Here is a 56842-nt window from a genome sequence, read left to right on the forward strand (position 1 = left end):
GGGATCCAGCCGCAGGATCTTGCCGCCGAGCGCGCCCGGGTCCTGTGGCGCGTCGCGGTTCTGCGCGTCGCCCGTCGCCACGTAGAGCATGCCGTCCGGGCCGAAGGCGATGCGACCGCCGTTGTGGGTGTTCGCCCGCGGGATCCCCGCGAACACGAGTTCGCTCTCGCCGAGCGACAGCGCACCGGACTCGCCGAGGAGCGGCATCCGCACGACCCGGTTGTCGTCGCTCGCGCCGTAGTACGCGTACAGCCAGGTGACCTCGTCGCGCTCGAGGAGCGCCAGTCCGTGCAGGCCGGACTCTCCTCCTGACACGACGCCCGGCACCGTCCCCGCCGTGCGCACCTCGCCCGCGGGCGTCAGTTCGACGACGGTCCCGTCATCCCGCTGAGAGATGAGCGCTCCCCCGTCGCGCACCGGGACGACCGACCACGGGGCGGCGAGCCCCGTCGCGAGCGCCTGCGGCGCACCGTCCACGCGCCACGCGCCGGTCGCTGCCGCACTCGGCGAGGGCGTGACCGACGTGGGCGACACGATCGGCGGCGCGGCTTCTCGGGCGGGCGTCGGGGCGCAGCCGGATGCCGCGAGTGCGGCCAGGACGAGGCATCCGACCGCGGCGATGCGCGCGCTGCGCGTCACGCTCCCGCAGCCGCCGCCTCGAGAGCGGCGATGTCGATCCGATGCATCGTGAGCATTGCCTGGACGGCGCGGTGCGCGGTTTCAGGGTCGGGGTGGCGGATGAGCTCGATGAGACGGTCCGGGATGATCTGCCACGAGAGCCCCCAGCGGTCCTTCAGCCAGCCGCACGGCTGCTCCTGTCCGCCGTCTGCGGTCAGGGCGTCCCAGTACCGATCCACCTCGGCCTGATCTGCACACGACACATACAGCGAGATCGCCTCCGTGAAGGGGAACTGGGGCCCGGCATCCATCGCGTAGTAGTCGCGGCCCGCGAGCCGGAAGTGCGCGTGCATGACTTTGCCGCCCATGCCGGGCACCTCATCGGGATACTTCCCCATCGAGACGATCGCAGATTCGGGGATCAGCTCCGTGTAGAAGGCGATCGCGTTCTCGGCGTCGTCGTCGAACCATAGGAACGGGGTGGCTTCAGGCATGTCATCCTCCGGGGGTTCTCCCAAGCGTCCCCCGGCGACGCGGTGCGGTCAACGGCGAGTGTCGCGCGGTTGACAAGCGCCGAACCCCCCATAACTGGGGATTGTCCCGGTCCGAACGTCATATTCACCCGCTCGCGCGGATCTAGTTTGTGGTGCCTCGACATTCCGGGTGCCCGGGAAGGAGAGTCAGCCGATGTCATCAGCCCACCGGACCACGTCCGAGCAGGCGACCAGCGGCGGGCGCCCGCGCCCGTTTCGCACAGCAGCCAGGGCCCTGGCGACGGCGCTCCCGGTGCAGCAACACCGAGCGACCTTCTCGGCCCGCCGAACCCGATGAGCTGGGGGTCACCGTGAAGTACCGGGTGGGAATCATCGACGACAGCCCCGCTGCGGTGCTCGGCCTCACCGCGATCATCAATGCCGAGCCGGATATGCATGTCGTGGCCAGCGGCAGCACCCCGCGGGCGCTGCTTCACGAGGACAGCGACTTCGGGGTGGTCATCCTCAATCTCGCTCCCGGCGACCCGCACGCGGCTGCCCATGCCATGCGGATTCTCGCTCCCGCCACCACGAGCGTCGTGGCCTACGTCGGTGCCGATCAGAGCCGGCTCGTGCGCGACGCGGCAAAAGCGGGTGCTGCCGCGGTGATCTACAAGACCGACCATCCCCGCCGAATCACCCAGACTCTGCGGGTGGTCCTCGGTTCCGCCATCCCGAGCACCCGACGGGCGACCGCATCGACATCCCTTGAAGACGCAGGTCTGAGCGCGCGCGAACGCGAGGTCCTCAGCCTCTACGCCGCCGGAGAGACGGCGGAGCGCGTGGCATCCGAGCTCTTCCTCTCGAGAGAGACCGTCATCGACCACATCCGGCGCATCCGTGCGAAGTACGCAGCGGCAGGCAGGCCGGCTCGAAACAGGATCGACCTCTTCCGGCGCGCCGTCGAGGACGGCTTCGTGCCGCCGAACTGAAGCAGCCCCGTCTGTCCGTGGGCCGCGACTGCGCCGATGTCAGCCGTTGATCGCCTCGAAGCCGAAGGTCGCGACGCGCCCTTCCCGCCCCGTCGCCGGATCGACGTAGCGAATTGCAAGCACATGCGTTCCCGGAGACAGGTCGAGGACGGCGCGTGGCAATGGCTCTTCCGCGAGCACGTGGAGGTTGCCCGTCCACACTCCGTCGACCGCGACCGCGACCGTCTGGCCGATCAACCCGCTCAGAAGCACGGTGAGGTCGTCAACCTCGCCGTCGAGATCGAGGTCGCTGAGCACGGCTTCCATGACGCCGCCGCTCATGGTCACCGACGGCGCAGGAACGGTCAGCGGGCCGACGGCCGCGCTCGGCTCGGACGGCCTCAGTCCACGCGCCGTCTGCACCGCACGGATGGTCATGGCGTCGCGGAGGAGATCCCCAGGAACAATCGCGGCGAATCGCCCGCTCCGATCCGCGCACGTGACGGCGAGAACGGCGCCCGTCTCATCCAGCAACGTCACACTCGCTTCCGGCACGCCGATTCCGGTGAACGGTGCAGGGACGGCGGCGGCGAGATCGCCGGGCTCGTCGAGGGAGGCGGTCGCCGTCCGCTCGATGACCGGGGGGTTGGGCGCAGGAGGAGTCCTCACCGGAGCCGGCGACGGGACGGGCGCCGGGACGGGCGCCGGGTCGAGCGTCGACTCCGTGCTCGGCGGTGCGGGTGGTGCGATCGGCTGAGGAACAGGCGGGCGACCGACGGCTTCGGTCGTGTCGGGCGTCGCGGCAGGCGGGTCGTCGCGCTCGTGTTCGGCTGGCGCCGTCTGCGCGGGCCGTGGCTCCGCGGCGGGGATGTGCCACGCGGTCCCCGCCATCACGACCGTGCCGACCGCCAACGCCGCCGCCAGCCCCATGCCCGCGATGACCGCTACCCCGGTGGGAATGGCGGCGGCGCCGGCTCTCGCCAAGCCCGCACCGCCGCCATGGGCACCCCCCGCGCCCGATTCCGCCGCATCGGACATCCGTCCGCCGCCCTCCGACGTTCCGGCGATCGTCGATGCCATCGCGGGCGTGGCATCAGCGGTGTAGGCGAGGGCGCCAGCCCCGCCCAGGACAAGCGGCAGGAGCACGAGCCGGAGCTTCTGTGAGACGTGATCGATGTCGGCTGCGACGATGCGGCACGCCGCACACTTGCGAAGGTGCTCATCGAGTCGACGTCGGTCGGCGCGCTTGATCGCCTTGCGCTCACTCGCCACGAGCAGCTCGCCCACCCACCGGCACTCCGCCGGCCGAGACTGGTCGCTGATGTGCGCTCGCAGCCACGCGAGCTTGAATCCTTCGCGCGCTCGATAAGCCTGCGCGGAGACGGCGTTCGGGCTGATGCCGAGGAGCGGCGCGACCTCTCGCGGCTTCATGCCCTCGACCTCGAGGTACCACAGCAAGGTGCGCCACTGAGCGGGCAGCTCGCGGAACGCCTGCGCGAGCACCGAGCGATCGGCGACGAGTTCGGCGAACTCCGTGGAAACGTCGGCAGCGCGCTCGTCGAGATCGTCGAGTGGGGTCTCCGTCGTCCGACGACCCCACGTCGCGGCGATGTTGCGAATAGTGGCGAACAGATAAGGTCGGAACCCTTCCTGCGGTCCGCCGCCCTTGCGAATCGCCGACAGGATCGCCGCAAACGCCTCCGACACGAGGTCGTCGGCGTCCACGTTCGGGCTCACCGCGCGTGCAGCGTTCCTCGCGCTCGTCACGTGACGTCGCCACAGCATCGCGTAGGCATCGTCATCCCCGGCTCGCGCAGCGAGGACGAGTTCCTCGTCGGATCGCTCCTGCTGCGGACCGTCCACGACGATGCTGGAAGCGGTGATCAAAGGTTCTCCTCGCCGGGTGGCGCAATCAAGTCTTCGTCGCAGACGTCGAGCGTTCGACGCCGGCGACCGAGGTGGCAGGGAAATCCCCCGTTTGTGGGGGTCCTTTTGCCGAGATCAATTCGGGTTCATAAGTGCAAGACGAGAACCACGGAGAAACATGACGCGCAGTGAGGAGAATTGTCCGAGCGATCCTGGGAGACTCGCGGCGTTCCGTCGGCGAGCAGATCCGGCACTCGGGCGAACGCGGGTGCTCCAGCCGTCGTCGCGCGACTAGCCGGGGCTGTCGCGCGACCCTATTATGGCCACCGTGTTGAGAGATTCCTCGCCGCAGTTCCGCGAGGCTGCAAGCAATGCGGAGCGCCGGCGACTCGCCCTCCTCCTGCGCGCGGCCATCGTTCGCGGGGACTTCCCCGATGGCAGGCTCCCCCGCGAACCCGAGCTGATGCGCGACTACGGGGTCAGCCGGACGGTCGTGCGAGACGTGCTGCTTCAGCTGAAGGAGACCGGGGTGGTGACGCGCACCCACGGAGTGGGTACGCAGGCCGACATCGGCTCCGTGTTCGGGCTCTACGAGTTCCACGGCGTGGATGTCATCCCTGAGCAGTCCACCTACCCGCGCGTCATCGACCGAAAGGTCATCGGAACACCGCCGGTGGCTGCCGAGCGCATGCCCGACTGCGGGCCTCGCGTCCTGCGAGTCGAGTACATCGCCGCCCCGGCGAATTACGCGAGCGCTGTCTCCACCAACTACTTCGTGCTGCCCAAGGCGGAAGCGCTCGAAACCGCACCGTTCGGCCACAACATCTACCAGTTCCTTCACAACGGCGGGTTGCGCCTGTCGTCCTCAGAGTTCCTCATCGGCGCGATGCTCGCGGACGAGTCGGTCGGTCAGCGGTTGAGCGTGATCGCCGGCAGCCCCTTGCTCAGTCTCGAACAAGTGATGTACGACGAAGACGGAGTGCCCTTGTGCTTCTCCACCGTCGCCCTCCGGGCGGATCGCGTGGCCTTCTTCTCGCGTGTGGGACGCTCCGACGGGGGCGACGCGCTGCGGCCGGTCAACGAGAGCCCCGTCCAGGATCTCGGTTTCAGCTGAGTCGGCGAGCGCGGCGGTGATCGGCTCCGCCGACTTCTTCGGGCGCGCGATGAGGTACGCCAGCGCGAGTCCGCCCGCGAGGATTCCCGTTGCACCCCAAGGAACCGCGGGGGCCGCTGGCGGAGCCTGCAGCGCGATCTCGTCCGCCGCGGGGTCGCCGTCGTCCACGCGCTCACCGCGAACGAGCAGCCGATGCGTGTTGACGCCGGTCGGGGTGCACGTGAGCAGGGTGACGTAGTCATGACCCGGCGCCTGACGGAGCAGGTCACCGTCGTCGGGCGGCACCACCTCGATCTGATCCACGCGGTAGAGCAGCGTCTCGCCGGCGACGTCGACCATGAACGCATCGCCGATCCGAAGTCGGTCGAGGTCGGTGAACAGGGTGGATTCGGGGATGCCCGAGTGACCGGTCAGCACGGCGTGAGTGCCGTCACCGCCGACAGGGAGGCCGGACCCGTACAGGTGCCCGATCCCGCGAGCCAGCGTGCGCTCCTCGGTGCCGTGGTAGACGGGGAGGTCCACGCCGATGGCCGGGATCCGAATGCGCGCCATGGGCGAATCGGGCGTCAGGGACAATCGGCTCAGGTACGTCTCGCGCCCTTCCTCGACGGCGACCGTCCCACCCTCTTCGTTGAGGATGTACGGGTCACGGAGCGGGCCGTCCGGCAGATTCCGGTTGTACTCGCGCGCGCCGTCGAGCAGGGCCTCCCTTTCGGCTGAAGTAGCGTCCGCCACCTGCCGCGCATAGCCGGACACGGTCGACGCGTGGGCCACGTCGCTGAACCAGCCCGCGAGCGACGGGTAGGCGAGAAGCCCTGCACCGGCCAGGACGATCGACCCGACAACGACGTTGGCGGCAACCCAGCGGCTCCCGGTGCGTGGATGGAGCGCGCGCCTCGACGGAGTCGTCGACGCAAGCGGCAGGGTCTGCTCGGTCGTGAGCATGATCGTCCTTCGCGAAGAGAAGTCGGAGAAGGAGGGGGCGGCCTGGGGAGGAGCCGCCCCCTCGGGACGACGGCGGCCTGGGAACCGCCGTCTGGGTGGGTCAAGCGTTGCTACGACGCCTTGCGACGAGGAACACGACTCCACCGGCAAGGAGACCGAAGCCGACCAGGTACAGCAGACCCGTTCCGGCACCACCGGTGAACGGGAGCTCGAACCCGCCGTTGTGCGGCACGTTCGTCACGGTCAGGTCGATCGTGTGCTGGCAGCCACCGGGGTTTCCGACTCCGGGCACGCAGTCCGTCGTCCCCGCGGTCACGACGAACTCGATGGGCTCTGCGAGCAGCTCGTACCCATCCGGTGCCTGCACCTCGACGAGGTAGTACTGCAGGTAGCCGGCGTCGCCGTGGGCGACGGTGGCGCCGTTGGCGAAGTCGCTGTACCGCAGACCCTCGATGGTGAGGGTGCCGTCGGCATCGGTGACCTCGAACTCCGTCACACCGCCGATCGAGACCGGGTTGGTCTGCGCCGCCGCATCCGCCGCCGTGGTGAACACCTGGAACACGGCGCCCGTCAGCGGGGTGCTGTCCGCGCCCACCTTCTCGACCGTCACGTTCCCCCAGCGGGTCTCCACCTCGGGAGTGATCGTAGGCCCACCCGGCTCCCCCGGGTCGATGTCGAAGCTCGCAGCGTTCGGGTACACGAGCGCCTGGTTCGAGATCTCGCCGATCGTGTTGACCGTCGTGATGATGTCGACGACGACGCGGGTGGAGTTGTTCGCCGCCAGGATCGCTCGTCCGGCCGCCGTGAAGTCGACCGTCACCGTGCGGGAGGCAGGATCGTGGGTGATCGTGTAGTCGGTGCCCTCGGCGACAGCGGTCCCGTCAGCCAGCGTCACCGCTGCGGCGACATAGTCCAGCTTCTGGTCGAGCACGTCGACGATCCGATAGCCGTCGATGGGATCGGCGTTCGGAATGTCAGCCGTGATCGTGAAGGTCACCTCGTCCCCGAGCCTGACCGCATCCGCGTCCTCGACGGTCTTTGTCGCGGTCGTGAGGGCGTTCTTCGGGTAGACGTGCACGTCATACAACCACGTGTCGCGATTCTCCGGGTCGGTCAGCGGGACGGTGATGAGGAACGGCGCCGACGGCGTCACGCCGGCCGGGAAGCTCGTCTCCTCCACCAGGTAGAGGCCGACGGGCAGGTTCGAGAACACTGCCTCGCCGGCGGCATCGGTGAGCAGCGACTCTCCGGCGCCGAGCGCGTAACCGGCCCCGGTGATCGATCCATCGGGATCGGCGGCGTCGAAGACATCCGCCAGGTCCGAGGCGTCCACCCACCCGGTGTTCGTCGACAGGTCGACTCCGGTGACCTGTCGCACCCGGAACTCGACGCCTGCGAGCGGATCGAGTCCGGTCGTGTCGACCTGCGTGCCGTTGTTCGGCAGACCGGTCGGCGTTTCCGGCGCCTCCAGCTTGTGGACGGTGATCGATCCGACCTCATCAGGGTCGACCAATGGCGCAGCGGATGCCGGTGCCGCGGCGCCGAACGCCAGGAGCACTGCTGCGGCGCTCGCCATCACCCCGGCGCGCCAGTTGCGCCGCCCAGGATTCTCTGTCTTCATTTCTTCCCCCTTGTGTAGGTTCTCGGGTGTTCGGCGGGCGCTGCTACGCCCGAGGCTCACGCGCGGCGTCTGCGGATCGCCGCTGTCGCGCGAGGATGAGGACTCCGGAGGCGACTCCGGAGAGGAGCAGGATCAGACCGAGGGCGTACAGCCCGGCCCGGCCGGGACCGCCCGCTTCGGGCAGATCGAGAGCGGGGACGTCCTTCACGCGAATCGTCGTGACTCCGTCGAGTTGGACGAGCGTCACGTTGGCGGATACATCCGCTCCGAGGCTCACAGCGCCGTCGGCACCGATGGTGAACGGCACGCGGTGGGAGAGCAGCGCGAAGCCATCGAGGGCGCGTGTCTCCTCGAGCCAGTAGGACCCCGCCGGCAGCGACACGTCACGGAACAGGCCCGTGACGGCCGAACCGCCCGAGATGGCCGACGGCACCGAGCCGACGAGTGCCGTGCCGCCGGTCGCGGCATCCCAGATCGCCCATGCCGAGCCGTCCATCGGGACGACCGCGCCCGTCGACGCCTCCCCCACCTTCTGGATCTGCACCGGTGTCGGTGTGACCTGCGCGGTCGTGCACTCGTCGGTGCAGGGTTCCGGTTCGATCGGATCGCCAGGCTCGCCTGCCGTCCCCGTGACGGTGTTCGTGAGCGTCCGCGACCAGGCGTCATCCGCGACGGTGATGCGATACGTGACAGTGGCGGTCGCGCCGGCCGGGAGTGTGAACGGACCCGCGGTCAGCTCGCCGCCGACCGGCTCGGGGACGACGACCGGTGAACCCGCACCGACGGTGAGCGTCGCCGACCCTGCCACGAAGGCGGCGTCGTCGAGCACCGCGGTCAGGTCGTCGACGATGGTGACCCCGTCGATGTCGACGGTTGCGTCGCTCGTGATCGTCACCGTGTACGTGAGGACGTCGCCCGGATCGACCATCGCGCCGTCCTCGAGGACGACCCCGGCCACCGCGGCGGTCTTCGCCAGCGACCACGTGAGGATCGGCTCGGCGATCACGGTCGCCGTCGCCTCGTTCGAGATGACGTCGCGCCCGTCCACGGTCGTGCCGGAGGCCGAAGCGGTGTCGTCGATGCGGCCGTGGTCGACGTCGGCGACGGTTGCGATGTAGGTGGCCGTGCAGGTCATGCTCGTGTGCGGCTCGAGGGCCGTCTGCGGGCAGGTCGGGCCCGAGAGCAATGGACTGGCCGGTGCGTGCTGCACATCGGTGACGTCGATGGCTTCCACGCGCACGTCCGCGATGTTCTTCACGACGAACTCATACGTGATCAGTTCACCCGGACCGGTGATCACCGCGGGTGTCGGAGTCTTGGTGATGGTCAGTCCGACGCACTCACCGGCATCCTGCACGGCGCTCGCGCCCCAGAACTGAGGTCCGCCGGAGAGGACGGTGGTGTACGAGAGCGCTCCGACATTCGTGGTGGGAAGCGTGGCGAGCGCGATGCGGTTGATCCGGCCCGCGGGCGCGGCCATGTAGAAGTAGCCGCCGGATTGCGCTCCACCCCACATGGCCGGCACGGTGCCGATCTGGGTCAGCGTGCCGTTCGTGTGGATGCGGAAGACTCGCGAGTCCGAGAGGTTGCCATCGAGCGGGCGGACACCGAAGGCGAGGATGTCTCCGTCGGGAAGAACGGTGAAGTCACCGGCGGCGCTGATCTGACTGGGAAACTGCGTCCACAGCGTTGTGACGCCGGTGCGCACGTCGAGGCGGAAGATCGCCCTCGAGGAGTAGGAGCCGACGAGCAGAGTGTTCTCATCGATCGCCGTCAGCGCGTTGAGGCTCCACAGCCCGGTGCCGAACCCGGGGACGGTGCCCTGGGTCAGAATCGGGCCCGTGATGGGAACAGCCGTGAGGGCGTCGCCGGTAGCGGGGTCGATGGTGCGAAGGACCGGCGCCTGACTGGTGCCGCCGTCGTAGTCGACCGCGTACAGCACGCTTCCGTTGCTGCTCCAGGCGATATCGCCGTACTCCCGCTCCACAGGAACGGACGAGATCAGCTGGAATGTCGTGGGGTCGTACTGCTGAAGACCGTCGGCGGTGTTCGTCCACACCGGGACGGCGACACACGCGGCGGGGCGGGTCTGAGCCGTCGTCGTGCTCTGGTCGTTCGCGGGGTTCGGGTCGCGCTCGTTGCCGACGACGCGCGCGGCGTTCGTCAGCGCGCCGGACGTGGCGGAGGTCACCGTTGCGTTGATCGTGATGGTCTGGGTCGCGCCGACGGCCAAGCCCGCGAGCGCGCAGCGCAGCACCCCTGCCGCGATCGCACATCCGGGCGTCGGGGTCGACGCGCTCGTGACCCCGGTCGGAAGGGCGTCGGTCACCTGGCTTCCCGACGAGGCGCCAGGACCATGGTTGGTAACCGTGAGGGTGTACGCGATGGCGGAGCCGGGCGTGTAGAAAGCGGGTCCGGACTTGACGATCCCGAGGTCGACGTCGACGCCCGGCGTCGACGCGCCGTCGTTGTTGGCGGACGCGGGACCGGTCGTCGCCGAGACGCGCGAGAACGTCGGCGTCGCACCGGTCGGGTTGGTGATCGCGACCTGGTAGACCGTTCCCGAGGTGTTCTCGGCGAGTCCGAGGTTGCCGTTCCCGTAGACCCACTGCGCGCCGAAGGTGCCGCCGAACCCGAGTCCCGTGGCCCAGGATGAGACCTGGCCGGTCGTCGGGTTGATCCGATACATCACGTCATTGGTGTTCAGTCCCCACAGGTAGCCGTCCTTCCACACGAGGTCCGAGAGGTTCGGGACGGATGCCGAGAGCGTGACCAGGGTGGCCACCCGCGTCGTGACGTTCACGGCCCACATCTGACCCGAGGGCGACTGCGAGCCGCGCACGTACAGCGTGTCGGCGGTGGCGTCGGAGCCGAACGTGCCCTGGTTGTAGATGTCGGACCCGGGCGGCGCGGGAAGTCCCGTCACGCTCCCGAGGCTCGTGACCACTCCGCCCTGCCCGATCCTCACGAGTACGGTCCGGAAACCGGTGTCGCGGCGGATCCCGTAGAGGTAGTTGTCCGCCGAGTTGAACCCGACCGCGTTGTACCCGATCGCTGCGGCGGCGCCATCGGGCTGCAGCGTGATCGATCCGTTTCCCTGGACAGCGGTGTACAGACGACTGGGTACGTCCTGGGTGACGAAGACGCGCGCAGCCGTCGGATCGAAAGCGTCCCCCGGGGCGGCCGCTGCCGGCGACGAGGTGCCGAACGGGGCGAGAACGAGGGCTGCCGCGATGGCAGCGATGGTGAGCACGGCCGGTCGGCGTCGAGCCGTCGCACGCGCTGTGCCTCTGGTGTGCGCTCGGTGCGCACGCGTCGATGACGTGTCCACGTCTTCCTCCCCGGTTCGCCTGTTCGGTGCCGACTTCCGTCGCCCAGACACCTCGTCGAACTGCCCCAGAACCATAAGGAATGCGATAAATGCGCGGAAACAGCGCGGTGATTTCGCTTTTGTTACGCGATCTGCAGCCGTGTGATTCCGGGGCTGAATGCACTGATGCGCGGAATTTCGGCGAAGAGAACTCCCCTATTGATGGGGGTTGACGAATCCTGCGCGGGGCGCGCGCCGGAGCGACATGAGATGCGAGCACCGCGCTGCGTGCTCCGAGCCGGCGGAGGCGCCGGCTTCGGGAGAAGGGACAGGGCGGTCACGCGGGTGGGCTGGTGGACGCCCAGACGAGAAAAGCCCCCGATCGCTCGGGGGCTTTTTGGTGGACCTGAGGGGACTCGAACCCCTGACCCCCTGCATGCCATGCAGGTGCGCTACCAGCTGCGCCACAGGCCCGGATTTCGCCGCCCCTCGCGGGGCAACTAGACCAGCTTACAACACCGGATCGGGTGCTCCGAACCGGTGTCTCACTCCGCCGCAGTGCGCGCGGGGATCTCGATCGGGACGACCGGGCAGTCCTTCCACAGGCGCTCGAGTCCGTAGTACATGCGCTCCTCTTCGTGGAACACGTGCACGACCAGGTCACCGAAGTCGAGCAGGACCCAGCGGGCCTCCTTGCGACCCTCCCGGCGCAGTCGCTTGTGCCCGGCTTCGAGAAGCCGGTCCTCGACCTCGTCGGCGATGGCGGCGACGTTGCGCTCGCTGCGCCCGGTCACGAGCAGGAACACGTCGACGAGCGGGAGCGGCTCCGAGACATCGAGCGCCACAAGCTCCTCGCCGCCCTTGGCGTCGGCGGCGATCGCCGCGATCTGCAGCATGTCGTGGGACTGAGCGGATGCCGTCATCACAGTGATCCCGTCACGAAGGCGAGGATGAGCACGCCGACGAGCGCGAGCGCGAGCGCACCGGCCGTGATCGCGAGCGTGAGCATCAGTTTGCTGCCCTTCTCGGGCACGGGCGGCCGGATGACCTCACCGGCGGACTTGACCGTGCTGATCGCGGCGCTGGCCGCGATCGGCGTCGGGGAGGAGTGCGCAGGCAGCTCGCCGTCGATGAGTGTCGCGTCGACCTCTTTGCCGTCGGCGGTGCCGAGCGCGTGACCGGTCGACCCGAGACCCTCGGGCAGGTTGAGCGTGCCGGTGATGAGCACCTCGCCCGTCGCGCTCATCGGTGCGGAGATGGGCGCCATCTCGGGCGCCTGCGACAGGATCAGCGCGTTGGGCATCGAGACGGTTCCGGTCGATCGCGAGAGCAGCTGATCGAACGACGCGGGCAGCGCGGCCTGTTCGGGCTCTCCGGCGAGGAGCCCCGCCCCCAGGAGCGGGTTCACGACGCGGTCCTGGTTCTTGGCGTCCGTCTGATCGACGTCGGCACTGAGCTCTTCCCAGGGCGACCCGGGCTCGGAATCTTCGACGACCGGCGTGTCGTCGAGGTCGGCGGGAGCCTCGAGATCGGCGGGCGCTTCCGGTTCGGCCGCCGCGATCACGGGGGCGGGAGCCGTCGCGAGCCCGAAGAGGTCGTGCATGCCGCTGCTGGGCGCGACCGGCTGGTCGCGCGTCAGGGCGGGGGTGGATCCCGCGGCGGCGAGGGACGCCGTGTGGGCTGCGGCGACCTCGGGGGTGATGACGGGAACGGATGCCGTGCGGATGCGCTCCTGCTGACGCGCCTGGCGCCGGGTGAGCGGCGATGCGCCGAGGTCGACCGATGCGTCGGCGACGGGAGCGGGGGCGACCACCACGGGATCGGCGGCGCGCGGAAGCGGCGTGAAGGTCACAGGCTGCCACGCCGGAGATTCCGCGGCGGGCGGGGGCGCGAGAGATTCCACGACGAAGGTCGCCTCGTCGAGCTCGTCGACAGGGGCCGCGGCCTCGGCCACGGTTTCGGCGGTGATGACGGGCGTCGACCCCGTGTTGCGGATCTCCCGCATCTGCTTGCGTGTCAGCGGTTGATTCGCCGGCTGCTCGGTTTTACTCATTCCTTGCTCCGGTAGAGATGATGCTTCGCAATGTATTGGACGACCCCGTCGGGCACGAGGTACCACACCGGGTGTCCTTGACCTACCCGGTCCCGGCAGTCTGTCGACGAGATGGCGAGAGCAGGGATCTCGAGCTGACTCACGTCTTCACTGGGCAGTCCATCGGTGCTGAGCACGTGGCCGGGACGGGATACCGCGACGAAGTGCGCGAGGTCCCACAACTCATCATGGTCCCTCCAACTGAGAATTTGCGCTATCGCGTCGGCACCGGTGATGAAGTACAGCTCGGCGTCGGGCCGCTCGGCCTTCAGATCGCGCAGTGTGTCGATCGTATAGGTGGGTCCCGAGCGATCGATGTCGACACGGCTGACGGTGAATCGGGGATTGGATGCCGTCGCGATCACGGTCATGAGATAGCGGTGCTCGCTCAGCGAGACGCCGTCCTTCTGCCAGGGCTCCCCCGTCGGGACGAAGACGACCTCGTCGAGGTCGAACCATTGCGCGACCTCACTGGCGGCGACGAGGTGGCCGTGATGGATGGGATCGAACGTCCCACCCATGACCCCGACTCTCGGGGCTCCCGTCACCGACATGCAGTGCGGCCTAGTGGCCGTGCCCCGCTCGGTGCTGGATGTCGTCGGCGTGGGCCGCCGCGTATGCCTCCGCCTTGTGCGCGTGGCGGTTGGCCACGTTGCGATAGGAGAGCGTGACGATCGCGAGGGTTGCGAAGATCGCGACCGCGACGATGCCGAACCCGACGGTCTCGAGAGCGACGTTGCCGTGGTGCTCGGATTCTTCCGCGGCGAGGGCGACGATCGTGGCGATGGTCATTCGGGCTCCGTTTCGGGTTCGCCGGTTGGCGGGCTGCTGTTCAGTTTAGGCGCTCAGGCGCGGACTTGTCCGACGCCTCGCGCGAGCCACTTCGTGCTGGTGAGCTCGGTGAGGCCCATGGGCCCGCGCGCGTGCAGCTTCTGCGTCGAGATCCCGACCTCGGCGCCGAAGCCGAACTCGCTCCCGTCGGTGAAGCGCGTCGACGCGTTGGCCATGACGACGGCGGAGTCCACCTCTGCCAGGAAGCGCTCGGCGTTGGCCTCATCCCGGGTGATGATCGACTCGGTGTGGTGGGTCGAGTAGCGCCGGATGTGGTCGAGCGCCTCATCGAGGTCGTCGACGACGCGCACCGCGATGTCGAGGCTCAGGTACTCGGCCTGCCAGTCCTCCTCGGTCGCGGGCACGACCCCCTCGGCGAGGGCCGCGACGACGGCATCCCCGTGCACGGTCACCCCCCGCTCGCGCAAGGCGGCGACGACCGGCGGAACGAGGCTGGGGGCGGCATCCGCCAGCACCAGCACGGTCTCGACGGAGTTGCACACGCTCGGGCGCTGGACCTTCGCGTTCACGACGATGTCGCGCGCCCAGTCCAGGGGCGCACTCGCGTCCAGCACGATGTGGACGACTCCCGCGCCGGTCTCGATGACGGGCACGGATGACTCGGTGACGACGGTCTCGATGAGCTGTGCGCTTCCGCGGGGCACGAGCACGTCGACCACGCCGCGAGCCTGCATGAGCTCGCGCGCACCCTCGCGACCGAACTCGTCGACCGTCTGGATCGCCTCGGGATCGATCCCCTGCTCGGCGAGGGCGCCGCGCATGGCACGCACCAGTGCCGCGTTGGTCTTCTCGGCGGCCGACCCCCCGCGGAGCACGACCGCGTTACCCGAACGCAGAGCCAGCGCGGCGATGTCGACGGTGACGTTCGGCCGGGCCTCATAGATCGAGCCGACCACACCGAAGGGCACAGCGATCTTGGTCAGCTCCACGCCGTTGGCGAGCGTCCTCTCGTCGAGGACCCGTCCCACAGGATCGGGCAGCGCCGCGATGTCGCGCACCGCCGCCGCCAGCGCGGCGACACGCGGCTCGTCGAGGCGCAGCCGGTCCTGCAGTGCGACGGACAGACCGGTCGCCCGGCCGCGCTCGAGATCCTCGGCGTTGGCGGCGACCACGGCCGGCGCGGACTGCTCGATCGCGTCGGCGATGGCGTGGAGCGCCTCGCGCTTGCGCGCGTCGTCGAGAAGACCGACGCTGCGGGAGGCCTCTTTGGCGAGCAGCATCCGTTCGCGGGCGGTCGTGGCCGTGGTGGTCATCCGCCCAGTTTATCGATGGGCGGTGCGCACCGGACCGGTCGCGGCGGGCGCCGTCGGCTCGGGGTTCGGCTGGAACCACGTTCCGATCTCAGCGCCGGTGAGCGCCTCGTCCACGAGATCCGCGCTCGTGACGAGGACTCCGATACCGGATGCCGCAGCCAGCCTCGCCGCGGACACCTTCGTGGCGGCGCCCCCGGTGCCGACGCTGTTGACGACGACGGAGCCGAACTCGAACCCGTGGAGGTCATCCCCGTACGCCACATGCGGGATGGGGACGGCTCCCGGCTCGTCCGGCGGTCGCGTGTACAGGCACTCGATATCGCTGAGGAGCACGAGCGCATCCGCGCCGATCAGCTGGGCAACGAGTGCCGCGAGCCGGTCGTTGTCGCCGAAGCGGATCTCGTGGGTGGCGACGGTGTCGTTCTCGTTGACGATCGGCAGGATCCGCAGGCCCAGCAGCCGTTCCATCGCGCGGCGCGCATTGGACCGGTGCGTCGGGTTCTCGAGGTCGCCGGCGGTGAGCAGCACCTGCCCGGCCACGATCTGGAACGGTCGCAGCGCAGCCTGGTAGCGGTAGATGAGGACGTTCTGCCCCACCGCGGCCGCCGCCTGCTGGGTGGCGAGATCGCTGGGACGCGCGTCGAGCATCAAGTAGGGCATCCCGGTCGCGATCGCGCCGGACGAGACCAGGACGACCTCGGTGCCGCGACCGTGCGCCGCAGCGAGGGCGTCGACGATCGGCCCGATCTTCTCCGTGTTCTCGCCGCTGATGGACGACGAGCCGACCTTCACGACCACGCGGCGTGCCGACGCGAGGCTCTCGCGCTCGATCACGCTCACGCGTCGTCGCCCTCGTCGTCCCAACGGGGTCCGGCGATGCGTTCGGACTCGAGCTCCGCACGAGCCTCGGCCTTGGCATCCATCATGTCGTGGTAGCGCTCGCGGCGCTCGGACGTCGTGCGCCGCGAGCTCTGGAGCAGGCGGGGATCGGTACCGCGCGGCGCCGTCGCGAGCTCGGCCGTCGACTTGACGGACGGCTCCCAGTCGAAGATGATCCCGTCGCCCTCGCCGATGACCACCGTCGCCCCGGGTGTCGCCCCGGAGCGGAACAGCTCGTCCTCGACGCCCAGCTTCTCGAGCCGGTCGGCGAGATAGCCGACGGCCTCTTCGTTCTGGAAGTCGGTCTGCTGCACCCATCGCAGGGGCTTCTCGCCGAGGATCCGGTAGATGTTGCCGTACGTGCCGCCCTCGACGCGGATCCAGAACTCCTTCTGCGACCCCTTGGGACGGATGACGATGCGCTCGGGCGCGGGCGCCTTCGCCAGCTCGACACGATGCGCCGCGACGATGTCGCCGAGCGCGAACGTCAGCTGGCGAAGACCTTCGTGGCTCACCGTCGAGATCTCGAACACCCGGAAACCGCGCGCTTCGAGCTCGGGACGGACGAGGTCGGCGAGATCCTTCGCCTCGGGGACGTCGACCTTGTTCAGGGCGATCAGCTGCGGGCGGTCGAGCAGCGGGGTCTGACCCTCGGGAACCGGGTAGGCGCCCAGCTCGGCGAGGATCACGTCGAGGTCGGTGAGCGGATCACGGCCGGGATCGAGGGTCGCACAGTCGAGCACGTGGACGAGCGCAGTGCAGCGCTCGACGTGGCGGAGGAATTCGAGGCCGAGGCCCTTGCCCTCGCTCGCGCCTTCGATCAGTCCGGGGACGTCGGCGACCGTGTACCGGGTGTCGCCGGCCTGCACGACTCCGAGGTTGGGGTGGAGCGTGGTGAACGGGTAGTCCGCGATCTTGGGCCGAGCGGCCGAGATCGCCGCGATGAGGCTGGACTTGCCGGCGGACGGGAAGCCGACGAGCGCGACATCCGCCACCGTCTTCAGTTCGAGGAGGACGTCGCCCTCCCACCCGGGAGTGCCGAGCAGGGCGAAGCCGGGGGCCTTGCGCTTGGGGTTGGCCAGCGTCGCGTTGCCGAGACCGCCGATGCCGCCCGGAGCGACCACGAACCGCATTCCGGCGTCGATCATGTCGACGAGCGTCTCGCCCTCGGAATCCTTCACCACGGTGCCCACCGGGACGGCGAGCTCGAGCGCCTCGCCCGCGGCGCCGGAGCGGTGGTCGCCCATGCCGAAGCCGCCGTTGCCTCCGGCGCGGTGCGGCGAGTGGTGGTACGAGAGGAGCGTCGTCACCTGAGGGTCGGCGACGAGCACGATGTCGCCGCCATGACCACCGTTGCCGCCGTCGGGGCCGGCCAGCGGCTTGAACTTCTCGCGCTTGACCGACACGCAGCCGTTGCCGCCCTTGCCGGCGCGCAGATGCAGCGTCACACGATCGACGAACGTGACCATGTGTTCCCCCTCACGAAGCGGTCTGGGTCAGGCCCAGAGTAAAGGGAAAGGGGCGAGCCGAAGCCCGCCCCTTCCTCGAAAAATGCGCAGCGCGTGGATTACTCCGCGGCCGCCACGATGTTGACGACCTTGCGGCCGCCCTTCTGACCGAACTCGACCGCGCCCGCTGCGAGAGCGAACAGCGTGTCGTCGCCACCGCGACCGACGTTGGCGCCGGGGTGGAAGTGGGTGCCGCGCTGACGGACGATGATCTCGCCGGCGAGGACCTTCTGGCCGCCGAAGCGCTTCACGCCCAGTCGCTGAGCGTTGGAGTCACGACCGTTACGGGTGGAGCTTGCGCCCTTTTTGTGTGCCATCTCTGCGTCTCTTCCTGGACTTACTTGATGCCGGTGACCTTGACGCGCGTGAGGTCCTGACGGTGCCCCTGGCGCTTCTTGTAACCGGTCTTGTTCTTGAACTTCTGGATCACGATCTTCGGGCCGCGCTCCTCGCCGAGAACCTCGGCGGTGACGGTCACCTTCGCGAGCTTGTCGGCATCGGTCGTGACGGTGTCTCCGTCGACGTGGAGCACGACGGGCAGCTCGATCGAGTCGCCGATCTTCGCCTTCTGGCGGTCGAGCACGACGATGGTGCCGACCTGCACCTTCTCCTGCCGGCCACCGGCGCGCACAACTGCGTAAACCACTTCACACCTGTTTCTACTGGATTGGAGCGCACGGCTCCGGTTGTCTTTGCGAGACTCTGCCCTTGCGAGAAGAGGAAGTCCTGGTGCGGCAGCGACGGCTCCAGCGGGCTGCTGAGCCTGTCGGGCATCGCCATCATCCTGCGAAACGGGACGCACCAAAGGACTACTTTACCGGATGCTGCGACCAACGGCAAAAGCGCGACCAGACCGTGTCGCGCGCGCCGTCTTTGTAGGATCGCGGAGTGGCGATCCTCATAGACGATCCGCGCTGGCCGGCGCACGGCCGACTCTGGGCGCACCTCGTGAGCGATTCGGATCTCGACGAGCTCCACGCGTTCGCCGCAGCGAACGGCATCCCCCGTCGCGGCTTCGACCGCGACCACTACGACGTCCCCGATGAGGCGCACGCACGCCTCGTCGCGGCCGGCGCCGAGCACGTCAGCGGCCACGAGCTGGTGCGCCGCCTGATCGCCTCAGGACTCCGCATCACCGCGCGGGAGCGCCGCGCCGGCCGCTAGCCGGCGCGACGACGTCACTCCTCGTTCGGCGTGTGCGCCACCGGCGTGCCCGTGAGGGCGGCGGTGGTGACCCGGCGACGCGAACGGCCCTGACCCGGTGCCTTCGGCTCGGGGAGAGCGCTGAGCACGGAGTCGAGCAGCATGTCCGTCTCGGTCTTCGGCACGGGCTTGGCCTTGGCCGACTCGCCGCGCTTCTTGCGCGCCTTCTTCGGCCGTTCCACCGGCGGTTCCGCGACAGCGGCCGCTTCGACGGGGACCTCGTCGTGGTGATGAATGGTGGATGCCGCGATCTGCGCGAGCGCGGACTTCGCGCCCTCGGTGATCACATGTGTGCCGTTGGAGCCGCCGCCGGCGCTCGGCTGCTGGGCGCCGCCGCGCTGACGTCGACCCGAGGACGACGACGATCCGGCCGAAGCCTGAGATCCGCGGTGCTTCACGACCGGGTCGTGGTGCACGATGACGCCACGTCCCGCGCACACCTCGCACGCCTCGCTGAAGGTCTCGAGCAGGCCGAGTCCGAGCTTCTTGCGCGTCATCTGGACGAGTCCGAGAGAGGTCACCTCGGCGACCTGGTGCTTCGTACGGTCGCGGCTCAGGCACTCGACGAGACGGCGCAGCACGAGATCCCGGTTGGATTCGAGCACCATGTCGATGAAGTCGACGACGATGATGCCGCCGATGTCGCGCAGGCGCAGCTGGCGCACGATCTCCTCGGCCGCCTCGAGGTTGTTCTTGGTGACGGTCTCTTCGAGGTTTCCGCCGGAGCCGACGAACTTGCCCGTGTTGACGTCGACGACGGTCATCGCCTCGGTGCGGTCGATCACGAGCGAGCCGCCCGACGGCAGCCACACCTTGCGGTCCAGCGCCTTCTCGATCTGCTCCGTCACGCGGAACTGGTCGAACGGGTCGCGATCGCCCTCGTAGGCCTCGACGCGCTCGAGCAGGTCGGGCGCGACGCTCTCGACGTACTTCGTGATCGTGTGGTGCGCGTCCTCGCCCTGGATGAGCATCCTCGAGAAGTCCTCGTTGAAGACGTCGCGCACGATCTTGACCAGCAGGTCGGGCTCGGAGTGCAGCAGCGCGGGAGCCTGGATCGACTGGACCTGCGTGCTGATGTGCTCCCACTGGCTGGTGAGCCGCTGGACGTCGCGCGTCAGCTGTTCCTCGGTGGCGCCCTCGGCCGCGGTGCGCACGATCACGCCCGAGGACTCCGGGAGCACCTCCTTGAGGATCTTCTTCAGGCGAGCGCGCTCGGTGTCGGGAAGCTTGCGCGAGATGCCGTTCATGGCGCCGCCGGGCACGTACACCAGGTAGCGGCCGGGGAGCGATATCTGGCTCGTGAGACGGGCGCCCTTGTGGCCGACCGGATCCTTCGTGACCTGCACGAGCACCCTGTCGCCGGACTTCAGCGCGAGCTCGATGCGGCGCGGCTGGTTGCCGGTCTCGACCGCATCCCAGTCGACCTCGCCCGAGTACAGCACCGCGTTGCGGCCGCGGCCGATGTCGACGAACGCCGCCTCCATGCTCGGGAGCACGTTTTGCACGCGGCCGAGGTAGACGTTGCCGATGAGCGAGGCGTCCTGGTTGCGCGCGACGTAGTGCTCGACGAGCACGTTGTCTTCGAGCACCGCGATCTGGATGCGGCCGTTCTTGGACCGCACGATCATCACGCGGTCGACCGACTCGCGGCGCGCGAGGAACTCCGCCTCGGTCACCACGGCGCGGCGGCGACCGGCCTCGCGGCCGTCACGACGGCGCTGCTTCTTCGCCTCGAGACGCGTGGAGCCCTTGATGCGCTGCGGCTCGGTGATGAGCTCGACGGCGCGCTGACGAGGCTGCGACGGCTCGGATGCCTCGTCCCGGCCCTCTCCCCCGCGACGGCGGCTGCGACGGCGTGAGGAGGTCGACTGCTCGTGCTCCTGTTCGGGCTCGGCGTCGGGGACCGCGGGAAGGGCGATCACCTCGGGGGCGTAGAACAGGAGCTGCGTCGACACCGCCGACACGAACACCTCGGGCAGCAGGCCCAGCGAGACCGCCGTGGCGGGAGCGTCGGGCTCGGGCTCAGCGGCGGGAGCCTCGGGCTCGGCGGCCTCAGCGGCCGGCGCCTCGGGCTCAGCGGCCGGCGCCTCGGGCTCGGCGGCGGGCGCCTCCGGCTCGACGACCGGGGCCTCGAGTGCGGATGTCTCTGTCTCGGCGACGTCGGGAGCGGCATCCGCTTCCGGCGCGTCGGTGGTCGGCGCCGGGGCGCCTTCTTCGTATACCTCGACCGCTTCGATCACCGCGTCGGTCTCGGCCGCGGCGAGATCGTCGCCCGCTGCGTCTGGCGCTAGCGGGGCATCCGATCCGGTCTGCGGGGTGAGGTCTTCATCGTTGCCATCGGCCATCACTGGCTTGCTCCCTGCGGGTCGGCTCCGCGCGCCGCCCGGCGAAATCTCTTGCGGTGCCGCACCTGCGGTGCCGCGAACTCACTCGGTCTGCAACGGGTTCCCGGCTCATGCGGCGGGAGCTCTCGCTGCCAAGGGCATTCGTCGCCCTGAAGTCTTCTGGTGATGAGCGTCGCGGCGCGGCCGCGGCACATCGGAGACCATTATCGCACTTTCGCCCGCCGAATGCTCGTCGGCGGCGCGCCGGTGATTTGGCACGGCCCGGTACGCGGCATCCGCTCAGCCCCCGATGCCATAATCCGGAGCATGCCCGAGACCCCCTCGCACCCGCGTCACACGGTCATGGCCGTGTGGCTCATCATCGCCGGCGCGATCGGCTGGTGGGCGGCCTTCTCGCTGACGATGGAGCGCCTCCACCTCCTGGCGGATCCTGACGCGATCGCCTCGTGCGACTTCAGCATCCTGGTGCAGTGCACCGCGAACCTCGAGTCGTGGCAGGGCAGCGTGTTCGGCTTCCCCAACCCGATCCTCGGCCTCACCGGGTGGGTGGCGCCGATCGTCGTCGGCGTCGCGATGCTCGCGGGCGCACGGTTCGCGCGCTGGTTCTGGTGGCTGTTCGAACTCGGGATGCTGTGCGCGTTCGTCTTCGTGATCTGGCTGATCGCGCAGAGCATCTTCGTGCTGGGCACCCTGTGCCCGTGGTGCATGGTCACGTGGATCGTCACGATCCCGACGTTCTACGTCGTCACCCTCCACGTGCTGCGCGCCGGGTTCGTCCCCGTCGGACCCCGCGCGCGCCGCCGCGCCGAGGCGCTCATGGGATGGGTGCCCCTGATGGCGGTCGTCAGCTACGCGATCATCGCCGTGATCGCCCAGATCCGTCTGGACGTGCTCGGGAACCTCTTCTAGCGCGCGTCAGAACCAGATGCCGAGCTCGCGGGCCGCGGATTCCGGGCTGTCGGACCCGTGCACGAGGTTCTGCTGCACCTTGAGGCCCCAGTCGCGGCCGAGGTCGCCGCGGATCGTGCCGGGCGCCGCGGTGGTCGGATCGGTGGTGCCGGCGAGCGAGCGGAAGCCCTCGATCACGCGGTTGCCGGCGAGGCGGATCGCCACGGAGGGTCCCGACATCATGAACTCGAGGAGCGGCTCGTAGAACGGCTTCCCCTCGTGCTCGGCGTAGTGCCGCTCGAGGGTGCCGCGGTCCGGCTCGACGAGGCGGATGTCGACGAGCGAATAGCCCTTCGCCTCGATGCGGGCGAGGATCGCGCCCGTCAGGCCGCGCGCGACTCCGTCGGGCTTGACGAGGACGAGGGTCTCTTCGGTGGCCATGGAGGTCTCCGTTTCCGCCGGTCAGGCTTCTTCTGCAGGGTTCGCCGCGAGTCGGGCGTTGCGCCGGTCGAGGGCCGCTCCCTTGATCGTCGCATATGCGTACATGCCGCCGAAAATGAGGGCGACGATCGCCAGCGACGGCACGAGGAACGCCCCGAGCGCCACGACCACCTGCAGCACCCAGCCGAGGGCGATCCCCCACGCGTATCGCAGGAAGCGCGTCGTCAGGATCATGAGGACGGCGACCACCGTGCCGGCGACGATCCCCCACCACGGCGCGATGGGCTCGGGCAGCGCGCGCAGGCCGTAGATCACCAGCCCGCCCAGGAACGCGATGATCGACTCGAAGGCGAGGACGATCGATGCGAGGGACTCGGCCGCCCCACGGGGCCGGCGCGTCCGGGGCGCGGGAGTCTCGGCGGCGCTCACGCGTCCCACCCGCTCTTCCATGCCTCGGCGTCCGCGAGGGCGAGCGCCTCTCCCGCGAGGACGACGGAGCCCGCGATCACGACCGCACGCCGGTCCGATGCCGCCGCCCACGAGCGCGCGGCTTCGGCCGCCTGCGCGAGGTCGTCGTGCACCGTGACGGGCAGTCCTTCCGCTTCGGCCAGGTCGGCGAGCCGGTCGGCCTCTTCGGCGCGGTCCGACGCCGGCGAGGTCGCGAAGACGTGCGTCGCGATCGGTGCCAGCGCGCGGACGATCCCCGCCGCGTCCTTGTCGGCGAAGACGCCGAGGACGACGCCCCACTCGTCGAAGTCGAATGCTTCGCGCAGCGCGGTCGCCAGCGCCGCCGCCCCGTGCGGGTTGTGCGCGGCGTCGACGAGCACCGTGGGTGCGATGCCGACCAGCTGCAGCCGGCCGGGGGCGGTCGCCTGGCTGAGACCGTCTGCGAGCACGTCGCCCGCGACGGGCTGCGCGGCGCCGCCGATGAGCGCCTCGACCGCGGCGATCGCCAGCGTCGCGTTGAAGCCCTGGTGGGCTCCGTACAGCGGGAGGTACTCGTCCTCGTAGGTGCCGGCGAGCCCGCGCACCGTGATCTGCTGGCCGCCGACGGCCAGCCGCTGCTCGACGAGTGCGAAGTCGGTGCCCTCGAATGCGATCGTCGCGCCCTGGGACGCGGCGGCCTCCCGCAGCACGGCCTCGGCCGCGGCATCCTGCCGTGCGGACACGACGGCCGCGCCGTCCTTGATGATCCCCGCCTTCACCGACGCGATCTCGGCGATCGTCTCGCCGAGGCGGTCGGCGTGATCGATGTCGATCGGAGTGAACACGGCGACGTCGCCATCGGCGGTGTTCGTCGAGTCCCAGGCTCCGCCCATGCCGACTTCGAGCACGAGCACGTCGATCGGGGCATCCGCGAAGGCGACGAACGCCAGCACGGTGAGCAGCTCGAAGAAGGTGAGCGGCGCGTCGCCGGCGGCTTCGAGCTCGGCGTCGACGAGGCCGACGAAGGGCTGGATCTCGTCCCAGGCGTCGGCGACCGCGGCATCCGCGATGGGCTCGCCGTCGACCATGATGCGCTCGGTGAACCGCTCGAGGTGCGGGCTCGTGAAGAGGCCGGTCCGCAGGCCGTGCGCGCGCACCAGACTCTCGATGAGCCGGCTCGTCGACGTCTTTCCGTTCGTGCCCGTGACATGCACGACCCGGTACGTCTTCTGCGGATCGTCGAGCAGCTCCAGGACGCGTCGGGTGCGCTCCACGCGAGGCTGCACCCAGCGCTCCCCCTGCCGCTCCAGGAGCGCCGCGTACACGGCGTCGGCGCGGGCGATGTCGCGGTCGCTCATGCGGATGCCTCCACCTTCGTCACCTCGACGCGGAACGCGCCGCGGTTGGCGAAATCGCCCGCCGCGTGCGTGCGGACGAGGTCGCTCGGGAGCGCGACGGCCCCGGCGAGGACGGCGCCACCGGCCAGGAGCGCCGTGCCGTCCGGTCCGACGACCGAGTAGTCGAGCGCGAGCGTCTCGCCCGCGACATCCGCCACCGCGAACGCGCTCGCCACCGCGGCCGCGTCGTCGGGATCGTCGAAGCTGAGGCGCAGGTCGATGCGGTCGCTGACCTCGAAGCCGGCGGCCTTACGGGTGTCCTGCACGGCGCGCACGACGTCGCGTGCCAGGCCCTCCGCTTCGAGCGCGGGAGTGGTCGTCGTGTCGAGCAGCACGAAGCCGCCCTCCGCCAGGAGTGCGATCGCCGTGCCCTCGTCGACGCCGCCCGCCTCGAGGGTGAGCTCGTACTCGCCCTCCTGCAGGGCGACGCCGTCCACGACCACGACGCCGTCGACCTCTTCCCACACGCCGGCGCGCGCACCGGCGATGACGTGCTGCACCTGCTTGCCCAAGCGCGGTCCGGCCGCCCGCGCATTCACGCTGAGCCGCTTGCTGATGCCGTAGCGCTCGGCGACGTCGCCGTCGAGCTCGACCAGGTCGACCGACTTGACGTTCAGCTCGTCGCGCAGGATGCCCTCGAACTGCGCGAGGGACGCGGCATCCGGAACCACGACGGTGAGCTGCGCGAGCGGCAGGCGCACGCGCTTGCCCTCCTTCTTGCGCAGCGCGTTCGCGACGCTGGACACCTGGCGCACCGCGTCCATCGCGGCGCGGATGTCGTCGGCTCCGGCGAACGCCGCCGCGTCCGGCCAGTCCTGAAGGTGGACGCTGCGGCCGCCGGTGAGTCCCTGCCATACGCGCTCGGAGACCAGCGGGATGAGCGGCGCGGCCACGCGCGTGAGCGTCTCGAGCACCGTGTAGAGCGTGTCGAAGGCCTCGCGGCTCTTCGGGTCGTCGGACACCCCGACCCAGAAGCGGTCGCGCGAGCGGCGGATGTACCAGTTCGTCAGGGCCTCGGCGAAGTCGCGCAGCCGCGCGGCGGCCGTGGTCGAGTCGAGCCCCTCGAGGTCCGCCGCCACGTCGCGCACGAGGTCGCCCGTGAGCGCGAGGATGTAGCGGTCGAGCACGTCGGTCGAGTCGGTGCGCCAGGATGCCTCGTACCCGACCCCGTCGGGGCCGCCGGCTGCGTTGGCATAGGTCGCGAAGAAGTACCACGTGTTCCACAGCGGCAGCAGGAATTCGCGCACGCCGGCGCGGATCCCCTCCTCGGTCACCACGAGGTTGCCGCCGCGCAGCACGGACGACGCCATGAGGAACCAGCGCATGGCGTCGGAGCCGTCGCGGTCGAAGACCTCGCTGACGTCGGGGTAGTTGCGCAGCGACTTCGACATCTTCTGCCCGTCGCTGCCGAGCACGATGCCGTGGCACGAGACGCCCGTGAATGCCGGGCGGTCGAACAGCGCCGTCGACAGCACGTGCATCACGTAGAACCAGCCGCGCGTCTGCCCGATGTACTCGACGATGAAGTCGGCGGGCGCGTGCTCCTCGAACCAGTCGTGGTTCTCGAAGGGGTAATGCACCTGCGCGTAGGGCATCGAGCCGGAGTCGAACCACACGTCGAACACGTCCTCGATGCGACGCATGGTGCTGCGCCCCGTGGGATCGTCCGGGTTCGGGCGGGTGAGCTCGTCGATGAACGGACGGTGCAGGTCCACATCGCCCGCAGCGTTCACCGGCAGGCGGCCGAAGTCGCGCTCGAGATCCGCGAGCGACCCGTACACGTCGATGCGCGGGTACTCGGGGTCGTCGCTCTTCCACACCGGGATCGGCGAGCCCCAGTAGCGGTTGCGGCTGATGGACCAGTCGCGCGCGCCCTCGAGCCACTTGCCGAACTGACCGTGCTTGACGTTCTCGGGCACCCAGGTGATCTGCTCGTTGTTCTCGAGCAGGCGAGGCTTGAGGTCGGTCACGCGCACGAACCAGCTCGACACCGCGCGGTAGATCAGGGGGTTCCGGCACCGCCAGCAATGCGGATAGGAATGCTCGTAGCTCGCGAGGCGCAGCAGCCGGCCCGACTGGCGCAGCAGTCGCACGAGCGGCGTGTTCGCATCCATCCACAGCTCGCCGGCGACATCCGTCACCTGCGGCAGGAACCGTCCGCCGTCGTCGAGGCTCGTGATGAGCGGGATGCCGGCGGCCTCGGTCACCCGCTGGTCGTCCTCGCCGTAGGCCGGCGCCTGGTGGACGATGCCGGTGCCGTCGCCGGTCGTGACGTAGTCGTCCACGAGGATGCGCCACGCGTCCGCGGTGCCCCAGGTCGCGGCATCCGCGTAGTAGTCGAACAGCCGGTCGTAGGCGACATCCTGCAGCTCGGAGCCCACGACGGTCTGCACGATCGCCTCACGCGCGGCGTCGGCCGACTCGTAGCCGAGGTCCTTCGCGTACCCGGCGAGCAGCTCCTCGGCGAGCAGGTACCGGTGCGCGTACGCCTCGGCGGGCTCATCCGCGTGACCGTCGGGCGCGTGGTGCACGTCGGCGGCTCCGGCGGGTCCGCCGGGAAGCACGACGTAGCGGATGTCGGGTCCGACGGCGAGCGCGAGGTTGGTCGGCAGCGTCCACGGCGTCGTCGTCCACGCGAGCGCCCGCACGCCGGTGAGCCCCAGCGCCTCGGCCTTCGCGCCGACCAGGGGGAACGTCACGGTGACGGACGGGTCCTGGCGCATCTTGTACACGTCGTCGTCCATGCGCAGCTCGTGGCTCGACAGCGGCGTCTCGTCGCGCCAGCAGTACGGCAGCACACGATAGCCCTCGTAGGCGAGGCCCTTGTCGTGGAGCGTCTTGAACGCCCACAGCACGGACTCCATGTACGACGTGTCGAGCGTCTTGTAGCCGCGCTCGAAGTCGACCCAGCGCGCCTGCCGGGTGACGTAGTCCTCCCACTCGTGGGTGTAGGCGAGGACGGATTCGCGGGCCTTGGCGTTGAACGCCGCCAGGCCCATCTCCTCGATCTGGGTCTTCTCGGTGATGCCGAGCTGCTTCATCGCCTCGAGCTCGGCGGGCAGACCGTGCGTGTCCCAGCCGAACACGCGGTCGACCTTCTTGCCGCGCATCGTCTGGAAGCGCGGGAACAGGTCCTTCGCGTAGCCGGTGAGCAGGTGACCGTAGTGCGGGAGGCCGTTCGCGAACGGCGGGCCGTCGTAGAACACCCACTCCTCGGCGCCCTCGCGGTTCGCGATGGACGCGCGGAACGTGTCGTCGGCCTCCCAGAAGGCGAGCGCGTCGCGTTCGATCGCGGGAAATCGCGGGCTCGACACGACGGAGTCGGCGGCGGGTCCGAACGAGGACTTGGGGTAGGTCATGTCACTCCAGCAGGTTGCGATGCTTCCTGCGAGGACGACTCTTGCGAGCCGCGGTACCACCCCGCGTGGCGTCCGCCGGGGCGGACACCCTCTCTCACTGCGGCTGTGACGGGCCTGCCCCGCTCGGTTCTAGTGACCCCGAAGGGTGTTCTTCCGAGAGCTCCCCGGTGATGGCCGGATCGATGCTGGTCGTGCCAGTCTACGCGGGCTCCGACCCGGGCGCACCCGACGGCGCCGCCCGAGACGCCGCGAGGAGCTCACGGGTGAACGGATGCTGCGGCTCGGCGAAGACCTGGGCGGTGCTGCCCTGCTCGACGATGGCGCCGTCCTTCATCACGATGACGTCGTCGGCGACGGCCGCGACGACACCGAGATCGTGCGACACGAAGACGAGCGTGAGGTCGCGTTCCCGCTGCAGCCGCGCCAGCAGGTCGAGGATCCGCTCGCGGACGAGCGGGTCCAGCGCCGACACGGGCTCGTCCAGCACGAGCACCTCGGGAGCGGAGGCGAGGGCGCGGGCGATCACCGCGCGCTGGCGCTGCCCGCCGGAGAGCTCCGCAGGTCGGCGTCCTGCGAACGACGCGTCGAGCTCCACTTCGGCGAGAAGGCGCTCCACGCGTTCGGCACGGTCTGCTCGCGCAACGCCGCCCGCAGCGAGAGCCTCAGACAGCGACCGGCCGATCCGCCACCGGGGATCGAGCGCGCCGAGCGGATTCTGGTGCACGAGCTGGATCCTCCGCTGGGTCGCGGGGGTGGGCGGATGTCCGTCGAGGAGTACCTCGCCGGCATCCGGCGCCTCCACCCCGACGATCATGCGCGCGATCGTGGTCTTGCCCGAACCCGACTCCCCCACGATGCCGAGGGTGCGACCTCGCCGCACCGAGAAGGAGACCTCGCGCACGGCCGGCGCGTCGAACGCCTTCGAGAGGCCGCGCACGTCCAGCCGGACGGGAGCGTCGGCCGCAGACCCCGGCCGCGGCACGTGCCCGGCGGCGGCGACGAGCCGGCGCGTGTACGGATGCTGCGGATCCGCGAAGACGTCGGACGTCGCGCCCGCCTCCAGCACATGTCCGCCGCGCATCACCAGGACGCGGTCCGCGACGCCGCGCACCGCCGCGAAGTCGTGACTGATGAAGACCACCGCCACCCCGCGGTCCGCGATGGTGCGCAGGAGCGCGAGGATCCGGGCCTGCACCGTCGCATCGAGCGCCGTCGTCGCCTCGTCGGCGACCAGGATCGACGGATCCCCCGCGAGGGCGGACGCGATCAGCGCACGCTGCCGCAGCCCGCCGGACAGCTCGTGCGGATACTGTCTCGCGCGCCGCGACGGATCGGGCATCGCGACGTCGGCGAGCAGCGCGCCGACGCGCTCCTGGAGGGCCGAGCGCGGCATCCGGGGACCGTGGAGCCTCAACGGCTCGGCGACTTCCGCCTCGACGCGCCGGAGTGGATCGAGCGACACGAGCGCATCCTGCGAGACGAGTGCGATGCGTGATCCGCGCAGTCGTCGCCAGCCGCGCTCGTCGAGGCTGCGCGCGTCCACCCCCGCGATCTCGAGCAGCTCGGCCCGCACCTCTGCCTGGCGCGGAGTCAGCCCGAGGAGCGCGCGCGCGGTGAGCGATTTCCCCGCGCCGGACTCGCCGATGATCGCGACGCACTCCCCCGGAGCCACGGAGATGTCCAGCCCGGCGACGACGCGCTCGTCGCCGAAGGACACGCTGAGACCGCGCACCTCGAGCCCGGTCATCGCCCGCTCCCTTCGGCACGCGCGCGCAGACTGCGCCCGACCACCGTCGCGGCGAGCACCGTGAGCGAGATCGCCGCACCGGGGAACGCCGACACCCACCACGCCTGGCCGATCACGTTGCGTCCGCCCGCGAGCATGAGGCCCCACTCGGGGCTCGGCTCGGCCGGCCCGAGCCCCAGGAAGCTCAGGCCGGCTGCCGCGAGGATGCTGGAGCCGATGCCGATCGTGGCCAGGACACTGAGCGCCCCGACGACGCCGGGCACCACGTGGCGCGCGAACGCCAGCGGTGCGGGTACGCCGAGGATGCGCGCGGCCTCGACATGCTCGGCGAGCCGCAGCGTACGCGTCTGCACCCGGGCGAGGCGGATGTAGATCGGGATCGCCGCGATCGTGACGGCGATCGCGACGTTGACCGGGCCGGGTCCGAGAAGTGCCACGACCACCAAGGCGACGAGGAATTCAGGGAAGGCCAGCAGGATGTCGGTGGCCCGCATCGCCGCGGCATCGACGAGGCGCGGGGCGATCCCGGACAGAGCCCCGATCGTCAGGCCGACCAGGAACGCGAGAGCGGTGGCCAGCACGCCGATGCCCACGGACCTGCCCGCTCCGTAGATCACCCGCGAGTACACGTCACGCCCGCTCTGGTCGGTGCCGAACGGGTGGGCGGCACTGGGCGGCAGCAGCGCCGCGCGCACGTCGGTCTGCAGCGGGTCGTAGAGGGCGAACAGCTGCGGGGCGAACGCGACGGCGACGATCAGCGCCAAGGCCGCGAGGGCCGCGGCGAGGGCGATCCGCCGCGACAGTCTCATGCGCCGGCCTTCTCACGGACGACACCGGCGCTGGGGGCACGACGCAGGCGGGGGTCCAGCAGCGGGTACGTCAGCTCGACGACCAGGCTCACGACGGCGAACACCACCGCGCTGAGGAGGATGATCCCCGTGATGACGGGCAGGTCGCGGTCCGTGATCGCGGTGAGGGTGACACGCCCCAGTCCCGGGCGGGCGAACACGGTCTCCACGAGCACGGCGCCGCCGAGCAGCGAGCCGACGAGGTACGCCGCGAGCGTGAGCGCACCGGTGGCGCCGTGACGCAGCGTGTGGTGGACCGTCAGCCACGTGGAGCTCGCCCCTCGCGCGCGGACGGTCGTCGCGAAGGGCTGGTTCTCGGCGGACTCGATGCCGTCGCGCAGCACTTGGCCGAGCAGTGCTGCCACGGGCAGCGCGAGCGTCACCGCGGGGAGGACGATCGTGGCCGGGTTCCGCGACCCCGCAACGGGGAACCAGCCGAGACCGAACGCGAAGATGCTCAGCAGCAGCAGCCCGATCCAGAAGACCGGCGAAGACAGCACGACGAGCTCGACGCCGCCGGCGATCGTGCGCGAGACCCGGCCGCCCGCCAGCAGAGCCACCGCGAAGGCGAGCACCACTGCGATCGTCAGCGCCAGCGCGGAGAGCTGCAGTGTCGCACCCAGCTGGCGGCCGATGACCTCGGTCACCGGCATCCGCAGCTGGTACGACTCCCCCAGGTCTCCCCGCAGCAGCTGGCCGAGATACGCGACGTACTGCTCGAACGGCGGCCGGTCGAGGCCGAGGTCGGCGCGGATGGCCGCCTTCACCTCTTCGCTCACCTGCGCCTGCGGTCCGAGCATGACGTCGACGGGATCGCCCGGGATGACCCGGAATGCCAGGAAGGCCAGCGTCGCCGCTCCCCAGAGCACCACGACGACGGATGCCGCGATCCCGGCCGCGCGAAGCGCGAGACGCCGAACTGCTGCCCGCGATGCCGTCATCGCCCGTCGCGTCCGCCCTCCCGGCGCGCGGTCAGCCGATGCTGACGTCGTAGAACAGCGGGCGCCCGTACAGATCGTAGGCCAGGCCGTCGACCCCGTCGGAGACCGCGGTGATGAGAGACGGGCTGTACAGGGGGACGATCGCCACGTGGTCGGCGTTCCACTGCTGGACGTCGCCGTAGATGTCCGCGCGCTCCTGGGTGTCGGACGTCGACACGCCGCGTTCGAGCAGCGCGTCCAGGTCGGCATCGCTCACCTGCGACGCGTTCTGGAAGCCGTCGGTGTGCAGGTGACTGCGCAGCAGATCGGGGTCCACTCCGGAGAAGCCCCAGTCGGTGAGGTCGAACGTCTTCGGCCCGTACTGCTCGTTGTAGGCGCCGGGCTCGAGCACCTCGCGCACCAGTTCGAATCCGACGGCCTTGAGGTCTGACTGGATCGCGTTCGCGAGCGCCGCACGATCGTCGGGAACCGGCGTCCAGGCGATCCAGCGGGCGGAGAGCCGCTCGCCGTCCTTCGTGCGGTAGCCCTCGGAGTCGCGCTCGGTCCAGCCGGCCTCGTCGAGGAGCGCCTCGGCCGCGGCCGGGTCGAAGGCCCAGGTGCCCTCCAGCGACGCGTCGTAGGTCGGCGTCGTGGATCCGAGGATCGACCAGGCCCGCGGGAACTGTCCGAAGAAGATCTCCTCCACCGCGGTGTCGATGTCGATCGCGCGTGAGAACGCCTCACGCACCTTCTGGTCGGCGAACACGCCGTACTTCTCGTTCAGGTAGAGCGAGTAAGGCAGCCCGGGGTACTCCTGCGCGTCGACGGTGAGCGCCTCGTCGAGGTCGGCCGCGAGGTTCGGCGGCAGCTGGCTGGCGAGATCGGCCTCGCCGCTCTCGACGACCCCCGCACGCACGGATGCCTCCGGGAGGATCTCGACCCGGAGGGTCTCGAACTGTGCGGCGCCTCCGTCGTGGGGTCCCCATGCGTAGTCGTCGTTGCGGGTGTAGACGATCTCCTGGTCGGGCGTGTACTCGGTCAGCTCGAACGGGCCGGTGCCGACGGTGATCCCAGGACCGCCCGCCTTGAGCTGGTCGGCCGAGGACTCGAGCACGGCGGGCGAGTAGAAGCCCAGGAGAGCGGTGCTGGCGGCCTGCAGGAACGGCGAGTACGGCTGCGTGAACGACACCCGCACGGTGTGCTCGTCGATGACCTCGGTGCCGGCGTAGAACTCGCCGCCGAGCATGCTCGAGGCCTGCGCAGATGCCGTCTCGGGATCCGCGATCCGGTCGAAGTTCGCCTTCACGGCCTCGGCGTCGAAGGGCTCTCCGTCTTGGAACGTGACGTCGTCGCGCAGGGTGAAGACATAGGAGGCGCCGTCGTCCTCGATCTCCCAGTCCTCGGCGAGCCACGGTGAGAACGTTCCGTCGGACTCCTGGAACACGAGCGAGTCCAGCACCGCGCGCTGCACCATCGCCGAGACGTCGAGCTGACTGGTCTGAGGGTCCATGTGCCCGGCCGACAGGTTGGCGCCCTCGATCGCCCAGACGACCTCGCCGTCGGAGGACTCCTCACCCGGAGACGCGCCGCCGGCGCACGAGGCGAGGGCGAGGGCTGCGACGAGCGGGAATGCGGCGACGGCGAGTCGTCGGCGCGGGGTGAAAGCGGGCATGGCTGACCTCGGGAAGTCTGAGACGGGGACGTGTCTACGCTAGTCGATTTGTGGACGCAGTCGATCAACGCCGTCACGCACCGATCTGTTCCCCCGCGCTAGCGTCGACCCATGGCCCGACCCGACCTCCCGCTCGCTCCCCGCGTCAGCCCGCCGGACCTCCCTCGCGAACTCGCCGAGGTCGCGGGGCTCAGGTCGTACGACGACATCGTTCGCGCGCGCATCGGCGATCTCGGTGCGCAGACGGATGCCTCGCACGCCGCGGTGACGGAGTGCGAGGTGGTCGGGGCCACCGTCGAGCGCCTCGATCTGACCGGGGCGACGCTGGTCGACGTGCGCGTCGAAGGCCTGCGGGCCACCGCCGTCACGGCGAGGGAGGCCAGGCTGCGGCGCGTGCTGATCTCCGGCGGACGCATCGGCACGCTCGACCTCGCGAACGCCGCAGCGGATGAAGTGGAGCTTCGCGGCATCCGGATCGACTACCTCTCCCTCGCCGCGGCGAAGGTGGAGGACCTGCGGATCGTCGACTGCACGATCACGACGCTCGACCTGCCGCAGGCGACGCTCTCGCGCGTGCGGTTCGAGAGCACGCGTGCGGACGAGGTCGACACCCGCGGCATGCGGGCAGACAGCCTCGACCTGCGGGGGCTGGACGCGGCGTCCTACCTGGATGCCGCGTCACTGCGCGGCGCGACGCTCACGCCGTGGCAGATCGAGCAGCTCGCTCCCGCACTCGCCGCATCCGTGGGCATCGACGTGCGGGACTGACCGCCCGGTTCTCCGGGGAGAAGCGGTCGCCGCGACGCGCGCGACCTCCCGGTAGAATCGTGGGACATTCCACACTCAGGCACGCTCACACAGTGCCGCACATATCGCCAGGAGACCCGAATGGCCGACGCGCAGATTCCAGAGAAGCCCGCCCTCGAGGGTCTCGAAGCGAAGTGGGATGCCGCGTGGACGGAGCAGGGCACGTACCTGTTCGACCGCGCGCGCGCCGCCCAGGCCGGTCGCGCCGGCATCTTCTCGGTCGACACCCCTCCGCCGACCGCCTCCGGCAGCCTGCACATCGGCCACGTGTTCAGCTACACCCACACCGACGTGAAGGTGCGCTTCGAGCGCATGCGCGGCAAGACGGTCTTCTACCCGATGGGCTGGGACGACAACGGCCTGCCGACCGAGCGCCGCGTGCAGAACTACTACGGAGTGCGCTGCGACCCGTCGCTGCCCTACGTCGCCGACTTCACCCCCCCGTACGAGGGCGGTGACAACAAGTCGAACCGTGCCGCCGACCAGGTGCCGGTGAGCCGTCGCAACTTCATCGAGCTGTGCGAGAAGCTCACCGTCGAGGACGAGAAGCACTTCGAGGCGCTGTGGCGCGATCTCGGTCTGAGCGTCGACTGGACCCAGACGTACCGCACGATCTCCGACGACACCATGCGCACCAGTCAGCTCGCGTTCCTGCGCAACCTGGAGCGCGGCGAGGCGTACCAGGCGATGGCGCCGACGCTGTGGGACATCGACTTCCGCAGCGCGATCGCCCAGGCCGAGCTCGAGGACCGCGATCAGCCCGCGGCCTACCACCGCGTGGCGTTCCACAAGGCGGACGGCTCCGGCGACGTGCACATCGAGACGACCCGGCCCGAACTCCTCCCCGCCTGCGTCGCCCTCGTGGCCCACCCCGATGACGAGCGGTACCAGCCTCTGTTCGGCTCGACCGTGCGCACGCCGCTGTTCGACGTCGAGGTGCCGGTGCTCGCGCACCCGCTCGCGCAGCAGGACAAGGGCTCGGGCATCGCCATGATCTGCACGTTCGGCGACGTGACCGACATCATCTGGTGGCGCGAGCTCGACCTCCCGAACCGCACGGTGATCGGGCAGGACGGCCGTCTGATCGCGGACGCGCCCGACGTGATCGTGACGGATGCCGCCAAGGCCGCCTATGCGGAGCTGGCGGGCAAGACCGTGTTCAGCGCCAAGAAGCGCGTCGTCGAGCTGCTTCAGGAGTCGGGCGAGCTCGAGGGCGAGCCCAAGCCCTTCACCCACGCGGTCAAGTTCTTCGAGAAGGGCGACCGCCCCCTCGAGATCGTCTCGACGCGCCAGTGGTACCTCCGCAACGGTGCCCGCGACGAGGTCCTGCGCGACCGGCTCATCGCGCTCGGACGCGAGGTGTCATGGCACCCCGACTTCATGCGCGTGCGGTACGAGAACTGGACGAACGGCCTCACCGGCGACTGGCTGGTCTCGCGCCAGCGCTTCTTCGGCGTGCCGATCCCGGTCTGGTACGCGCTCGACGAGAACGGCGAGCGCGACTACTCGCGGGTTCTGACGCCGGATGCCGCGGCTCTGCCCGTCGACCCGTCGACAGACGTGCCCGCGGGCTACACCGAGGACCAGCGCGGCGTCGCCGGCGGCTTCGAGGGCGAGAACGACATCTTCGACACCTGGGCGACTTCGTCGCTGACGCCGCAGCTCGCCGGCGGATGGAAGCGGGACCCCGAGCTGTGGGACCTCGTCGCTCCGTTCGATGTGCGGCCCCAGGGTCAGGACATCATCCGCACGTGGCTCTTCTCGACGATGCTGCGCAGCGCTCTCGAAGACGGCCGCGCCCCGTGGACGGATGCCGCGATCTCCGGCTTCATCGTCGACCCGGACCGCAAGAAGATGTCGAAGTCGAAGGGCAACGTGGTCACGCCGGCCGACATCCTCGCCCAGCACGGATCGGACGCCGTCCGGTACTGGGCGACCTCGAGCCGCCTCGGCACCGACGCCGCCTTCGACCCGCAGAACCCGACCCAGATCAAGATCGGGCGTCGCCTTGCGATCAAGGTGCTCAACGCGGCGAAGTTCGTGCTGTCGTTCCCTGTGCCCGAGGGCGCGACGGTGACCCACGCACTCGACGCGTCGATGCTCACGACCCTCGACGGCGTGGTGCGCGATGCGACGAAGGCGCTCGAGGCGTACGACCACGCTCGCGCGCTCGAGGTCGCCGAGTCGTTCTTCTGGACCTTCTGCGACGACTACCTCGAGCTCGTCAAGGAGCGCGCGTACAACCAGACCGACGTCGGACAGGCGTCCGCCGCTCTCGCGCTGCGCACCGCGCTGTCCACCCTGCTGCGTCTGTTCGCGCCGGTGATCTCGTTCGCCGCCGAGGAGTCCTGGTCGTGGTTCAACGAGGGCTCGGTGCACACCGCCGCGTGGCCCGAACCGCTCGGCATCGACGGAGACCCCTCCGTGCTGCGCGTCGTCGGCGAAGCCCTCATCGGCATCCGGCGCGCGAAGACCGAGGCGAAGGCCTCGCAGAAGACCCAGGTCGAACGTGTGACGATCGCCGGGCCCGAGGCATCCGTCGCGGTCCTGCGCCTGGCCGAAGGCGACCTGAAGGCCGTCGGACGCATCGCCGAGATCGACTACGCCGCGGCTGACGAGCTCTCGGTGTCCGGCATCGTGCTCGCCCCGCAGGAGGGCTGACATGCAGCTGGGCACGCGGTGGACATCGGGCGACGAACCGCCCCGAGCCGTACCCGACGCGCTCGGTCGCGGGATCGCCGGGGTGGATGCCACGATCCCGGCCGATGCGCTGGGTCAGCCGCGACCGCGGTGGACGCTCACGTGGCTCGAGGGCAGACCGATCGCCGAACTCGACACCGGCATCATCGTGACCCTCGACGAGGACGGCGAGCCCGTCGTGCGGCACGACCCGGACGACGGGTTCGCCTGATCCGCGCTCGTCAGCGCTCGATCTCGGCTCCTGCGCGGCGGGTTCCTCCGATGAGGAGCGGGATGGCGGCGATCGCGGCGACCGCGATGAACGCTCCCCCGATGTAGAACGGGAGGCGGAGGTCGGTGCGGCCGATCCACCCGCCCACGAGCGTCGCGATCGGGAACAGACCCCACGTGAGCGTGCGGATGACGCCCAGGACCCGACCGAACATCTCGCCCGGGACGATCTGCTGACGCAGCGCGCCCCACGGGACGTTCCAGACCGACACGGCGCCCGCCGCCACCGCGAACGCGCACACGGCCGTGATCGCGTCGGGGGCGAGTCCGGTGAGCACGGTGCCGATGCCGCCGATGACGATCGCCCACACCATGATCGGCCCGCGACCGAATCGCTCCACCAAGCGGGGCGCGATGAGCGAGCCCGCGAGAGCCCCGATCCCGATCCCGGCCGTCACGAATCCGATCGCGACGTAGGCGACCTGCTGCTCGTCGAGGAAGAAGAGGATGATGACGCCCTGCGACAGTGACAGCGCGGACCCGATCAGGGCGGTGAACACCACCATCGCGCGCAGGTAGCGGTGCCGCCACAGATAGCCGAGCGCCTCACGGGTCGTCACCCTGGTGCGGGCAGGGGGAACGGCGACCGGCTCGGACATCATCCCCATCGTCACGTCGGGAGCGTCGGGGTCGGGCACGGCGTCCGGAGCGGGCTCGCGCAGGGGGCGGGCGGCGCTCAGTGGAAGAAACAGGGCCAGCGCGATCGGAATGAGATACGCCCCCGTCGTCGACCACAGCGGCAGCGCGAGCGAGACGGCGAACAGCACACCCGCGATCGGCGTCGCGATGAAATTGTCGATCGTGATCTGCGCCGCCTGCAGCCAGCCGTTCGCGCGGTCGAGGCCGTCCTTGCGCACGACCGAGGGGACGATCGCGTTGGTCGCGTTGTCGAACAGCGTCTCGCCGAGGCCGAACACCAGCGTGCCCGCGATGAGCGCCCACAGGCTCATCGAGCCCGTCGCCGCGAGCACCGAGAGCCAGAGAGCGACACCGCCGCGCAGGGCGTTCGCGATCGCCATGACGATCCGGCGGTCGAAGTGGTCGACGATCATTCCCGCCGGCAGCCCGAACAGCAGCCACGGCAGGAACGCGACGGCGCCCAGGGCTGCGATCGCCAGAGGATCGTCCGTGAGGGTGGTGCCGATGAGCGGCACTGCGGTGCGGCCGAGACCGTCCGCGAGGTTGCTGAACGCCGCGGCCGTCCACAGCTTCCCGAAGTCGCGACCCAGAGGGGGCCGGCCCTTGCGCCCGGCCCCCTCGGTCTTCGCCGCGGCGTCGACGGTGTCGGTCATCGCGGAAGCATCCCGATCGAGCCCAGGGCGAGCGCGTCGGCGCGGGCGTCGGCGGCGGTCGTCCGGGCCGAGGCCGGCGGCGGGGTCGTACCGCGACGCTCGAGGCGGGTGGCGACGAACCGGTCCATGCCGGCAGCGGCGGTGAGCAGCATCCGCTCGAATCGCGTGGTGCGGACGGAGCGGGGCGCAATGAGAGCGGTCATGACTGTCCTCCCAGAGTGGGGAGCGGGAACAGGTCGGCCCGGATCGTGACGGGGCGGACGTTCTCGCCGGTTTGGTTGCGGTAGTTGTCGACGGTCTCGTCGATGATCGCCATGATCTTCAGGGCGAGGTTCTTGCTCTGCTCGGGGGTGAGGCGAGCGGTGGCGGTGGAGATGAGCGTGCCCTCCTGCCAGATCGCGTCCTCGCCGCGGATTCCGCTGTTGACGAAGTCGAGCAGCTGATCGTTCCGGTTGCGGAGGAACTCGTTCATGACGACCTGCGTCGCCGCGCGGCCGGCGGGCGTCGTCATCGCGTCGGGGTTGGCGAACGACACCCCGCCGATCGGACGCTCCCACCAGCGCTCGCGGCCGGTGCCACGACCCTCGGCCTCGTGGATGAGGTCGTGCTTCGCGAGCGCCCGCAGGTGGTAGCTCGTGGCGCCGCTGGACTCTCCCAGGCGCTCAGCGAGCGAGCTGGCGGTCTGCGGTCCGTACTGGCTGAGGATGTCGTAGATCCTCACGCGCAGCGGGTGTGCCAGAGCGCGCAGCGCGCCGGAGTCGAGGACGCGGTCCTCGTTGTGACGCTTCTCGGCGCGGGCCAGGGCGTCCATCTCTTCGGCGTTCTCGTTCTCTGCCATGACTCGACTGTAGCCATGCAAAGGTCTCTTTGCAAGCATTTCTTTGCAATTGATTCTTTGCAAACAAGTGTGGGCATGTTCGGCCCCGCTGATTAGGCTGAGACCCATGCCGAACGACAACCCCCTGCTGTCTCCCGCCCCGCTCCCCTACGGACTCCCCGACTACACCGCGATCCGTCCCGAGCACTATCTCCCCGCCTTCCGCGCGGCGTTCGAGAGTCACTCGCGAGAGATCTCGAACATCACGCGCGTACGCTCCATGCCGACGTTCGAGAACACGCTCGTTCCGCTGGAGGAGAGCGGCAAGCTGCTGGGCGACGTGGCCCGCACGTTCTACACCGTGTCGTCCGCCGACGCGACCCCCGAGATCCAGGCGATCGAGGAGGAGCTCGCTCCCCTGATGTCCGCGCACGAGGACTCCATCCAGCTCGATGCCCAGCTGTACTGGCGCATCAAGACCCTCCACGACCAGCTCGATCAGCTCGACCTCGAACCCGAGCAGCGCTACCTCGTCGAGCGTCACTACCGCGAGATGTCGCACGCGGGCGCCGGTCTCGACGAGGGCGCCAAGGAGCGGCTCACCGCACTCAATCAGCGTCTGTCCACGCTCACGACGTCCTTCGAGAAGAACCTCCTCAACGACACGAACGACCTCGCGATCGTCTTCGACACCGTCGGCGAGCTCGACGGGCTCACCGAGGGCGAGCTGTCGGCGGCGGCGCAGGCCGCGTCCGACCGCGGACTCGACGGCAAATGGGTGGTGACGCTCACCCTGTTCACCGGGCACCCGTACCTTTCATCCCTCACCAACCGTGACAGCCGCAAGCGCATCCTCGATGCCTCGCGCTCGCGCGGTTCGCGGGGGAACGAGAACGACAACCGCGGCGTCCTGCTCGAGATCGTGCGACTGCGCGCCGAGCGCGCGGCGCTTCTCGGCTACGACACGCACGCCGCCTACATCACGTCGGATGAGACCGCGGGGTCGCCGGATGCCGTGCACGACCTCCTCCGTCGCCTCGCTGTCCCCGCCGCGCGCAACGCCGCGCGCGAGCAGGCCGCGCTGCAGGCGATCATCGACCGCGAGCCGGAGCCCTTCCCGCTCGAAGCCCACGACTGGGCGTTCTACACCGAGAAGGTGCGTGCCGCCGAGTACGACCTCGACCGCAGCGCGCTGCGCCCCTGGTTCGAGGCGGAGCGCGTCCTGCAGGACGGCGTGTTCCGTGCCGCCACCGAGCTCTACGGTGTCACGTTCGCCGAGCGCACCGACATCCCCGCGTATCACCCCGACGCGCGCGTCTTCGAGCTGCACAACGCCGACGGGTCGGAACTGGGCCTCTTCGTGCTCGATCTGTACACGCGCGACACGAAGCGCGGCGGTGCGTGGATGAACTCGATCGTGTCGCAGTCGCTCCTTCGGGGCACACGACCGATCGTCGTGAACAACCTCAACGTTCCCAAGCCAGCGCCCGGCAAGCCGACGCTCCTCACCCTCGACGAGGTGACGACGCTGTTCCACGAGTTCGGACATGCGCTGCACGGCCTGTTCGCGACGGTCACCTACCCCCACTTCGCCGGCACGAACGTGTTCCGGGACTTCGTCGAGTTCCCGAGCCAGGTGAACGAGATGTGGATCTACTGGCCCGAGATCCTCGACGCCTACGCCCGCCACGTCGACACCGGCGAGCCGCTGCCCGCGGAGATCGTGGAGAAGCTGCACGCGTCCGAGGCGTTCAACCAGGGCTTTGCGACGAGCGAGTACCTCGCCGCGTCGTGGCTCGACCAGGCGTGGCACTCCCTCACCGAGGAACAGGCGGCCGGCGACCTCGACGTCGGCGAGTTCGAGGCGGCGGCGCTCCGTGACATCGGGCTCGACAACCCGGCGGTCCCGACCCGCTACTCGTCCACCTACTTCGCTCACGTGTTCTCGGGCGGGTACAGCGCCGGCTACTACTCCTACATCTGGAGCGAGGTGCTCGACGCCGACACCGTGGAGTGGTTCCGCGAGAACGGCGGGCTCACGCGCGGCAACGGGGACCGGTTCCGCGATCGCCTGCTCGGCGTGGGCGGTTCGAAGGACCCGCTCGAGGCCTACCGCGACTTCCGCGGACGGGATGCCGACATCCAGCCCCTGCTCGAGCGCCGCGGGCTCGTCGCCTGAGTCTGCGCGAGCGCGGGGGCCGGTGTCAGAGGGCGCCGATCCCCCGCGCGAACGCGCGCGTGCGCTCGGCCATCGCGGCGGGGACTTCGGCGACGGTGAAGTGCCCGCCCTCGGCGAGCCGCTCGAACACGCGCAGATCGCGGTAGAACTCGCGAGCGAGCGACTCGGGATAGTCCGCCTCGTGTCGCTGGACGAACACCGCCGCCGGCACCTCGACGGGTGAGATGGCGGCGGGCTGATCGGCCCCCTCGTAGTAGGGGCGGAACGAGCTGCCGATCGTCTGGGTCGCCCAGTAGATCGTCGCTTCGGTGAGGATGCGCTCCCGCGAGATCCGCCGTTCCACAGCCGCCGGATCGCCGGCGGGCGTGTCACTCCACTCGACGAGCTTCTCTGCGAGCCACGCGACCAGCCCCGCCGGCGAGTCGTTGAGCGCCGCGGCGAGGGTGTCGGGACGTGTCGCCTGCACGTGCCCGTAGGCGCCGTGCGTCTCGTGATCGTCTGCGATGCGTTCGAAGAACGTGCGCTCGGCGGGCTGGGTCAGGTGCGCGCGCTCGGCCCGCGTCGGGAAGTGGGCGTGCGTGGCGATCACCCCGAGGACGGACTCCGGATGCTGCGACGCGAGCAGGTCGTTCACGTTCGCCGACACGTCCTCGCCGTACGTGAGATAGCTCCCGTAGCCGAGCACATCGGTCATGAGGGCGTGCATGCTGCTCGCCAGCCTCGCCTCCGTCAGGAGTCCGGATCGGTACGGGGTCGAGAAACCGAACCCTGGGAAGCTCGGCACCACGACGTGGAAATCGGTCAGCAGGTCGGCGAAATCCAGCTGCAGCGCGAACGTATGCGGCCAGCCGTGCATCACGAGCAGGGCCGGAGCAGAGGGATCTGCTGAGGGCAGGTGCGCGAAGTGGATCGCGGCGCGGTCGAGCTCGACCACGAACTGCGGGTGGGAGTTGAGCCATCGCTCCCGCGCCCGCCAGTCGAAGTCGCTCCACGAACGGACGAGCGAGGCGAGGTAGGCCGCCGACATCCCCGACGGCGGCCGATGCGGCGAGTCGGGCAGCAGTCGTGAGCGCGCCAGGCGTGCACGCAGATCGCGCAGAAGCTCGTCGGGGACGTGGAGCTCGAAAGGTGCGGCATCCATCCTCCGACGCTAGCGCCGGGGTGCGACAGCGGCGCGGTGATGGCCGGGGCGCGATCGACCCGGTCAGTCGGCGTGCGAGACGGCCCAGGCGGCCGCGGCGGATCGCGATGACGCACCGAGCTTGGCGCGTGCATTGGCGACGTGTCGGTGGACGGTGTGGACGCTGAGGAAGAGCTCGGCCGCGATCTGCGCATCGGTCAGGCCGTTCGCCACGAGAAGGAGCACCTCGAGCTCACGAGCGGTGATCGGAGAGTCCGGCACCGTGCCGCGGTGTGCGGAGGGCTGCGGAGTCAGATCGGTCTCGGGCACTCCGTCGAACCACAGCGCCGCATCCAGCAGAGACCTGGTGTCGCCGTGCCACGGATGATGGGCGGCCCCATCGAGCACCTCCAGGCGCGCATCCGGAAGCGCCGCGGCGACAGCGGCACCCAGCGACATCCGGATGGCCCGGTCACCGCGCCGGTGCAGCACGATCGCCGGAGCGGACACGTCAGCGGCCAGTTCGCTCGCGTCGAACGAGTAGACCGCCGCGAGCGCGGCCGCCGCAGCGTCCGCGGTGGCCGTGGAGCGCTGGTGGCGGACGTACTCGCGCCGCTGCTCCGGCGTCGCGTCCGGATAGAAGATGTCGGACATCACGCGGGAGCTCACACCCCAGCTTCGCCTGACGAGCTCGACGAGGGCCGCGCGGTCGGGAGCGGAGGCGATCGCACTCCCCGAGAGGTAGGAGCCCGAGAACACCAGCCGGCGGACACGGTCGGGGTGGCGAGCCGCGAATGCGATGGCCACCGGGCATCCGGAGGAACCGGCGAACAGGGTCGCCTGGTCTACCCCAGCCGCGTCGAGCACCGCGCGCATGGCGTCGACGTGCGGCTCCAGAGCCGCCGGTGTCTCGCGCGTGCGGGAGAGCCCGCTCCCCGGTGGATCCATGCGGATGACACGGCGATGGCGGGCGATCGCCGAGACGAAGCTGCGGAAGGGCGCGTAGTCCCAGTCTCGCTCGAGGTGGCTCATCCACCAGCCTCCGATGAGCACCGGATGCCCATCACCCGTCTCCGACCACGCCACGTCGTCAGATCCCGACCACGCGTACTGGATGGAGAGCTCATCCGATCGCACGATCTCAGTATGGGACACAGTCGACCGGCCCGCGGATCGCCGACGCAGCGGGAATCAGCTCAGGCGGCCGGCCAGTCTGTGCAGCCCTTGCCGGCGCAGCGCGATCCACGTCGCGTCCGCGCGAGCGATGACGGCGCCGTGCTCGTCGACGATCGCCGCCGACGTCTCGAAGCGGCGCGCCCGCCGCTCCCGGGTCCAGCTGAACACCACGAGCCGCTCCCCCACCCGGGGCCGGCGCTCGACGAGCCCCGTCATCGTCCCGAGCAGGGCCAGTTCGCGCTCGCGCAGCGCAGCGGCCGGATAGCTCGGGCAGTCCATCGCCGCCCATACAGCTGCGAAGGGCGCCGTGCCGCCGACCGCGTCCCTGCTGTCGACGAGCCAGGGGGCGGCGAGGATCTCCGGGCGCCCGGGCACCGGACCCGGGGTGACGTGCATCCCGTCGGTGCGGAGGGGACCGCAGACCACGCAGTCCGAGAGCAGGTGGCGCACGGCGGCGAGCGGGTGGGCCTCGCGGGCCGCGAGCGCCTCTTCGTAGGTCGGCGCGACCGGAATCGAGCCGTCGACGAGCCGGCCGCGACGGGCCTCCGCGATCAATCGCCGCCGATGATGCACGCGAACGCCGTATGCCCCATCGGAGGAGACGTGCAGCGACCGGCCGAGGGGAACGGGCCGGCGGAGCCGGACCGTGACGACGCCCGCATCCACATGCCGGGCGATCGCACCGGCGGCGAATCCGCCGTTGGCCGATCTCCGCGGCCCGTTGTGACGCGGATCGATCCGCACCGTGCCGACGATGACGCCCTCGTCGCCGGCGACGGCGTGACGCAGGTCGATGGCGGCGGGTCGCCCGAACACGGCGGCCGATTCGTGTGTGGAGAGGATGAGCTCTGACATGGCCCGAGTCAACCGGGGCGGGCTGTGTCAGCGCGTCACGGAGATCGGCCATTGGCGATGGCCCGAATCGGCCATCACCGACAGCATCCCGCGCGGGAACGCGTGCGATTCGAGGTCAGGCGGTCAGGCGCTCTTGCGCTTCTGGCGCAGCACGAGCGTCGGCGGCGCTCCCTCTTCGACGGCGGCGCGGGTCACGACGACCTTGTCGACGTCGTCGGTCGACGGGATCTCGAACATGATCGGTCCGAGGACGTCTTCGAGGATCGCACGGAGGCCGCGAGCCCCGGTCTTGCGCTCCACCGCGAGGTCGGCGATCGCCTCGAGCGCCTCGGTGTCGAACTCGAGCGTGACGCCGTCGAGCTCGAACATGCGGTGGTACTGCTTGACCAGCGCGTTCTTGGGCTCGGTGAGGATCTCCATCAGCGCCGCCTGGTCGAGGGGCGAGACCGACGCCACGACGGGCAGGCGGCCGATGAACTCGGGGATCAGGCCGAACTTGTGCAGGTCTTCTGGCCGCACCTCGCTGAACAGGCTGAGGTCATCGCCCTTGTTGTGCAGCGGGGCGCCGAAACCGATGCCGTGCTTGCCGACGCGCGACGAGATGATGTCTTCGAGACCTGCGAAGGCGCCCGCAACGATGAAGAGGACGTTCGTCGTATCGATCTGGATGAACTCTTGGTGCGGATGCTTGCGGCCGCCCTGCGGAGGCACCGAGGCGACCGTGCCCTCGAGGATCTTCAGCAGCGCCTGCTGCACGCCCTCACCGGAGACGTCGCGCGTGATCGACGGGTTCTCGGCCTTTCGGGCGATCTTGTCGACCTCGTCGATGTAGATGATGCCGGTCTCGGCGCGCTTCGTGTCGAAGTCGGCGGCTTGCAGCAGCTTGAGGAGGATGTTCTCGACGTCTTCGCCGACGTAGCCGGCCTCGGTGAGGGCCGTGGCATCCGCCACCGCGAAGGGGACGTTGAGGCGCTTGGCGAGCGTCTGCGCGAGGTAGGTCTTGCCGCAGCCCGTGGGGCCGAGGAGCAGGATGTTGCTCTTCGCGATCTCGATCTCGTCGGCGCGCTGCTCGGCGGACTGGATCGTGCCGTGCGCGCGCACGCGCTTGTAGTGGTTGTAGACGGCGACCGAGAGTGCGCGCTTCGCCGCGTGCTGCCCGACGACGTACTCCTCGAGGAACCCGAAGATCTCGCGCGGCTTGGGGAGATCGAAATCGGTGACGACGCCCGAGCTGGACTCGGCCATGCGCTCTTCGATGATCTCGTTGCACAGCTCGACGCACTCGTCGCAGATGTAGACGCCCGGACCCGCGATGAGCTGCTGGACCTGCTTCTGGCTCTTTCCGCAGAAGGAGCACTTGAACAGGTCGGCGCTCTCACCGATGCGTGCCATGCGGCTCCCCTTCGTCGCGGCGGGGACCTCGTCCCCGGCTGTTCTCCGAGCCTAATCGCTCGGGGCGACATGCGGCGGGATTGCGACACGCGTTGTGAGCGATGATGCGTCCGCTCACAGCGAAGCCCCGCCACCCGATGTCGGGCGGCGGGGCTTCGGCATCCGCTCTACTTCGTCAGTGCGGCGGGCGTGCGCTTGCGGGTCGTGAGGACCTGATCGACGAGACCGTAGGTGACGGCCTCTTCGGCCGACAGGATCTTGTCGCGGTCGATGTCCTTGTTGACCTCTTCCGGACTCTTGTTGGAGTGCTTCGACAGGGTCTCCTCGAGCCACGTGCGCATGCGCAGGATCTCCTGGGCCTGGATCTCGATGTCGGAAGCCTGGCCGTGGCCCGCCTCGCCCATCGCGGGCTGGTGGATCAGGATGCGCGCGTTCGGCAGCGCCAGTCGCTTGCCGGGCGCTCCGGCGGCGAGCAGCACGGATGCCGCGGACGCCGCCTGGCCGAGCACGACCGTCTGGATCTGCGGCGAGACGTACTGCATCGTGTCGTAGATCGCCGTCATGGCCGTGAACGAGCCACCGGGCGAGTTGATGTACATGATGATGTCGCGGTCGGGATCCTGCGACTCGAGCACGAGCAGCTGGGCCATCACGTCGTCGGCCGACGCGTCGTCGACCTGCACGCCGAGGAAGATCACGCGGTCCTCGAACAGCTTGTTGTAGGGGTCCTGGCGCTTGTAGCCGTAGGCGGTGCGCTCCTCGAACTGCGGCAGGATGTAGCGACTGCCGGGCATCTGGAGGCCCTGCGGGGCGCTCGTTCCGAAGGTGGGGGTCTGCATTCCGGGTTCTCTCTCTTTCGCCTTCGGAGCGGTCAGGCCGCGGTTCCGCCGCCGCCGATGACGTCGGTGGCCGATTCGCGGATGTGGTCGACGAAACCGTACTCGAGGGCCTCCTCGGCGCCGAACCAGCGGTCGCGGTCACCGTCGGCGTTGATCTGCTCGACGGACTTGCCCGTCTGCGCCGCCGTGATCTCGGCGAGGCGCTTCTTCATGTCGAGGATGAGCTGCGCCTGCGTCTGGATGTCGCTCGCCGTGCCGCCGAAGCCGCCGTGCGGCTGGTGCAGCAGCACGCGGGCGTTCGGCGTGATGTACCGCTTGCCCTTCGTGCCGGCGGTGAGCAGCAGCTGGCCCATCGACGCGGCCATGCCGATGCCGACGGTGACGATGTCGTTCGGCACGAACTGCATCGTGTCGTAGATCGCCATGCCGGCCGTGATCGAGCCACCGGGCGAGTTGATGTAGAGGTAGATGTCCTTCTGCGTGTCTTCCGCCGCGAGGAGGAGGATCTTCGCGCAGATCTCGTTGGCGTTCTCGTCGCGCACCTCCGACCCGAGCCAGATGATGCGGTCCTTCAGCAGCCTGTCGAAGACGCTCGTCGCGACAAGTGGTTCGGCCATGTGTACTCCTGATTCCGTGGTCGTGCCATTGAATCTACCGGCGCTCCGCGATCGACCCGCCCGTGTTCGCCCTGGGCAGATCAGTCCAGCGGGTCGACGAGTTCGCGCGCGTACGCGGCGACCGAGCGCGTGTAGCGCGGCAGGTGCGGCGCGAGCGCCTCAAGGGCCACGGATGCTGCGCGCACGGCCTCCCCCGACGACACGAGCGCCAGGGCGTAGAAGGCCGCGGCCGCGTCTCGCAGGGGCGAGTCGGGATCTCGCTCGTACTCGTCGCGCAGCAGCTCGAGGGCCTCGTCGTGCTTGCCGAGATTGCGGATGGTGCTCGCGAGCTGGATGACCGCCTGCGTGCGCACCTCGTCGTCGAGGCGCGCCGCGAGCGCGGCGCGGTACAGCGGTTCGGCTTCCTCCTCGAGCCCGGCGGAATCGCGCGCGCCGGCGCGCTCGAAGAGCGCCCGTCCGTCGCCGTCGTCCCGTTCGGCGGCGAGCTCGTCGATCCGTCGGACGCGCTCGTGGTCGTCGAGCGCGTCGTCGTCCCACACCGCGGCCACGCGGTCATCCCAGTCGGTCATCATCGTCCTCCTCGAAAGAGAAGGGGACGGATGCCGCAGCATCCGTCCCCGTCGCATCGATGTGCGACTACTCCTTGTCGGCCGCCTTCTTGCGGGGTGCGGCCTTCTTCTTCGGCTTCTCCTCGGCCTCGATGACGGCGTCGGCGTCGGCCGCGGCATCCGCGATCTCCTGCGCCTCTTCGACGACCTCGTCCTCAGCCTCAGCCTCGGCCTCGTCCTCGACGGCGACGAAGCCGGTCAGGTCCACGGGGTTGCCGTTGGTGTCGACGACGGTGACCTTGCCGAGCGCGACCGCGAGGGCCTTGTTGCGTGCGACCTCGCCGACCATGGCGGGCAGCTGGTTGCCCTCCTGGAGCGCGTTCACGAAGTCCTGGGGCGCCATGCCGTACTGGGCGGCGGACTGCACGAGGTACTGCGTGAGCTCGTCCTGCGAGACCTGCACGTTGACGGTCTCGGCGATCTTGTCGAGCAGCATCTGCGTCTTGAACTGCTTCTCGCTCGCCTCGGCGACCTCGGCGCGGTGCACGTCGTCCTCGAGGCGACCCTCACCGTCGAGGTGGTTGTGCACCTCGTCGTCGATGAGCTGCTGCGGCACGGGGATCTCGACCTGCTCGAGCAGCTGCTCGATGAGCTTGTCGCGGGCAGCCGATCCCTGCGTGAACACCGACTGCTGGCCGACGCGCTCCTTGAGGCTGTCGCGCAGCTCGGCGATGGTGTCGAACTCGCTCGCGATCTGCGCGAAGTCGTCGTCGGCCTCGGGAAGCTCGCGCTCCTTGACGGCCTTGACGACGACGGAGACCTCGGCCTCTTCGCCGGCGTGGTCGCCGCCCACGAGCTTCGAGCGGAACGTGGTGTCCTCGCCGGCGGTGAGCGAGTCGATGGCCTCGTCGATGCCCTCGAGCAGCTCGCCGGAGCCCACCTCGTAGGACACACCCTCGGCGCGGTCGATCTCGGTGCCGTCGATCGAGGCGACCAGGTCCAGCTCGACGAAGTCGCCGGTGGTTGCCGGGCGGTCGACGGTCACGAGCGTGCCGAAGCGGCCGCGGAGGCGGTCGAGCTCCTCGTCGATCGCCGATTCGTCGACCTCGACGGCCTCGACCTCGACGGTCGTGCCCTCGAAGGCGGGGAGGTCGAACTCGGGACGCACGTCCACCTCGACCTGGACCTCGAGGTCGCCCGAGAAGTCCTTCTCGTTCGGCCACTCGGTGACCTCGGCGTTCGGGCGGCCGAGAACGCGCAGCTCGTTGGCCTCGACGGCCTCGCGGTAGAACCCGTCAAGGCCCTCGCTGACGGCGTGCTCGAGCACGGCGACGCGGCCGACGCGCTGATCGATGATCGGCGCGGGGACCTTGCCCTTGCGGAAACCGGGGATCTGCACGTCCTGCGCGATGTGCTCGTAAGCGTGCGCGATGCTCGGCTTGAGCTCCTCGGGCGTGACCGTGATGTGGAGCTTCACCCGGGTGGGGCTGAGCTTCTCGACGGTGCTGTTCACCATGCCTGTTCGTTCTCCTCTATCGGACCGCACGCGGGCGCGGCGGCTGAAGGTCTGGGTTTCGCGGAATCTCTGGCCGTGGAGTCGGGGCGACAGGATTTGAACCTGCGACCTCCCGCTCCCAAAGCGGGCGCTCTACCAAGCTGAGCTACGCCCCGGGCGGGTTCGCACGCACGCGTGCGCCTTTCGGCCCCTGGAAGTCTAGCCGACGCGCTCGGGCGCGCGTGTCGGGTGGGCACTCACGATGCGGTTAGACTGTCGGATGCCGCGGCTCGCCGCTGCGGGGATGTAGCTCAATGGTAGAGCCTCAGTCTTCCAAACTGATGGTGCGGGTTCGATTCCCGTCATCCCCTCCGCAACCCCACTCAGACAACGGGCTCGTTCACCGGGCTTACTAAGCGGGAATAGCCGCGAGTGCCCCTAGGCCGGCGGGCGAACGTCGACGTGCCGCGTTGCGATACTTGTGGTCGTGAGCGAGCGAAGAACGTGGAGTAGTGGCCGACTGTGGGCGCTGTTCGGCGGTTTGTCGATACTCTTCGTCGCTGTCGTGTTCGCCTTCATTCCTGGGTACGGCTGGACGTACGCCGTGTGGTTCGGATGGGTCGCGCCCGTCATGATCACCCTCGCCTTCGTCTCGTTTCAGAGTGGAGATGGCAGCCGCTGAGGGTGCGCCTGCAGCGCACTTCGCGTACGTCACTCGATAGGTGACCCGTGATGTCTGGATACCGCCCCTACCGCCGTCAACCTTCCGACGATCTGCTCAGAGTTGGTCGCGGGTCTTCAGGTGAGATTCGTCCAGCGAACCGCTCCGCGCTCCGCATGGTGGGCGCTGCACGCTGACTCCGCGGTTTTTCAGCAAGGCGACGGCATTCTCCTTCGCACGCTCAGCCGGGCGCTCGGCGCTCACGCCTCCTCACGGCAGAGACGGCAAGCGCGACGAAGCCTGCGATGAGGCACACGGCGTTAGTCGAGAACATCACCAAAATGGGTGTCGAGAACACACCCTCGTTTCGCGCGAGGACCACCACCATCGACAGCAGGCTGACAACAACCACGAACACTGCCCCGGCAAATGAGAGCGGCGGCTGACCCCGTTTGAGGACGAGTCTTACGGTGATGGCAACGAGCAACACTCCGATCACCGCCGCGCACATGACTACCCACACCGCCGATTCGTCGGGAGTAGCGCGAAACCGGCTCGATCTTCCGCCAAGGCTTGCTGGAAACATTGCCACTGACGCGATGGGGATCAGCCAGGAAGCAAGGTTGAACACCGGGTCGCCTCGGAGGATGGGGGGTTTGTGCTTGTCGCGCCATTCTCGTCGGGACAGGGGGGCGTCCTCGTCGGTCACTGCAGATCACGGCCCAGGCAGGGCGAGTGGTCGCCGCTCATCTCCGTCCTGGGCATCCCCTGAGCGTACATTCGGCGTGCCAGATTCGCGCCGCCTTGATGGCATGTCCAGGCTGACGCGGAACTACGCGGAGTCATCAGACTGCTAGACCATGCTTCCAAAACTGATGGTGCGGGTTCGATTCCCGTCATCCCCTCCGCTCCTCCTCGATGCCCCGTCGAGAGCCGCTCAGCGGTACCGTGACGGCATGGCCGCTCACGATCTCACATCCCTGGCCGCCGCTCTCGACGAGCGTGCCCGCACCGACGCGATGAGCGGAGTCCTGTCGCTCGACGTCGACGGCGACATCGTGTTCGCCGAGGCGTACGGTCTCGCCGACCGCGCGCACGGCGTCGCGAACACGGTGGACACCCGATTCGGCATGGCGAGCGCGAGCAAGGCGTACACCGCGCTGGCGATCATGTCTCTCATCGAGGACGGCATCCTGCGACTCGACACCCCGGTGCGGGAGGTGCTCGGCGCCGACCTCCCCTCGATCGACGACGGGGTGACGGTCGAGCATCTGCTGTCGCACACCTCGGGAATCGGCGATTACCTCGACGAGGAGGCCGACTGGGACGTCGACGACTACATCCTCACGGTCCCCGTGCACGAGCTCGCGACCACCGAGGCATTCGTGCGGGCCGTGGACGGGCACGCGCAGAAGTCCGTGCCCGGCGAGCGCTTCACGTACAACAACGGCGGCTACATCGTGCTCGCGATCGTCGCGGAGCGTGCGAGCGGCATCCCGTTCCACGACCTCGTCGGCGAGCGGGTCTTCTCCCCCGCCGGCCTCGACGCCACCGGCTATCCAAGGCTCGACGAGCTCCCCGGCGATGCCGCGCTCGGCTACGTCTACGACGATCCGTCGTCGCTGCGCACGAACGTCCTCCATCTCCCCGTCCGTGGGAACGGCGACGGCGGCGCGTTCACGACCGCGGGCGATCTCAGCCGTCTGTGGCGTGCCCTGGCGGACGGACGCGTACTCCCGACGACGACGGTGACGGAGATGTGGCGTCCCCGTCACGACAGCGAATCCGAGGGACTCCGGTACGGGCTGGGGTTCTGGCTCGATCGCGCAGGACCCGGCATCCTGCTCGAGGGGTACGACGCCGGGGTGTCGATCCGGACCCGATTCGACCCGGTCACCCGCGCGGCCGTGACGGTCGTCTCGAACACGTCCGAGGGAGCGTGGGGCGTCGTTCGGGCATACCGCGACCTCCTCGCGGCATCGGCCGGTTGAGCCTCAGGCGGCGACCGCCGCCCTCTCCGAGGTGATCGCGCGGACGGCATCCCGACCGGCGCGATTGGCTCCCACCGTCGACTGCGACGGCCCGTAGCCGATCAGGAACAGGCGGGGCTCATCGATCGAGCGCCCGTCCGCGACGCGGATGCCGCCCTCCGGGGTGCGCAGGCGGAGCGGCGAGAGGTGATCGAGGGCGGGGCGGAATCCCGTGGCCCACAGGATCACATCGGCCTCGACGAGGGTCCCGTCCGGCATCCGCACGCCGCCCTCTTCGATCGAGGTGAACATCGGATGCCTCACCAGCACGCCGCGCTGCTCGGCCGCGCGAGCCCACGGCGTCCAGTGCATGCCCGTCACCGAGATGACACTCCCCGGCGGAAGTCCGCGTCGCACCCTGTCCTCCACACCGGCGATCGCGGCGACGCGCGCGGGCACGTCGAACGCGGCATCCGACCACTCCGGCTCACGCCGTGTGACCCAGTACGTCTCGGCGACGTGCGAGATCTCATCCAGCAGCTGCACGGCCGAGATCCCGGCGCCGACGATGACCACCCGCATGCCGGCGAACTCGTCGCGCGAGACGTAGTCCGCGACGTGCAGCTGACGGCCGCGAAAGCGCCCCTGCCCGGGATAGCGCGGCCAGAACGGGCGCGACCACGTGCCTGTGGCGTTGATGACGTGCGAGGCGGCCCAGGTCGCGGCATCCGTCTCGACGATCAGCCTCCCCGCGGGATCGTCGTCCTCGCGCCGGACCGACTTCACTCGCACCGGCCGCACCACGCCCAGGGCGAAGCGCTCTTCGTAGGCGGCGAAGTACGCGGGGAGGATGTCGCGGCTCGCGGCCGTCGGATCGGCCGGCGGCACCGGGAAGCCCGGCAGCTCGTGGATGCCGTTCACGGTTCCCATCCGGAGGGACGGCCAGCGGTGCTGCCACGCGCCGCCGGGTCGCTCCTCCGCGTCCAGCACGACGAACGTGGGAGTGTCGCCCGCCCCTCGGCTGACCGGCACGTAGCCGCGCCGCTGCAGGTGGTACGCGGCGGAGAGCCCCGCCTGCCCGGCACCGATCACCACGACGTCGACGGGTACCGGCTGCATGCCGGTGACAACGCCGACCCTGCTGCCCCGATTCCCGTCCACCCACGACGAGTCCTCGGGCGCGGTCAGTTCAGGCTGCGCGTGGACGCGGGGATCACACCCCCGGCGTAGAGCTCGGCGGCGACGTCCTGGAGGGCGGTCAGCGCGACCCGCTGCGGGAGGGGGCCGTACGAGATGCGGGCGACGCCGAGCGCCTCGTACTCCGTCGAGGTGAGCGAGCCGGGCAGACCGATGACGCTCACCTTGCGCTCGCCGATGCCGTCGACGAGCCGGCGCGTGACATCCGCGTCGAGGATGCCGGGCACGAACACGAGGCTCGCGCCCGCATCGAGGTACGCGCGGCCGCGTTCGATCGCGTCGGCGATCGACTCCTCGACGGGACGGCCGCCCGCCCGCACGAACGCGTCGGTGCGGGCGTTCAGGACGAAAGGAACTCCCTCGGCCTGACCGGCCGCGACGATCGCCTCCACCACGGCGACGGATTCCGCCAGCGGCCGCAGCCGGTCCTCGACGTTCGCGCCGACGACGCCCTTGCCGATCGCGCGGCGAATCGTCTCGCCGGCATCGCCGTGGCCGTCATCGAGGTCGGCGGTGACCGGCAGGTCGCCGACCTCCGCCACGATGCGCCCGACCATGTCGAGCATCGTCTCGATGGGGATCTTCCCGTCGGCGTAGCCGTACGTGGCGGCGATCGAGTGGCCGGCGGTCGCGATGGCGCGCGTCTCGGGGAGGGCGGCGATCGTCCGCGCCGAGACGGCGTCCCACACGTTGACCACGCGAAGGATCTCGGGAGCGGCGTGCAGCCGCTCGAGGGACTGGGCTTTGTCGACCTGTGTGCTCATGCCCCCACGCTAACGGGACCGCGTGGCCCGGGGGCCGTCAGTCCACGATCCCGTCCAGATACCACCAGCGGCCGCTCTGCCGGCGGAAGCGGCTCCGCTCGTGCAGCTCGCCCCGCTCGCGGCCGTGGCGCCAGCGGGCGCGGAACTCGACCACCCCGCGGGTGTCGTCCACGCCTCCGGCCTCCGCGTCGATCACCTCAAGCGCCGTCCACCGCTGAGCCGGATCGAGGTCGAGCACGTCGGGGCGCGTGCCGGGGTGCCAGGTCTCCCGGAGGTAGCGCGCGTCGCCGACGACGAAGGCCGTGTAGCGCGAGCGCATGAGGCGTTCGGCGGTGGGCGCCGGCGTTCCGCGCAGGAGCGGGGCGCAGCATCCGCCGAATCGCTCGCCGGAGCCGCAGGGGCACGGCGCGTCGTCCGCGGGCCGGGGAAACCGCGCATCCGGCGTCTGCGCTGCGGCCGCGCCGAAGGACACGTCAGGCTCCCGCCCGCGCGGCGCAGTGCACGCACCGGGTCGCCGTGGGTCTCGCGACGAGGCGGGCGATCGGGATGCTGCGCCCGCAGTCCGCGCAGAGCCCGTCGTCGCCCGCTTCCCGCCGCGCGATGGCCGCATCGATCTCGGCCAGCTCGCGGGCTGCGTCTTCGCGCAGTCCCTCCAGCCGTGCCCACTCGCTCGAGAGGGTCACGCCTTCGGGGTCGTGCTCGTCGTCGGCGTTGTCTGCGCCGCGGTCGGCGCGCAGCTGCGCGATGGCGCGTTCCAGCCCCTCGGCGCGACCCTGCGACGCGGTGCGCAGCGCGGCGAGCAGGGCATCCCGGTCATCGGGAGCGGCGGGCGTCTGCGGCAGGGACATGGCCTCTCGAGCGTACGGCGTCGAGGCGGCGCAAAGGCGGGAGACAGACCACTCCCAGGTCGCAGTGGGACCCTGGATGAGTCTCCGCGGTCGGAAACCCCGACCGGTCCGCGGACACCGCGACGGTGACGCTCAGCGGGTCCCCTCCTCGTGCCTGTCCCCCAGGGCACGAGGGGCGGCCTCATCGAGTCGCCCAGAGCCGGCGGTCACGGCCCCCCACGCGATCGCCGGCTCCCTCACCGTCGCGAACCGCCGCACCCAGCGGACGGCGGCGCGCGCAGGCACCCCGACCGCGAGCGCGACGAAGCCTTGGATCGATCGATCCTGGCGCCCGAGCACCGACTTGCGCTCCCACACGTCGCGCAGCACCCCGCCCCGGCGGGCGAGCGGGGCGCGCGGCGTGAGGAGTCCGGCGGCGCGGGCGTCGATCAGCCGTGCGGCCCGCACGGTCCAGTCGTCCTCCGCCGGGTCGTGGAAGTAGTTGTCGTCGAGCCACTCCGGCTCGGGGTGCCGGAAGCGGCGGGCGACGACGTCCGCTTCACCGGCGAGCAGCCCGGCGTCGGCGAGCACCTCGTTGATGAGCTCGGGTCCCACTCCGAACGTGTCGAGCGCGATCACGGGGATGCCGCGTCCCACGGCCTCGATCGCCGCAGTGGAACTCACGGTGACGAGCCCTTCGGCCGTCGCCAGCGCGTGCGCCATCGAGGCCGTCGACACGACGAGATTCGGCGGCAGCTCCCCGAGCGTCGCGAGCAGATCGGGGTAGCTGTCCTGCTCGGCGTGCGTCTGCTGCTCACCCGCCGCCGCTCGCAGCTTCACGACCACCCGTCGTGCGGGATCGGCGAGTGCGGCGCGGCGCAGGACCTCCGCGACCCGCAGCCGGTCGGCGCGCTCGGCCGGCACCTTCGCCTGCGCCGCGAAGACCAGGTCGGTGCCGCGCGGGCCGGCGACGACGCCGTTCCGCGCGAACGGGAGGCTCGCCAGTCCGAAGCGCTGCGGCATCCGCTTCTCCCGCGCCAGCGCGGCGAAGTCGCGGCACTCCCGGCGAGAGTGCAGCACGAACAGGTCGCACTGCGTGCGGTACGCGATCGCCTTGCGGGTCGCGGGGATCGAGATGCCCGGCAGTCCCGTCACCATCACCGGCCGCGGAGCCATGTCGGCGATCTCCCGCGCGAGCACGCGCACGAGCGGACCGCGGCCGGCGAGAAGCACGACATCGGCACCCATGCGACGCAGTGTCGGGACGAGCTGCTCCCACGTGACCCGCGTCACCCGGTCGGCCGGCAGTCCGCTGCCCACCAGCGCCGTGGCGAGCTGCGCGTCGGAGACGACGAGCGGCGTCTCGAGCACGAGGAGCGAGGCATCCCACTCCCCCTCCAGCGCACCCACCAGCGCCGCCGCCCACTTCACGTAGGAGTCGGTGTCGGCGACGGCGACGATGCGCCGCGCTCGGCTCACGCGGGAACGCGGCGCAGCTTCGCCATCGGGGCGAGCTCGCCGGGGTAGACGCGCTTGACCCCGTCACCCAGCGCCTCCTCGATCACACGGATGTCGCGCACGAGGTGCTGCAGCCCGGTCGGCTCGAGGGAGGCGGCGTGGTCCGACCCCCACATCGTGCGGTCCAGGGTGATGTGCCGTTCGATCGCGACGGCGCCGAGGGCGATGGCTGCGAGCGAGATCTGCAGACCGCGCTCGTGGCCCGAGTACCCGACCGGCACACCGGGATAGCGGTCGCGCAGGGCCGGGATCATGCGGAGGTTGGCCTCGGCCGGCTCCATCGGGTATGTCGAGGTGGCGTGCATGAGGAGCAGGTGCTCGGTGCCGAGCACGCCGATCGCGGCGTCGATCTGCTCGATGGTCGACATCCCGGTCGAGAGGATCACCGTCCTGCCGGTGTCGCGCAGCGCGCGGAGCAGACCGTGGTCGGTGAGCGACGCCGACGCGACCTTGTGCGCGGTGACACCGAGATCCTCCAGGAAGGCGACACTCGGCTCGTCCCACGGCGAAGCGAACCACTCCAGTCCGCGCAGCAGGGCGTGGTCGGAGATCTCGATGTACTCGTCCCTGTCGAATTCGACGCGGCGACGGTAGTCGAGGTAGGTCATCGTGCCCCACGGCGTCTCGCGCGGGATGTCGCGCATGTGCTCGGGGGTCGCGAGCTCGGGCGTGCGCTTCTGGAACTTCACCGCGTCGGCGCCGGCATCCGCGGCGACGTCGATGAGCTGCTTCGCGAGCTCGACGTCGCCGTTGTGGTTGAGGCCGATCTCGGCGATGACGTAGGCGGGACGTCCGCCTCCGATGACACGGGAGCCGATGGTGACGGTCATGCTTTCTCCTGGGGTGTGGCGAGGGGTGGAGCGGATGCCGCCGCGCGGCCCGCGAGCACGCGCTCGGCGAGGTCGCGCACGGCGCCGGCACCGCCGGGTCGGTCGAGCACCACGCGCGCGGCGGCGAGGATGAGCGGATGGGCGTCGGGAACGGCCACCGGCCATCCGACGAGCTCGAGGCAGGCGAGGTCGTTGACGTCGTTGCCGAGGTAGGCGATGC

General features: G+C 69.9%; 51 protein-coding genes, 3 tRNA genes and 1 pseudogene (2 of these 55 running past the window's edge). 10 read left to right on the plus strand and 45 right to left on the minus strand.

Annotation, left to right across the window (positions count from 1 at the left end; all coding sequences use genetic code 11):
• Nucleotides 1-639, minus strand: the 5' portion of a protein-coding gene (locus tag OL358_RS14945) for a PQQ-dependent sugar dehydrogenase (RefSeq protein WP_264710851.1). 507 nt of this gene lie to the left of the window's left edge; only the first 639 of its 1146 coding nucleotides appear in the window; its start codon is at nt 637-639; its stop codon lies beyond the left edge, outside the window.
• Entirely contained in the window at nt 636-1112 is a 477-nt protein-coding gene (locus tag OL358_RS14950; protein ID WP_264710852.1) for a VOC family protein, read from the minus strand. The genes OL358_RS14945 and OL358_RS14950 overlap by 4 nt, the downstream gene beginning before the upstream one ends.
• Nucleotides 1113-1462: 350 nt before the next feature.
• On the opposite strand from OL358_RS14950, the gene OL358_RS14955 reads away from it, so the two are divergent.
• Nucleotides 1463-2083 (plus strand): response regulator transcription factor, encoded by a 621-nt coding sequence (locus OL358_RS14955; protein ID WP_264710853.1) that lies wholly within the window; start codon nt 1463-1465, stop codon nt 2081-2083.
• 39 nt (nt 2084-2122) lie between these two features.
• On the opposite strand, the gene OL358_RS14960 is transcribed toward OL358_RS14955, so the two are convergent.
• Nucleotides 2123-3949: a sigma-70 family RNA polymerase sigma factor gene (locus OL358_RS14960; protein WP_264710854.1), complete on the minus strand. Its 1827-nt coding sequence runs from the start codon at nt 3947-3949 to the stop codon at nt 2123-2125.
• A 307-nt stretch (nt 3950-4256) separates the two neighbouring features.
• On the opposite strand from OL358_RS14960, the gene OL358_RS14965 reads away from it, so the two are divergent.
• Complete coding sequence (locus tag OL358_RS14965; protein WP_264710855.1) at nt 4257-5042, plus strand: GntR family transcriptional regulator; 786 nt, start codon at nt 4257-4259, stop codon at nt 5040-5042.
• A gap of 225 nt (nt 5043-5267) precedes the next feature.
• On the opposite strand, the pseudogene OL358_RS15865 reads toward OL358_RS14965, so the two are convergent.
• The 13 genes and pseudogenes from OL358_RS15865 to rplU form a co-directional block, all read right to left on the minus strand.
• Nucleotides 5268-5987: pseudogene (locus tag OL358_RS15865) on the minus strand (class C sortase); the annotation flags it as partial.
• Nucleotides 5988-6087: 100 nt separating this feature from the next.
• Nucleotides 6088-7608, minus strand: a complete 1521-nt coding sequence (locus OL358_RS14975) for a SpaH/EbpB family LPXTG-anchored major pilin (protein ID WP_264710857.1) — start codon at nt 7606-7608, stop codon at nt 6088-6090.
• 43 nt (nt 7609-7651) lie between these two features.
• Nucleotides 7652-10861, minus strand: a complete 3210-nt coding sequence (locus OL358_RS14980) for a DUF6923 family protein (protein WP_264710858.1) — start codon at nt 10859-10861, stop codon at nt 7652-7654.
• A gap of 455 nt (nt 10862-11316) precedes the next feature.
• A tRNA-Ala gene (locus tag OL358_RS14985) sits at nt 11317-11392 on the minus strand.
• Between the two features lie 71 nt (nt 11393-11463).
• A complete protein-coding gene (gene rsfS / locus OL358_RS14990) occupies nt 11464-11841 on the minus strand; it encodes a ribosome silencing factor (RefSeq protein WP_264710859.1) in 378 nt (125 codons plus the stop codon).
• The gene (locus OL358_RS14995) at nt 11841-12971 is read right to left on the minus strand and encodes a hypothetical protein (protein WP_264710860.1); all 1131 of its coding nucleotides are present in this window, start codon (nt 12969-12971) and stop codon (nt 11841-11843) included. The genes rsfS and OL358_RS14995 overlap by 1 nt, the downstream gene beginning before the upstream one ends.
• A complete protein-coding gene (gene nadD, locus OL358_RS15000) occupies nt 12968-13564 on the minus strand; it encodes a nicotinate-nucleotide adenylyltransferase (protein ID WP_264710861.1) in 597 nt (198 codons plus the stop codon). The genes OL358_RS14995 and nadD overlap by 4 nt, the downstream gene beginning before the upstream one ends.
• A 10-nt stretch (nt 13565-13574) precedes the next feature.
• Complete coding sequence (locus tag OL358_RS15005) at nt 13575-13802, minus strand: hypothetical protein (protein ID WP_264710862.1); 228 nt, start codon at nt 13800-13802, stop codon at nt 13575-13577.
• A 53-nt stretch (nt 13803-13855) separates the two neighbouring features.
• Nucleotides 13856-15115 (minus strand): glutamate-5-semialdehyde dehydrogenase, encoded by a 1260-nt coding sequence (locus tag OL358_RS15010; protein ID WP_264710863.1) that lies wholly within the window; start codon nt 15113-15115, stop codon nt 13856-13858.
• 9 nt (nt 15116-15124) lie between these two features.
• Nucleotides 15125-15955, minus strand: a complete 831-nt coding sequence (proB, locus tag OL358_RS15015; RefSeq protein WP_264710864.1) for a glutamate 5-kinase — start codon at nt 15953-15955, stop codon at nt 15125-15127.
• Nucleotides 15952-17463 (minus strand): GTPase ObgE, encoded by a 1512-nt coding sequence (gene obgE / locus OL358_RS15020; protein WP_264710865.1) that lies wholly within the window; start codon nt 17461-17463, stop codon nt 15952-15954. Before obgE ends, proB begins: the two co-directional genes overlap by 4 nt.
• 98 nt (nt 17464-17561) lie before the next feature.
• Nucleotides 17562-17819, minus strand: coding sequence for a 50S ribosomal protein L27 (gene rpmA / locus OL358_RS15025; RefSeq protein WP_056119621.1), 258 nt, complete (start codon nt 17817-17819; stop codon nt 17562-17564).
• A gap of 20 nt (nt 17820-17839) precedes the next feature.
• On the minus strand, nt 17840-18148 hold the full coding sequence (rplU, locus tag OL358_RS15030; protein ID WP_264710866.1) for a 50S ribosomal protein L21: 309 nt from the start codon (nt 18146-18148) through the stop codon (nt 17840-17842).
• Between the two features lie 242 nt (nt 18149-18390).
• On the opposite strand from rplU, the gene OL358_RS15035 reads away from it, so the two are divergent.
• Entirely contained in the window at nt 18391-18666 is a 276-nt protein-coding gene (locus OL358_RS15035; RefSeq protein ID WP_264710867.1) for a DUF4031 domain-containing protein, read from the plus strand.
• A gap of 14 nt (nt 18667-18680) precedes the next feature.
• On the opposite strand, the gene OL358_RS15040 is transcribed toward OL358_RS15035, so the two are convergent.
• Entirely contained in the window at nt 18681-21050 is a 2370-nt protein-coding gene (locus tag OL358_RS15040) for an Rne/Rng family ribonuclease (protein ID WP_264710868.1), read from the minus strand.
• Between the two features lie 306 nt (nt 21051-21356).
• Between OL358_RS15040 and OL358_RS15045 the strand changes: the two genes are divergently transcribed.
• Nucleotides 21357-21959 (plus strand): vitamin K epoxide reductase family protein, encoded by a 603-nt coding sequence (locus tag OL358_RS15045; RefSeq protein ID WP_264710869.1) that lies wholly within the window; start codon nt 21357-21359, stop codon nt 21957-21959.
• A gap of 6 nt (nt 21960-21965) precedes the next feature.
• On the opposite strand, the gene ndk is transcribed toward OL358_RS15045, so the two are convergent.
• The 8 genes from ndk to OL358_RS15085 all read right to left on the minus strand — a co-directional run bounded on the left by ndk (nt 21966) and on the right by OL358_RS15085 (nt 32748).
• Nucleotides 21966-22379 (minus strand): nucleoside-diphosphate kinase, encoded by a 414-nt coding sequence (gene ndk, locus OL358_RS15050; protein WP_264710870.1) that lies wholly within the window; start codon nt 22377-22379, stop codon nt 21966-21968.
• 21 nt (nt 22380-22400) lie between these two features.
• The gene (locus OL358_RS15055; RefSeq protein ID WP_264710871.1) at nt 22401-22808 is read right to left on the minus strand and encodes a DUF4233 domain-containing protein; all 408 of its coding nucleotides are present in this window, start codon (nt 22806-22808) and stop codon (nt 22401-22403) included.
• Nucleotides 22805-24163: a bifunctional folylpolyglutamate synthase/dihydrofolate synthase gene (locus OL358_RS15060; protein ID WP_264710872.1), complete on the minus strand. Its 1359-nt coding sequence runs from the start codon at nt 24161-24163 to the stop codon at nt 22805-22807. Before OL358_RS15060 ends, OL358_RS15055 begins: the two co-directional genes overlap by 4 nt.
• The gene (ileS, locus tag OL358_RS15065; protein ID WP_264710873.1) at nt 24160-27561 is read right to left on the minus strand and encodes an isoleucine--tRNA ligase; all 3402 of its coding nucleotides are present in this window, start codon (nt 27559-27561) and stop codon (nt 24160-24162) included. The genes OL358_RS15060 and ileS overlap by 4 nt, the downstream gene beginning before the upstream one ends.
• Before the next feature lie 199 nt (nt 27562-27760).
• Nucleotides 27761-29308, minus strand: a complete 1548-nt coding sequence (locus OL358_RS15070; RefSeq protein ID WP_264710874.1) for an ATP-binding cassette domain-containing protein — start codon at nt 29306-29308, stop codon at nt 27761-27763.
• Nucleotides 29305-30117 carry an ABC transporter permease gene (locus tag OL358_RS15075; RefSeq protein WP_264710875.1) on the minus strand — a complete coding sequence of 271 codons (813 nt, stop codon included), beginning with the start codon at nt 30115-30117 and terminating at the stop codon, nt 29305-29307. The genes OL358_RS15070 and OL358_RS15075 overlap by 4 nt, the downstream gene beginning before the upstream one ends.
• Nucleotides 30114-31097 (minus strand): ABC transporter permease, encoded by a 984-nt coding sequence (locus tag OL358_RS15080; protein ID WP_264710876.1) that lies wholly within the window; start codon nt 31095-31097, stop codon nt 30114-30116. Before OL358_RS15080 ends, OL358_RS15075 begins: the two co-directional genes overlap by 4 nt.
• A gap of 31 nt (nt 31098-31128) precedes the next feature.
• On the minus strand, nt 31129-32748 hold the full coding sequence (locus OL358_RS15085) for an ABC transporter substrate-binding protein (RefSeq protein WP_264710877.1): 1620 nt from the start codon (nt 32746-32748) through the stop codon (nt 31129-31131).
• A gap of 111 nt (nt 32749-32859) precedes the next feature.
• Here OL358_RS15085 and OL358_RS15090 point away from each other — a divergent pair, with 111 nt between their 5' ends.
• From OL358_RS15090 to OL358_RS15100, 3 genes are all read left to right on the plus strand, one after another.
• Nucleotides 32860-33516: a pentapeptide repeat-containing protein gene (locus tag OL358_RS15090; protein WP_264710878.1), complete on the plus strand. Its 657-nt coding sequence runs from the start codon at nt 32860-32862 to the stop codon at nt 33514-33516.
• 120 nt (nt 33517-33636) lie between these two features.
• Nucleotides 33637-36216, plus strand: coding sequence for a valine--tRNA ligase (valS, locus tag OL358_RS15095; RefSeq protein ID WP_264710879.1), 2580 nt, complete (start codon nt 33637-33639; stop codon nt 36214-36216).
• A 1-nt stretch (nt 36217) separates the two neighbouring features.
• Complete coding sequence (locus OL358_RS15100) at nt 36218-36466, plus strand: hypothetical protein (protein ID WP_264710880.1); 249 nt, start codon at nt 36218-36220, stop codon at nt 36464-36466.
• 10 nt (nt 36467-36476) lie between these two features.
• Here the strand turns inward: OL358_RS15100 and OL358_RS15105 are convergent, their stop codons facing one another.
• The 3 genes from OL358_RS15105 to OL358_RS15115 are packed head-to-tail and all read right to left on the minus strand — an operon-like array spanning nt 36477 to nt 38655.
• Complete coding sequence (locus OL358_RS15105; RefSeq protein ID WP_264710881.1) at nt 36477-37817, minus strand: MFS transporter; 1341 nt, start codon at nt 37815-37817, stop codon at nt 36477-36479.
• Nucleotides 37814-38020, minus strand: a complete 207-nt coding sequence (locus tag OL358_RS15110; RefSeq protein ID WP_264710882.1) for a hypothetical protein — start codon at nt 38018-38020, stop codon at nt 37814-37816. Before OL358_RS15110 ends, OL358_RS15105 begins: the two co-directional genes overlap by 4 nt.
• Nucleotides 38017-38655 (minus strand): helix-turn-helix domain-containing protein, encoded by a 639-nt coding sequence (locus tag OL358_RS15115; protein WP_319805446.1) that lies wholly within the window; start codon nt 38653-38655, stop codon nt 38017-38019. The genes OL358_RS15110 and OL358_RS15115 overlap by 4 nt, the downstream gene beginning before the upstream one ends.
• Before the next feature lie 106 nt (nt 38656-38761).
• Here OL358_RS15115 and OL358_RS15120 point away from each other — a divergent pair, with 106 nt between their 5' ends.
• Nucleotides 38762-40813 carry a M3 family metallopeptidase gene (locus tag OL358_RS15120; protein WP_264710883.1) on the plus strand — a complete coding sequence of 684 codons (2052 nt, stop codon included), beginning with the start codon at nt 38762-38764 and terminating at the stop codon, nt 40811-40813.
• Between the two features lie 25 nt (nt 40814-40838).
• On the opposite strand, the gene OL358_RS15125 is transcribed toward OL358_RS15120, so the two are convergent.
• The 9 genes from OL358_RS15125 to OL358_RS15165 form a co-directional block, all read right to left on the minus strand.
• Nucleotides 40839-41954: an epoxide hydrolase family protein gene (locus tag OL358_RS15125; RefSeq protein WP_264710884.1), complete on the minus strand. Its 1116-nt coding sequence runs from the start codon at nt 41952-41954 to the stop codon at nt 40839-40841.
• A 63-nt stretch (nt 41955-42017) separates the two neighbouring features.
• The gene (locus OL358_RS15130) at nt 42018-43070 is read right to left on the minus strand and encodes an alpha/beta fold hydrolase (protein ID WP_264710885.1); all 1053 of its coding nucleotides are present in this window, start codon (nt 43068-43070) and stop codon (nt 42018-42020) included.
• Nucleotides 43071-43124: 54 nt separating this feature from the next.
• Entirely contained in the window at nt 43125-43964 is an 840-nt protein-coding gene (locus OL358_RS15135) for a thioesterase family protein (RefSeq protein WP_264710886.1), read from the minus strand.
• Nucleotides 43965-44087: 123 nt separating this feature from the next.
• On the minus strand, nt 44088-45356 hold the full coding sequence (clpX, locus tag OL358_RS15140) for an ATP-dependent Clp protease ATP-binding subunit ClpX (protein WP_264710887.1): 1269 nt from the start codon (nt 45354-45356) through the stop codon (nt 44088-44090).
• Between the two features lie 167 nt (nt 45357-45523).
• Nucleotides 45524-46195 (minus strand): ATP-dependent Clp protease proteolytic subunit, encoded by a 672-nt coding sequence (locus OL358_RS15145; protein ID WP_264710888.1) that lies wholly within the window; start codon nt 46193-46195, stop codon nt 45524-45526.
• Nucleotides 46196-46227: 32 nt separating this feature from the next.
• Nucleotides 46228-46812 carry an ATP-dependent Clp protease proteolytic subunit gene (locus OL358_RS15150; protein ID WP_264710889.1) on the minus strand — a complete coding sequence of 195 codons (585 nt, stop codon included), beginning with the start codon at nt 46810-46812 and terminating at the stop codon, nt 46228-46230.
• Nucleotides 46813-46892: 80 nt separating this feature from the next.
• Nucleotides 46893-47381: a tetratricopeptide repeat protein gene (locus OL358_RS15155; protein ID WP_264710890.1), complete on the minus strand. Its 489-nt coding sequence runs from the start codon at nt 47379-47381 to the stop codon at nt 46893-46895.
• A gap of 67 nt (nt 47382-47448) precedes the next feature.
• Nucleotides 47449-48876, minus strand: a complete 1428-nt coding sequence (gene tig / locus OL358_RS15160) for a trigger factor (RefSeq protein ID WP_264710891.1) — start codon at nt 48874-48876, stop codon at nt 47449-47451.
• Between the two features lie 81 nt (nt 48877-48957).
• Nucleotides 48958-49031, minus strand: a tRNA-Pro gene (locus OL358_RS15165).
• Between the two features lie 124 nt (nt 49032-49155).
• Between OL358_RS15165 and OL358_RS15170 the strand changes: the two genes are divergently transcribed.
• Nucleotides 49156-49226: transfer RNA gene (locus tag OL358_RS15170), tRNA-Gly, on the plus strand.
• Nucleotides 49227-49757: 531 nt separating this feature from the next.
• Here the strand turns inward: OL358_RS15170 and OL358_RS15175 are convergent.
• Nucleotides 49758-50225: a hypothetical protein gene (locus tag OL358_RS15175; RefSeq protein WP_264710892.1), complete on the minus strand. Its 468-nt coding sequence runs from the start codon at nt 50223-50225 to the stop codon at nt 49758-49760.
• A 247-nt stretch (nt 50226-50472) separates the two neighbouring features.
• Between OL358_RS15175 and OL358_RS15180 the strand changes: the two genes are divergently transcribed.
• Nucleotides 50473-51507 (plus strand): serine hydrolase domain-containing protein, encoded by a 1035-nt coding sequence (locus OL358_RS15180; protein ID WP_264710893.1) that lies wholly within the window; start codon nt 50473-50475, stop codon nt 51505-51507.
• 3 nt (nt 51508-51510) lie between these two features.
• Here OL358_RS15180 and OL358_RS15185 read toward each other — a convergent pair whose 3' ends face one another.
• The 7 genes from OL358_RS15185 to OL358_RS15215 form a co-directional block, all read right to left on the minus strand.
• The gene (locus tag OL358_RS15185; protein ID WP_264711034.1) at nt 51511-52605 is read right to left on the minus strand and encodes an NAD(P)/FAD-dependent oxidoreductase; all 1095 of its coding nucleotides are present in this window, start codon (nt 52603-52605) and stop codon (nt 51511-51513) included.
• 65 nt (nt 52606-52670) lie between these two features.
• Nucleotides 52671-53447: an isocitrate lyase/PEP mutase family protein gene (locus OL358_RS15190; RefSeq protein WP_264710894.1), complete on the minus strand. Its 777-nt coding sequence runs from the start codon at nt 53445-53447 to the stop codon at nt 52671-52673.
• Between the two features lie 37 nt (nt 53448-53484).
• Nucleotides 53485-53919 (minus strand): YchJ family protein, encoded by a 435-nt coding sequence (locus OL358_RS15195; protein ID WP_264710895.1) that lies wholly within the window; start codon nt 53917-53919, stop codon nt 53485-53487.
• Between the two features lies 1 nt (nt 53920).
• Nucleotides 53921-54295 carry a TraR/DksA family transcriptional regulator gene (locus OL358_RS15200; RefSeq protein WP_264710896.1) on the minus strand — a complete coding sequence of 125 codons (375 nt, stop codon included), beginning with the start codon at nt 54293-54295 and terminating at the stop codon, nt 53921-53923.
• A 132-nt stretch (nt 54296-54427) separates the two neighbouring features.
• A complete protein-coding gene (locus OL358_RS15205; protein ID WP_264710897.1) occupies nt 54428-55753 on the minus strand; it encodes a DUF6716 putative glycosyltransferase in 1326 nt (441 codons plus the stop codon).
• Nucleotides 55750-56622: an N-acetylneuraminate synthase family protein gene (locus tag OL358_RS15210; protein ID WP_264710898.1), complete on the minus strand. Its 873-nt coding sequence runs from the start codon at nt 56620-56622 to the stop codon at nt 55750-55752. Before OL358_RS15210 ends, OL358_RS15205 begins: the two co-directional genes overlap by 4 nt.
• Nucleotides 56619-56842 carry the 3' portion of an acylneuraminate cytidylyltransferase gene (locus OL358_RS15215; protein WP_264710899.1) on the minus strand. 973 nt of this gene lie beyond the right edge of the window, so 224 of the gene's 1197 nt are visible here — the last part of the coding sequence; its start codon lies beyond the right edge, outside the window; its stop codon occupies nt 56619-56621. The genes OL358_RS15210 and OL358_RS15215 overlap by 4 nt, the downstream gene beginning before the upstream one ends.

The organism is Microbacterium sp. SSM24, assembly GCF_025989145.1.
Lineage (GTDB): Bacteria > Actinomycetota > Actinomycetes > Actinomycetales > Microbacteriaceae > Microbacterium.

What these genes read in the sequence shown, in the direction of transcription:
- OL358_RS14950 (WP_264710852.1), bottom strand. Translation starts at nt 1,112, where the DNA reads ATGCCTGAAGCCACCCCGTTCCTATGGTTCGACGACGACGCCGAGAAC.
- OL358_RS14975 (WP_264710857.1), bottom strand. Translation starts at nt 7,608, where the DNA reads ATGAAGACAGAGAATCCTGGGCGGCGCAACTGGCGCGCCGGGGTGATG.
- rsfS (WP_264710859.1), bottom strand. Translation starts at nt 11,841, where the DNA reads ATGACGGCATCCGCTCAGTCCCACGACATGCTGCAGATCGCGGCGATC.
- OL358_RS14995 (WP_264710860.1), bottom strand. Translation starts at nt 12,971, where the DNA reads ATGAGTAAAACCGAGCAGCCGGCGAATCAACCGCTGACACGCAAGCAG.
- nadD (WP_264710861.1), bottom strand. Translation starts at nt 13,564, where the DNA reads ATGTCGGTGACGGGAGCCCCGAGAGTCGGGGTCATGGGTGGGACGTTC.
- OL358_RS15005 (WP_264710862.1), bottom strand. Translation starts at nt 13,802, where the DNA reads ATGACCATCGCCACGATCGTCGCCCTCGCCGCGGAAGAATCCGAGCAC.
- OL358_RS15010 (WP_264710863.1), bottom strand. Translation starts at nt 15,115, where the DNA reads ATGACCACCACGGCCACGACCGCCCGCGAACGGATGCTGCTCGCCAAA.
- obgE (WP_264710865.1), bottom strand. Translation starts at nt 17,463, where the DNA reads ATGGTCACGTTCGTCGATCGTGTGACGCTGCATCTGCGCGCCGGCAAG.
- rpmA (WP_056119621.1), bottom strand. Translation starts at nt 17,819, where the DNA reads ATGGCACACAAAAAGGGCGCAAGCTCCACCCGTAACGGTCGTGACTCC.
- OL358_RS15040 (WP_264710868.1), bottom strand. Translation starts at nt 21,050, where the DNA reads ATGGCCGATGGCAACGATGAAGACCTCACCCCGCAGACCGGATCGGAT.
- OL358_RS15045 (WP_264710869.1), top strand. Translation starts at nt 21,357, where the DNA reads ATGCCCGAGACCCCCTCGCACCCGCGTCACACGGTCATGGCCGTGTGG.
- ndk (WP_264710870.1), bottom strand. Translation starts at nt 22,379, where the DNA reads ATGGCCACCGAAGAGACCCTCGTCCTCGTCAAGCCCGACGGAGTCGCG.
- OL358_RS15060 (WP_264710872.1), bottom strand. Translation starts at nt 24,163, where the DNA reads ATGAGCGACCGCGACATCGCCCGCGCCGACGCCGTGTACGCGGCGCTC.
- ileS (WP_264710873.1), bottom strand. Translation starts at nt 27,561, where the DNA reads ATGACCTACCCCAAGTCCTCGTTCGGACCCGCCGCCGACTCCGTCGTG.
- OL358_RS15070 (WP_264710874.1), bottom strand. Translation starts at nt 29,308, where the DNA reads ATGACCGGGCTCGAGGTGCGCGGTCTCAGCGTGTCCTTCGGCGACGAG.
- OL358_RS15075 (WP_264710875.1), bottom strand. Translation starts at nt 30,117, where the DNA reads ATGAGACTGTCGCGGCGGATCGCCCTCGCCGCGGCCCTCGCGGCCTTG.
- OL358_RS15080 (WP_264710876.1), bottom strand. Translation starts at nt 31,097, where the DNA reads ATGACGGCATCGCGGGCAGCAGTTCGGCGTCTCGCGCTTCGCGCGGCC.
- OL358_RS15085 (WP_264710877.1), bottom strand. Translation starts at nt 32,748, where the DNA reads ATGCCCGCTTTCACCCCGCGCCGACGACTCGCCGTCGCCGCATTCCCG.
- OL358_RS15090 (WP_264710878.1), top strand. Translation starts at nt 32,860, where the DNA reads ATGGCCCGACCCGACCTCCCGCTCGCTCCCCGCGTCAGCCCGCCGGAC.
- valS (WP_264710879.1), top strand. Translation starts at nt 33,637, where the DNA reads ATGGCCGACGCGCAGATTCCAGAGAAGCCCGCCCTCGAGGGTCTCGAA.
- OL358_RS15100 (WP_264710880.1), top strand. Translation starts at nt 36,218, where the DNA reads ATGCAGCTGGGCACGCGGTGGACATCGGGCGACGAACCGCCCCGAGCC.
- OL358_RS15105 (WP_264710881.1), bottom strand. Translation starts at nt 37,817, where the DNA reads ATGACCGACACCGTCGACGCCGCGGCGAAGACCGAGGGGGCCGGGCGC.
- OL358_RS15110 (WP_264710882.1), bottom strand. Translation starts at nt 38,020, where the DNA reads ATGACCGCTCTCATTGCGCCCCGCTCCGTCCGCACCACGCGATTCGAG.
- OL358_RS15115 (WP_319805446.1), bottom strand. Translation starts at nt 38,655, where the DNA reads ATGGCAGAGAACGAGAACGCCGAAGAGATGGACGCCCTGGCCCGCGCC.
- OL358_RS15120 (WP_264710883.1), top strand. Translation starts at nt 38,762, where the DNA reads ATGCCGAACGACAACCCCCTGCTGTCTCCCGCCCCGCTCCCCTACGGA.
- OL358_RS15125 (WP_264710884.1), bottom strand. Translation starts at nt 41,954, where the DNA reads ATGGATGCCGCACCTTTCGAGCTCCACGTCCCCGACGAGCTTCTGCGC.
- OL358_RS15135 (WP_264710886.1), bottom strand. Translation starts at nt 43,964, where the DNA reads ATGTCAGAGCTCATCCTCTCCACACACGAATCGGCCGCCGTGTTCGGG.
- clpX (WP_264710887.1), bottom strand. Translation starts at nt 45,356, where the DNA reads ATGGCACGCATCGGTGAGAGCGCCGACCTGTTCAAGTGCTCCTTCTGC.
- OL358_RS15145 (WP_264710888.1), bottom strand. Translation starts at nt 46,195, where the DNA reads ATGCAGACCCCCACCTTCGGAACGAGCGCCCCGCAGGGCCTCCAGATG.
- OL358_RS15150 (WP_264710889.1), bottom strand. Translation starts at nt 46,812, where the DNA reads ATGGCCGAACCACTTGTCGCGACGAGCGTCTTCGACAGGCTGCTGAAG.
- OL358_RS15155 (WP_264710890.1), bottom strand. Translation starts at nt 47,381, where the DNA reads ATGACCGACTGGGATGACCGCGTGGCCGCGGTGTGGGACGACGACGCG.
- tig (WP_264710891.1), bottom strand. Translation starts at nt 48,876, where the DNA reads ATGGTGAACAGCACCGTCGAGAAGCTCAGCCCCACCCGGGTGAAGCTC.
- OL358_RS15180 (WP_264710893.1), top strand. Translation starts at nt 50,473, where the DNA reads ATGGCCGCTCACGATCTCACATCCCTGGCCGCCGCTCTCGACGAGCGT.
- OL358_RS15185 (WP_264711034.1), bottom strand. Translation starts at nt 52,605, where the DNA reads ATGCAGCCGGTACCCGTCGACGTCGTGGTGATCGGTGCCGGGCAGGCG.
- OL358_RS15190 (WP_264710894.1), bottom strand. Translation starts at nt 53,447, where the DNA reads ATGAGCACACAGGTCGACAAAGCCCAGTCCCTCGAGCGGCTGCACGCC.
- OL358_RS15200 (WP_264710896.1), bottom strand. Translation starts at nt 54,295, where the DNA reads ATGTCCCTGCCGCAGACGCCCGCCGCTCCCGATGACCGGGATGCCCTG.
- OL358_RS15210 (WP_264710898.1), bottom strand. Translation starts at nt 56,622, where the DNA reads ATGACCGTCACCATCGGCTCCCGTGTCATCGGAGGCGGACGTCCCGCC.